Source organism: Kitasatospora sp. NPDC059646, from assembly GCF_042734615.1.
Lineage (GTDB): Bacteria > Actinomycetota > Actinomycetes > Streptomycetales > Streptomycetaceae > Kitasatospora.
Genome location: NZ_JBHWDS010000064.1, coordinates 1 through 45,276, shown reverse-complemented (window position 1 = coordinate 45,276; position 45,276 = coordinate 1). Strand labels below are relative to the sequence as shown.

The window sequence follows — 45,276 nt, the reverse complement described above, 5'->3', positions numbered from 1 at the left end:
GACGGCATCCAGCGCCGACCGGGCCGCGCGCCCGTGGGGGAGAGGGCCGCTCAGGCCTCCCGCGGCTCCGCCGCGGGGGCCAGCTCCAGTTCGCCCAGGAACCACCCCTCCAGGATCCGCAGGCGGCTCTCGCACTCGGCCCGGTCCGCGCCGGACACCAGGGCGGTGAGCAGGAAGTCCGAGGAGAACGCGGCCGTCGCCATGGTCTGCCCGGGCTCCACGAACACCTGGAACTTCTCCACCCAGGGGAAGTCCGGCGGCCCGTCCGGCACCCGCACCACCCGGCCGGGCCGCTTCATCAGCACCAGCTGGCCCACCATCCGCTCCGGCGTGCGCTTCTCCGCGCCCAGCCACTCCGGCAGCGGCAGGCCCAGCTGGGCGCGCACCCACGCCTCGCTGGGGTCCACGCCGAACATCAGCCGGACGATGTCGCGGATCGCCGCACCGCCGGTGCGGCAGGCGATCTCGCACAGCACCAGCTCGTCGTCCGGCGTGTGGAACACCTCCAGGTGGAAGGCGAAGCTCTCCGGGCCGCCGAGCGCCGCCAGGGTCCGCTCGGTGAACTCCAGCAGCCGGCCGGTCAGCGGGTCGTCCACGTCCAGCGTCAGGTCCAGCCGGCCGCCGGTGTCGGTCCGGTACGAGGCCAGCGCGTACTGGTACTGCGAGGGCCAGGCGAACACCGTCCGCCCGTCCACCACCAGGCCGTCGACGTGGCACATCTTCCCCGGCACGAACGCCTCGGCCAGCAGGTTCGGCAGGTTCGGGCCGTACAGGTCGAAGCCGTCGGCCAGGTAGGCGTCCAGCTCCTCGCGGGAGTCCAGGATGTGCAGGCCGACCGAGCCGGCGCTGTCCTTCGGCTTCAGCACCAGCGGGAAGCCGTGCCGTTCGGCGAAGGCCAGCAGGTCGGTCGCGCAGCGCGCCTCGGTGTACGGGGCGACGGCCAGGCCGGCGGCCTCGGCCAGCCGCTTCATCACCGCCTTGTCCCGGTACGGCAGCACGGTGTCCATCCGCTGGCCCGGCAGGCCGAGCACCTCGCGCAGCTCGGCGGCCCGCTCCAGGTCCCGTTCCTGACAGGCGATCACGTGCGTGACGGGGTGCTCGCGCGCCCAGTCCAGGGCCTGCGCCTCCAGGTGGCCGCCGGTCTCGTAGTCGTCCACGGCCGCGGTGCGCAGGTACGCCCCGCCCTCCGGCGGCAGCTGCTCGGAGACCAGCGCCAGGTGCTCCCGGGAGGCGATCAGCAGCACGTCGCCGGGGTGGTCCGCCAGCCACTCGTGGTACGGGGTGCCGGCCAGCGAACCCCGGTGGTGCAGCACCAGCACGGTCATCGGGACACCTCCAGGAGATCCAGCCCGGCCTGCGCGCGCAGCAGTTCGCGCACCGGGCGGGCCGCCGGGTCGTAGCGGACGGTGTGCACCGGACGGCCGCCGTCCGGGGCGCGGACGGTCTCCACCGTGCACGGGTGGCCGGGGTCGGCGGGCAGCGCGCCGGCGAGCGCCGCGCCGTCCGCGAGCTCCACCGGGCCGGCCGGCGGCGGCTCCACGGTCAGCGCCGCGACCTGCGCCGGGTCGTACGGCAGCAGGCCGCCCGCCACCGCGGCCCGCAGCGCCGCCTCGTCGGCGAGCTCGGCCAGCACCGGGTGCCCGGCGGCCAGCCGCCGGCGGACCGTCAGCGGGTAGCCCCAGCGGTGCGCCCACAGGTACAGGTCGGCGATCCGCCGGACCTCCTCGCGCGGCGTGGTGGCGATCCCGGCCGCGGCCAGCAGCCCGCCGGCCGTGATCGGGTCGGCGAGCGCCTGCGCCGCGGCCGGGCGCTGGCCGGGCAGGCCGAGGTGCTCGCGCAGGCCGGCCGCCCGGACCTGGTCCACCGGGTCGAGCGCGATCAGCGCCCGCACCTCGGTGCGGGCGGCGGCGTCCAGCACCGCCAGTTCGACGGCGGCGCCGTGCTCGTACCGCTCCACCACGGTGACCTGCGCGAAGCCCGGGCGGGGCCCGGCCGCGCCGGTGACCAGCCACAGGTCCTGCCCGGCGTCGGCCAGCGCGGCGGGGCAGGCGGCGGCGTACCGGCCGTCCGGGTCCAGCACGACCAGCGTCATCGGGCCACGTCCTCGATCCGCACCGTCAGCCCGTCCCGGAGCAGCTCCTCGCAGAGCGCGACCGCCGCGTCGGTGTCGGCGGCGGAGACGGCCAGCAGGCCGAGCCGGTCCCAGTTGTCCTGGATCGGGCGGATCACCGAGCCGGGCCGGGCCGCCAGGTCGAGGGCCAGCACCGCCGGGTGGGCGCGCAGCTCGTCCGCGCCGGTGATCTCCGCGACCCGGCCGGGCCGGCCCACGATGCCGCGCACGCAGCCCGCCCCGATCGCCTTCGGACGCTCCGTCAGCGGCTCGACCAGGCCGAACGGCCAGGCCAGCGCGTACCGGGTCAGGTCGATGCCGTACGAGGCCTGCACCAGGTCGGGGATGTGGTCGCCGCCGAGCCGGTTGTGGCCCTCGATGATCAGCGGGCCGCGCGAGCTGAGCCGCAGCTCGGTGTGGCTGGGGCCGTCCTTGATGCCGACGGCGTCCAGGAACTCGGCGACGGCCGCCGTGATCCGCTCCTCGTCGACGGCGTCCAGCCGGGCCGGCTGGGCGTGGCCGAGCTCCACGAAGTGGTCGCCGCCGGTGAGCTTCTCGGTGATCGCGACCACGGTGTGGTGCCCGTCGAAGCTGAAGCCCTCGATGCTGAACTCGGGGCCGTCGATGTACTGCTCCATCAGGAACTCGGTGACGGCGTACATCGTGGAGCCGCGGTCCATGCCGGTGCGGCGGGCCGCGCCGATCCGCTCCCACACGCCGTCGACGTCCTCGGGGCCGGCCACCATGAACAGCGCGAAGCCGGCGGTCAGGTCGACCGGCTTGACCACGAACGGGTAGCCGTGGGCGGCGCCGAACGCGGCCAGCGAGTCCCGGTCGGTGAGCGGCTCGGCGGCCACCGTGGGCGCGCCGACGGCCGCCAGGTGGCGGCGCATGGCGAGCTTGTCGCGCAGCAGCCGGGCCGGCTCGTGGCCGGTGCCGCCGAGGCCGAACAGGTCGTTGATCCGGCCGGCCGGCTCCAGGCCGGGCTCGGTCAGCGACAGCGCGGCGGAGAACTTCCAGATGGCGTGGGCGGCCCGGGCCAGCGGCTCCAGCACCGACCAGTCGGTGAAGTCGGCGATCAGCGTGACGTCGGCGAGTTCGGCCTGCTCCGGCTGGAACTTCTCCTTGTGCTGGATCAGCACCACGTTCAGGCCGAGCTCCTTGGCGATGCGGACCGGCTCGGTCTGGTGGCCGATCAGCAGCAGGGTGCGCTCCGGGCGCATCGGCGCGGCGGGCGCGGCGTGCACCGCGTTCAGGACGTCGGAACCGGTCTCCACGTGCAGCAACTCCTTGGACTCGGCAGCCAGTCGTTCGGCCTCCTCGGCGGTGCCGGCGGCCACGATCAGGTGGCCGTGCCGGGTGCTGGAGTGCCGGGTGCGCGGCAGCACGTCGCCGACCGCGAACGGGAACCGCAGCTCGTGCACGTGCTCCAGCGCGGCGAGCCGCTCCAGGCCGTCCACCCGGGTGACCGTGCCCGGCTCCAGGGCGAAGTACGAGACGGCGGCGGCCCGGGTCGGCGCGGCGGGCTCGGCGCGGCCGCCCACCAGCAGGTCGAAGATCGCCCCCTCGATGTCGAAGCCGGTGGCGAGCCGGATCAGCGCCGGGATCCGGTCGCCGCCCAGGCGGGCCTGCGACTCCACCACGCGCGGCCCGTCGGCCGTCAGGATCACCTCGGTGTGCGCCGGGCCGAACCGGTAGCCGGCGGCGTCCAGCAGCGCGGTGACCAGCCCGCCGATCGCCGCGGCGTCGGCGGACGGCAGCGGCGCGGGGAAGACGTGCCCGGTCTCCACGAACGACGGCGCGGGCGTCTTGCGCTTGGCGGTGATGCCGACCACCAGGTGGCTGCCCTCGCAGCTGAGCGTCTCCACGCTGAACTCCGGGCCGTCGAGGAACTCCTCGACCAGCACCGGGCCCCGGTAGGAGAACGCGGCGACCTCCTGCTGCCACTGCGCCAGGTCGTCCGGCCCGGCGACCAGCCGGACGGCCGCGCTGCCCTGCAGGCGGGTCGGCTTCACCACGGCGGGCAGGCCGAACGCCTCCAGCACGGCCGGCACCTCGTCCGGGCCGGCGGCGAGCGCGGTGCGCACCGGCGACAGGCCGTGCTCGGCGAGCAGCTCGCGCAGCGCCGCCTTGTCGTTCAGCAGCCGCAGCGCCCGCGGCGGGTTCACGGCCAGCCCGAGGGCCTGCGCCTCCTCGGCGACGGCGACCATGGTGGCCTCCTCGCCGAGGTGCAGGATGCAGCCGACGTCGTGCGCGAGGGCGGTCTCCCGGACCAGCCGGCGCAGCCCGTCCTGGTCGGAGAAGTCCGTCCACAGCATCGCCGTCGACGCCTTCTCGACGCCCGCGAGATAGGAGGCCGGCTGCAGCGTCGGATCCCAGATCGACCACACTTCGAATCCGAGGGAGACCGCTTTCTCTACGAACTGCGTGTACGGCTGCACCATCAGCAGCCGGTTGTTCGCGGGCGCTGCTCGCTCAATCACGGCGGGCCATCCCTTTCGTGGCGTTCGGGGCAGTGGTGTCGTCGGTGGGCCGGGCGGACGGCCCGGCCGGGGAGGGGCCGTCGGCGCAGGAGCGGGCGGCCAGGGCCCGGCCGCCCTTGGGCACGTCGTCCATCACCAGGGCGCGGGCGCCGATCAGCGCACCGTCGCCGACGGTGATCGGCCCGAGCAGGGTGGCGCCCGCGCCGACGGTGACGCCGTCGCCGAGCCGCGGGTGGCGGCGGGCGCCCCGGTCGGACCGGGCCCGGTCGTGCCACCAGCCGAGCGAGCCCAGCGTCACCTGGTGGAACAGCGAGACGTCGTCGCCGATCTGCGCGGTCTCGCCGATCACGGTGCCGCTGCCGTGGTCGATGAAGAAGCGCCGGCCGATGGTGGCGCCGGGGTGGATCTCGATGCCGCCGGTGAGCACCTTGGCGACGGCGGACACCAGCCGTGCCGCGATCCGGTGCCGGCGCAGGTACAGCGCGTGGGCGATCCGGTGGCCGGCCAGGGTCAGCGCGGTGGGGTGCAGCAGCGCCTCGCCGCGGCTGTGCACCGACGGGTCGCGGGCCACCACCACGTCCAGCGTCTCGCGGACCCCGCGCAGGGCGGCGCGCAGCCGGGGCAGCGGCCCGCGGGGTGTCATGCGGCGGCCCCGGCCGGCTCCCCGGCCGGCGCGGCGGCGGCCCGGGCGTCCTGCACCCGGAACAGGTACCGGTACAGCTGGATCGCGGTGGCGCCGAACGCGGCGTACAGCAGGGCCATCACCCAGGAGTCGACGAACGAGCCGAGGATCACCGACAGCGAGCCGACCAGGTAGCCGAGCCGGACGTGCAGCCCGTACGCGGCCATGTACTTGGTGCGGGACTCGGCGGGCACCAGGGCCGCCACCAGGGACTGGTTGACGGGCTGGTTCATCAGCTCGCCGAGGGTGACCACCACGGCCGCGCCGATCATCAGCCAGGCGTTGTCGCCCAGCGCCCAGGCGATGTACCCGGCGGTGAAGACCACCACGCCGGCGATCAGCCGCAGCCGGTCGCCGAGCCGGCCGAGCAGCTTGCCGACCCACAGTCCGCAGACCACCACCAGCAGGGTGTTGACGGCCCGCAGGATGCCCAGCACGTTCACGCCGTCGACGGTGACCTGCCAGGAGCCCACCGACAGCAGCTGCTGGCGGGGGAAGTCGGAGCCCAGCCGGACCGCCAGGTAGGAGGAGATCTGCACCTCCACGCACCACACCAGCAGCGCCGCCAGCACCAGCCGCAGGAACACCCGGTCGCGGGCCACCGACAGGTAGCCGAGCAGCGCCGGCCGCACCCCGCGCGGGTTCTGCGCGGCCTCCGGCGGCGCGGTCTCCGACAGCGCCAGGAAGGTCACCAGGAAGATGCCGCCGGTGGCGACGGCGGCCGCGGCCAGCAGCTGGAAGAAGTAGCCGTCGTACAGGAAGCCGCCGACCAGCGAGCCGAGCATGAAGGCGACGTTGATCACCCAGTAGTTGATCGTGTAGACGGCGGTGCGGCTCTCCGGGGTCGCGACGTCGACGATCATCGCCTCGTTCGCGGGCAGCGCGATGCCGGCCATGCAGGTGGCGCCCAGGTACAGCAGGTAGGTCGCCCAACCGGAGTGCAGCAGCGGCGAGTTGACCAGCGCCAGCCCGACGTACGACAGGCAGACGCCGATCTCGCCGGTCATCAGCACCCGGCGGCGGCCGTACACGTCGGACAGGTGCCCGCCGACCAGGTTGCAGGCCACCGTGGCGACCGCGACCAGCAGCGTCATCAGGCCGGCGGTGGCCGCGCCGTACAGCCGGGAGAAGTGGATGACCATCAGCGGGACGAGCATGATGTCGAAGAACCGCTGGAAGAAGCCGACCCCGATGCGCAGCTTCAGATTCCGGTGCAGCGCACGGAAGTTCACCCCTCCTCCTCCGGCCACCAGCTGAGGTAGCGCTCCCCGCTGTCGGGGAAGACGGTGACCACGGTGGCGCCGGACAGGTCGCGCCGGCGGGCGAGTTCGCGGCAGCCGTGGGCGGCGGCGCCGGCCGAGACGCCGACCAGCAGGCCGGTGGCGGCGGCGATCTCCCGGGTGGTGGCGGCGGCGTCCGCGTCGGACACCACGACCACCTCGTCGATGCAGTCGCGGTCGGTGACGGGGCTGATGAAGCCGCCGTTCAGGCCGGGGATCCGGTGCGGGCCCGGCTCGCCGCCGGACAGCAGCGGCGAGCCCTCCGGCTCGACGGCGACCACGTGCAGCGCCGGGTTCCGCTCGCGCAGGTAGTGCGCGATGCCGGTGAGGGTGCCGCCGGTGCCGACGCCGCACACCAGCACGTCGACCTTCCCGCCGGTGTCGCGCCAGATCTCCGGGCCGGTGGTCTCGTAGTGGGCGCGGACGTTGGCCGGGTTCTCGTGCTGCCGGGCGTACCAGGAGCCGGGGATCTCGGCGTGCAGCTTCTCGGCGCGCTCCACGCAGCCCGCGAAGCCCAGCGCCGGGTCGGTGAACTCGACCGTCGCGCCGAGCATCCGCAGCGTCAGGACCCGCTCCCGGGAGGCGTTCTCGGGCAGCACGATCAGGCACGGGTGGCGGCGGGCGGCGCAGATCGCGGCCAGCGCGATGCCGGTGTTGCCGGACGTCGACTCGATGACGGTGGCCCCGGGCAGCAGTTCGCCGGACTCCACGGCGGCCCGGAACATGTGCAGCGCCGGGCGGTCCTTGATGCTGGACAGCGGGTTGGCGGCCTCCAGCTTGGCCAGCACGGTGGCCTCCGCCGGCAGGCCGTCCAGGGCCAGGCGCAGCAGCGGCGTGTTGCCGACCAGGTCCTCGAAGGAGGAGGCGATCCCTGCGGGCCGTCGGTCGCTCATCGGGTGCCCTCCGCCCGGTCGGTGGCGCTCTGCTCGGTGACGATGGAGAGGGTCTCGCGGACGTGCTTCAGCGCGTCCTCGCGCTCGGTCGGGGACGGGGCGTTCACCAGCACGTGCCCCATCCGCTGCGAGGAGGAGGTCAGCGGGCGGACGGTGTCGCCGGCCTTCTTGCGGAGCCGGACCCGGACCACCGACGGGTGGGCCGCGGTCTGCTCGACGCCGGTGATCGCGGTGATCGTGCCGGGCGCGGCGGTCGGGAAGACGGTGGCCGACCGGCCGACCGGCTCGCGGCGGACCAGCTCCTCCACCGGCAGGCCGAGCGCGAGCCGGACCACCGCCTCGTACAGGTCGAAGCCGTAGGCGAGGCCGATCGCGTCGGGCAGGTAGTCGCCCGGGGTGCGGACGGCGATCTCCATCAGCGCGGGGCCCCTGGCGTCCACCTTGAACTCGAGGTGCACCAGCCCGGTCCGCATCCCCACCGCGGTCAGCACGCCGCGGGTCAACTCGTGCACCTGCGCGGCGAGTTCCGCGTCGTCGAAGACGTGCGCGCAGCGGTGGGCGAGTTCGACGAAGTACGGCGGGGCGGTGGTCTCCTTGGCGGTGACGTTCTCGAACAGCACCTCGCCGTCGCGGACCAGCGCCTCCCAGCTGAACTCCGGCCCCTGGATGGCCTCCTCGACCAGCACCTTGCCCTCGCCGGTGCGCCGGGCGACCACCTCGGCCGCCTCCTCGGCGGTGCGGACCAGCTCGACGCCCTCGCTGCCGGCCCGGGTCAGCGGCTTGACCACCACGGGCAGCCGCTCCAGCATCCAGTCGCGGGCCTCGGCGACGTCCGGCACCAGCAGGTGCTCGGGCTGGCGGACGCCGTGCGCGGCGAACGTGGCGCGCTGCAGCGCCTTGTTGCGGGAGATCACCGCGGCGTGCAGCGACGGGCCGGGCAGGCCCAGCCGGTCCTGGGCGAGCGCGCCGGCCAGCACGTGCGGCTCGGCGAACGCGACCAGGCCGTCCGGGACGCGCTCGGCGACGGCCTGCGCGACCGCGGCCGCCCAGTCCTCCTCCTGGTGTCCGTCGACCCGGTAGAACGTCTCGGCCAGGTCGGTCGGCCGGGAGTCCCAGCCGGCCGCGGCCTCCACGGCGCGGACCCGCAGGCCGAGCCGGGCCGCCGCCTCCAGGTAGGGCCGGCCCATCACGCCGACGCCGACCACCAACAGGTCCTTGGGGGCGCTCACGACGCCACCTCCTCCACGGGAACGGGCGCGGACTGGTGCCGCAGCATCCGGGTGACGGGTGCGACCAGCAGGCCGGCGGCGCAGAACACCACCGCCAGACCGATCCACCCGGCGGGCCCGGCCGCGATCACCACGGAGGTGAGCAGCGCCGGGCCGACGATCCGCTGACCGGTGCCGCCGAGGCTGAACACCGACAGGTGCACGCCCTTGCTGTCCTCGGGCGCGAACTCGTAGCTGAGCTCCCAGCCGCCGACGGCCTGCCACATCTCGCCGAAGGTCAGCAGCACGCACGCGGCCAGCAGCACCGCCCCGGCGACCAGCGCCGAGGACGGCGCCTTCGCCAGGGCCAGCGCCAGGCAGCACGCGGTGAGCGCCAACCCGCCGAGCAGCAGGGCCCGTTCGGCGCCGCCCTCGCGGTCCACCAGCCGGGAGATCGGCACCTGCAGCACGATCGACATGACCGTGTTGACCAGGATCAGCACCGGCAGGAACCCGGCCGACACGTGGGTGGCCTGCAGCGCCCACAGCGACAGGCCGACCGACAGGATGGTGGTGTGCAGGTTGAGCACGCCGTTGACGGCGGTCAGCAGCAGGTAGCGCCAGTCGCGGAAGTCGCGCAGCGCGGTCAGCGGGCCGACCTTCTTCTGCACCGTCGCGGCGGTGGCGGTCCGCACCCGCGACAGCATCGCGGCGGACAGCACGAACGCCGCGGCGGTGCCCAGCACGATGCCCCGGTAGGTCCACACCCGGTCGGCGGCGAGCAGCGGCGCGGCCAGCAGCGCGCCCAGCGAGAAGCCGAAGTTGCGCACCGTGCGGACGATCGCCATGGTGCGGGTGCGGTCGGTGCCCTCGGTGGTCGCCGAGGCGACCGCCTGGGTCATCGGCTGGGTGGCGGCCTCCGCCGCCGCCAGGCAGCAGGAGACCACCGTGAAGCTCACCATGCCCTCGGCGAAGGCCAGCGCCACGAACCCGCCGGCCCGCCACAGCTGCAGCAGGACCAGCGTCGGCTTGGCGCCGAACCGGTCGGCGAGCGCGCCGATCGGCACCGTGGTGAGGAAGCCGACCACGCCGGAGACCGCCAGGCCGAGGCCGACCTGGGCGTTCGTCAGGCCGACCGAGCGGACGAAGAACACCGCCGAGCCGGCCAGGTACAGGCCGGTGCCGATGGCGTTGATCAGCGAGGTGACGGCGAAGGACCGGCCGGCCGGGGTGGCCGGCACGTACTCCTTCGGCGAGGGCAGCTTCACCGCTCGCCCCCGGCGGTGCGTATGTCGATCAGCGACAGCGCGTGCTCGGCGCGGCGGCCCGCCTCGGCGGCGTCCGCGCCGGTGGTGACGACCAGTCCGGCCCGCTCCCAGGAGCTGACGGTGGTGCGGACGGTCGCGCCCGGTTCGACGGACAGGTGCAGTTCGGCGACGCCCGGCGCGGCCTGCGCCCGCTCGGTGCCGGTGACGGACTCCACCACGCCCGGACGGGCGATCAGGAACCGCACCGCCGCGCCCCGCCGGGCCGGCAGCGGGCCGACCGGGCCGTCGCCGGTGAGCACCCGCAGCAGGTTGGCCAGGATGTCGGTGTCGTACGTCAGGTCGATCAGGATGGTGATGCCGCCGCCGGGGAGCCGGCCGGCGCACTCGACCAGGTGCGGGACGCCGTCGACCAGGATCCACTCCGAGTGCAGCACGCCGGAGCGGAAGCCGACGGCCCGGGCCAGCACGGCGATCGCCTCGCGCAGCGCGTCCGCGGTCGCGGACGGCAGGTCGGCGGGCACGGTGTGGCCGGTCTCCACCGGGTGGCCGGTGTCCTGCACCAGCTTGGCGGTGATGTTGGTGAAGCCGACCTCGCCCTCGTGGACGACGGCCTCGACGCTCACCTCGGGGCCGGTCAGCCGCTGCTCCACCAGGAACCGGGCGGTGTCGGCGTACTGGGCGCGCAGCGCGGGCTCGTCGGCGGCCGTGGTGTGCGCCCACGCCGCGTCGACGTCGTCGGCCGGGCCGAGCAGCCGCACGCCCAGGCTGGCCTGCCGGTTGGCGGGCTTGAGGACGCAGTTGCCGCCGTGCGCGGCCCGGAACGCGGCGACCTGCTCGGCGGACTCGACCACCGCCCACTCGGGCTGGGCGATGCCGCTGCCGGCCACGGCGGTGCGCAGCGCACCCTTGTCGCGCAGCACCCGGGCGGCGGCCGGCCCGGCGCCGGGCAGGCCCCAGGCGTCGGCGAGCGCGGCGGCGGCCACCACGCCGTACTCGACCACCGGGACGACGGCGCGCACCGCCGGCGGGCGGGGCACCGCCTCGGCGATCCGGTCCGCGCCGGCCTCGTCCTGGCTGGGCGCCGGGAACAGCGCGGCCACGCAGCGGTGCCGCTCGGCGAGCGCGGTGATGCCGCGGGCCTCGATGACGGCGGGCTCCTCCAGCACCAGCACCGAGTCGGCGGGCAGCTGCTCGTCGAGCTTGGCCAGCATGACGGGGCTGTAGCCGACCAGCACGTGGGTGACGCCGTCGGGCACGGCGGGCACCGTGTGCACGGTGATGGCGCGGCGCACCCGGGCCTCCAGCGCGTCCAGTTCGGCGACGGTCGGGGCGTCGATGAAGAACGAGACGGCGCGGTCCTCGGAGCTGCGCAGCGGGCCGAGTGCGGTGCCCCGGTCGTGGTGCACCAGGACGGCGCGCAGGGTCGGCGGGTCGGCGGGCGCGGACGGCTTGAGCGCGGGCCACAGGCCGCCCTCGCCGATCCACGCGGGCTCCACGTCGAAGCCCTGCACCCGCACGTCGGCGAGCACGCCGGGGGCGTGCTCCAGGTAGACCTGGCGGGCGACCCGGGAGGGCTTCGGGTAGGACGCCGGCTCGCCGAGCGCGATCCGGACGATCTCCGGCTCCAGCGGTGCGCCGGTGGCGAGTTCGTACAGCGTGCACAGGCCGTCGCCGGGGGTGCGGGCGGCGACCTCCATCAGGTAGGCGCGGCCGTCGGGGCCGATCCGCCACTCGGCGTGCGCGACGCCGTCCTGGAAGTCGAGGGCCTCCAGCATCCGCCGGTTGGCGTCCAGCAGCACCGGGTCGGCGTCGGGGCGGTCGCTGGGGACGGTGTGCGACAGCTCGACGAAGGTGTTGGCGTGCGCGTCGGTGGTGGCCTTGCGGGTGGCGGAGGCGAACACGATCCGCCCGCCCTGCACCAGGCTCTCCACCGAGTACTCCTGGCCCTCGACCTTCTCCTCGACCAGCACCGTCTCGTGCTCCGGGTAGGAGCGCAGCAGCTCCAGCAGCGGCTCCGGCCCGGTGACCGTCTCCACGCCGGAACTCGAGTGCCGGCTGGCCGGCTTGACCACGACGGGGTAGCGGACGGCGGCCGGGTCGAAGCCGTCGCGGGCGTCGGCGGGGACGGTCACCGACACCGGGCTGAACTCCGGCAGGTACCAGCGCTGGAGGTACTTGCTGCGGCACGCCCGGGTGGCCCGCAGGCCGGGGGTGCGCAGGCCGAGCGCGTCGGTGAGCAGGCCGGTCGGCTCCACCTGGGTCTCGCCGACCGCGTACGCGCCGACGATCCGGTACTGCTCGCGCCAGCGGCGGGCCGCCGAGATCACGCCCGGCAGGTACGAGTTCTCCCGGCTCACGTCGCCGTCCACGAACGCCACGTCGTCGATCACGTACGCGGGGTGGGTCGGGTCCTCGGCGGCGGCCAGCGCGTCCTCGCGCCAGTACGAGGGGGTGATCAGCAGGATCTTGAGGCCGCGGCGGGCCAGCTCCTCCAAGTAGAGCGGCGCCCGGCAGACCACCAGGAACGACCCGGTGAGGATGAAAGCGTCCGGACGTTGCCCCGGAGCCGGCTGAGTGTCCATCAGAGTGTTGTGTCCGTCCGTCCGCATGGGTGCGAACCGCTCCCGCCGGGCAGGCGGGAGCGGTCCGTTTTCAACAAGGGGTGCAGCGGGTCGGCTCAGTCGAAGTTGAGCTTCCCGGTGCGGGTGCGCTTCAGCTCGAAGAAGTCCGGGTAGTTGGCGAGCGCCCGGGCCCCGTCGAAGATGGCGGCGGCCTGCTCGCCGCGCGGGATCGAGTTCAGGACCGGCCCGAAGAACGCCACCCCGTCGATGTGGATGGTCGGCGTGCCGACGTCCTCGCCGACCGGGTCCATGCCCTCGTGGTGGCTCTTGCGCAGCGCCTCGTCCCACTGGTCGCTGTCGGCCGCGGCCAGCAGCTCCGCGGGCAGGCCGACCTCGGCGAGGGCCTCGGCGGCGACGACCGGGAAGTCCTTGTTGCCGTCCTTGTGGATGCGGGTGCCCATGGCCGTGTACAGCGCCGGGAGCACCTCCTCGCCGTGCTGCGCCGCGGCGGCGGTGCAGATCCGGGTGAGGGACAGCGAACGGTCCACCAGGTCCCGGTACCAGTCCGGGAGTTCGCGGTTCTCGTTCAGCACGTACAGGCTCATGACGCGGAACCTGAGGTCCAGGTCCCGGAGCTGCTGGACCTCAAGGATCCAGCGGGAGGTGATCCAGGCGAAGGGGCAGGCCGGGTCGAAGTAGAAATCGACCTTCGCGGTGGTGCTCACGCGGCGTCTCCGGTCTCAACTGCGGCGAAGGACTTGCCTTCTGCCGTCTGACGGTAGTCGGACAGCGAAGCGTACTTCTCGCGCAGCTGCCGCTTCAGGACCTTTCCGGTAACTCCCACCGGGAAGTCCGCGTCGGAGGAGGCGATCTCCAGGAAGCCCAGCTCGGGGTGCCCGGCGGCGCGCAGCGCCTCGTTCGCCCGCACCAGCAGCTTCGCCGGCTCGGCGTCGCCGGAGGCGGTCACGACCGCGACCGGAACCACGGTCTCGCCGTCCCGGCCGGCCACCACCGCGACGTCGTCGACCTCGGGGACCTCCAGCAGCACGACCTCCTCCATGAAGACCGAGTAGCCGGTCCCGTGGGTGGTGTGGATGGCGTCCGCCGCCCGGTCCACCAGGTAGAAGTCGCCGTTCTCGTCCCGGTACGCCATGTCGCCGGGCATCCAGTAGCCGGCCAGCTTGAACGAGTAGGTGGTCGCCGAGTCGCCCCAGTAGCCGGGCGTCACCGCCGGGCCGCGGGCGGCCAGGTGGCCGACCTCGTTGGCGTCGGCCAGGGTGCCGTCGTTGCGCAGGATCGCCACCTCGGCGACGCCGACCGGCTTGCCGGCGCAGCGGTTGGCCGGCTTGCTGTCCAGGGTGTGGACCTGCAGCAGGCAGCCCCAGCCCAGCTCGGTGGTGCCGAGCCGGTCGTAGAACGCCGACGGCGGCAGCTCGGCGCTGCGGTTCGACAGCACCTTGTCGATGTGCGCGCGGTGCACGGCGTCGCCGATCGACACCCACACGTGCACCGAGTCCAGCTGACCCGGCTTCAGCTCGGCCGACGCCAGCTCGGCGTAGCCGTGCGAGAACGACATCACCGAGGTCGGCTTGAACTTCTCCACCGCGGCGGCCAGTTCGTCGCCCTTGCGGTCGCTGAGCGCGACGATCGGGGTGCCGCCCAGCACCGCGTACGTGGTGTACGCGACGCAGCCCAGGTGGGACTGCGGCAGCGCGGTCATCATCAGCGCGCCGGGGGTCTCGGTGTGGTCCACCAGGCGGAACTTCGGGCCGGCCACGATGGTGCTGTGGGTGTGGATGGTCGGCTTCGGGCGGCCGGTGGTGCCGGAGGAGTGCAGGATCACCACCGGGTCGTCGGCGTGGTGGTTCCAGAACTGGCCCTCGGCGAGCTTCGCGGCCGGCGGCGCCGGCAGCTCCTCGACGGTGCGGGTCCAGGCGATGGACGGCAGCTGCGCAAGGTCCAGCAGCGCCAGGCGCTCCGCGTCGGCGTACAGGCCGACCGGCGCGGTCTGCTCCAGCAGCGAGTGGGCGATCGGCTGGGTCGCGTTGGAGTTGATCAGCACCGCGACGGCGCCGATCTGGGCGATCGCGTAGTAGTGCACCGAGTACGCGAAGGAGTCCTCGAACCAGACCGCGACCCGGTCGCCGCGCTGCACGCCCTGCGCCAGGTAGTACGCCGACCAGGACTGCGCCAGGTCGTCGATGTCGTTCAGGCTCAGGTCGTGGGTCTGCTCGCCCGAGGTCAGGGTGATCGCCCGGTAGGAGTGGACGAACGGCAGCTCCGGGTGCGGGTTGGCGGCGATGGCCGACCGCACCAGGTTGCCGCCGCCGACGGTGGTGTCGGCGGCCAGTTCCGCACGCTGCTCCGGCGTCAGGACAGTCGCGGCGAACGTTGCCATGTGGGGCACCTTCCGAGTCAGAGAGACGTGAACATCCGCGCGCACAGCTCGCGGTAGTGCGGGGCGTGCTCGCCGAGCTGCGCATCCAACTCGCCCAGCAGGGCGGCGAATTCGTGCTCGGATCCGTGTTCCACCAGGTCGGCGACCCGGCGCACGCCGTCGGCCAGTTCCTTGCGCACCGCGGCCGCCTCCGGGTTGGCCGCCTGGACGTCCCAGTACACGGCCGGGGCGCCGGAGGTGATCCGGGCGAGCAGCGCGAGCAGCGCGTTGTGCGGGGGAGGGGCGATCTCGCGGATCTTCCCCAGGTCGGTGTCGAGGCGGACCAGCGCCGCGCCGAAGCCGAGCACCGCGGCGTGGGTGAGCGCCTGCGAGGTGCCCGCCAGCCGGTCGTGCTCCGCCTCGTCCAGGCGCACCACCCGGGCGCCCCAGCCGGCCACCAGGTCCAGCAGCGCCCCGACCCGCGGCCCGTCGTTGACCACCACGGCGGCCACCGGCCGGCCCTCGAAGCCCAGCGACGGCGCGAACATCGGGTTCAGGCCGACCGCCTGCACCCCGGGCAGGTGGGCCCGGATCGCGGCGGTGACCGGCTGCTTCACGGACAGCGTGTCCACCAGCAGGGCGTCCGGCCGCAGCATCCCGGCCAGGCCGGGCACGGCGGCCAGCGCGACCGCGTCGGGCACCGCCAGCACCACCAGGTCGGCGTGGCCGAGGTCGGCGGCCGGACGGAAGCCCAGGTCGGTGATGTCGCCGCGGACGTAGTGGGTGCCGGCCGGCTCCGCGCCGGGCTCGACGGTGTCGATCACCGCGACCCGGGCGCCGTCGGCCAGCAGCCGCTCGGCGAACAGCCGGCCGACCGCGCCGGCGCCGCCGACCACCACGCAGCGCCGGATCACGCCGGACCCCCGGCGGGCTCCAGCGCGGTGGCGAGCACCGCGGAGACCACGGCCCGGGACTTCACGGCCGTCTCGGTGTACTCCTCCTCCGGGTCGGACAGCGCGATGATCGCGCCGCCGACGCCGAAGCTGACCCGGTCCTCGGTCGCCACCAGGGTGCGGATGACGATGTTCAGGTCGGCCGCGCCGCTCAGCGCGAACCAGCCGATGGAGCCGGAGTACACGCCGCGCGCGCCCTCCTCCAGCCGGTCGATGATCTCCATGGTGCGCAGCTTCGGCGCGCCGGTCATCGAACCGCCGGGGAACGCCGCCCGCACGCAGGAGACCGCCGACTCGCCCTCGCGCAGGGTGCCGCGGATCGTCGACACCAGCTGGTGCACCGGCGCGTACGTCTCCACGTGGAACAGCGCGGGCACGTGCACCGAGCCGACCTCGCAGACCACGTTCAGGTCGTTGCGGATCAGGTCGACGATCATCAGGTTCTCGGCGCGGTCCTTCTCCTGGGAGAGCAGGTCCTCGCGCAGCGCCGCGTCCTCCGCCGGGGTGGCCCCGCGCGGGCGGGTGCCCTTGATCGGCTTGGACTCGGCGACCCGGTCGGTGCCGATCGTCATGAACCGCTCCGGCGAGGCGCTCAGCACCGCGACGCCGGGGAAGTCCAGCAGGGCGCCGTACGGCACCGGCGAGATCCTCCGCAGGTGGGCGTAGGTGCGCAGCGGGTCGACGGTGGCCTTCAGGGTGACCGCGTTGGTCAGGCAGACCTCGTAGGTCTCGCCGTTGCGGATCTCCTCCAGGCTCTCGGTGATCCGGTCGAGGTAGGCCTGCTTGTCGAAGCGCTGCTCGACGATCGGGGCGGCGTCCGGGTCGGTCATGCCGATCCCGCGGAAGCCCGTGCCGGTGTCGCGCGGCTCGGCGCCGGCCCGGGGCAGCGCCCGGACGGCGGCCTCGGTGCGGTCCAGCCAGGCCAGTGCGGCGGTGTCGTCCGAGCCCTCGGACAGCGCCAGCAGCCAGGCCGCGCCCTCGGCGTGGTCGAGGGCGAGCAGCCGGTCGGCGAACAGCACCGCGGCGTCCGGGGTCTCCGCCTTGTGCGCGGCCTGGGCACCGGCCTCGGCCTTCAGCTCGTAGCCGAGGTAGCCGACGTAGCCGAGGTTGAACTCGAACGGCAGGCCGTCCGGGGCGGGCACGGCGCGCAGCCGCAGCTGCTCGTCCAGGTAGTCGAAGAAGCCCTGCTGGACCAGCTCGTCGCCGTCGCCGGGCCGACCGGGGCGGTTGATCCGGACGGTGCCGTCCGGCACCCGGTAGGTGACGTACTCGGCGAGCGGGCCGGAGCCGTCGCCGAGGAAGCTGAACCGGGACAGGCCGTCGATGACGCTGCTGCTGTCCAGCCAGAACGGGGTGGGGCCGGCCGCGAACAGCTCGCGGTAGGCGGCCTCGGCGTCCGGCTCGACGTCCAGGCGGCGCACGTGCACGGTGTAGCGCCCGGACCGGGCGGCGGCCGCGGCGGGCGCCGCGGCGGCGTTCCCGGCGTGGTGGGCGAGCGCCAGGTCGCGGAAGTTGGCGAGGAGTTCGCGGCCGTACTCGCTGCTGATGGACTCGGGGTGGAACTGGACGCCCCAGATCGGCAGGGTGCGGTGGCGCACGCCCATCACGACGCCGTCCTCGGTCCAGGCGATGGCCTCCAGCTCGTCGGGCAGCCGGCCGGCCGCCAGCGAGTGGTAGCGGACCACGTCGTAGGGGCTGGGCAGGCCGGCGAAGATGTCGGCGCCGGTGTGCCGGACCGGCCAGATCCGGCCGTGCATCGGCTCCGGCGCGTGGACGACCTCGCCGCCGAACAGGTGGCAGATGCCCTGGTGGCCGAGGCAGACCCCGAGCACCGGCAGGCCGCTCTCCAGGATCGCGCGGCGGCTGATGCCGAAGTCCCGCTCCCGGTCGGGCCGGCCGGGCCCGGGGGAGATCACGATCGCGTCGAAGTCCTCGAAGCGGAGCTCGGAGAAGTCGGCGCCGTTCTTCACCACGGTCGGCGGGAGGCCGTTCACCTCGCCGAGCAGCTGGTAGAGGTTGTAGGTGAACGAGTCGTAGTTGTCGATCAGCAGGGTTCTCACGGGGCGCTCCCGATGACCATGTCCTCCACCCGGCAGGTCTCCTTGATGATCAGGTCGTAGAGCTCGCGCAGGAAGTCCTGGCTGATGCCGTGCTCCTCGCCGAAGCGGGCGGCGCGTTCCTGGACGATCCTGATCCGGTGCGGCTGCATCATGCTGACGTCGTTCTCACGCTTGTAGTGCGCGATTTCCACGCAGGTTTCGATGCGGGCCCGCAGTTCTTCGAGAAAACGTACGTCAATGCTGTCGAGCTTTGCCCGCAGCGATTCGAGTCCAGCATCGGCCGGAATGTCCGGCATGGGCTTACCTCCCCCGCTTGCTGCCCCTTTCGAAAGCGCCGGAACAATCTCCCTCGGCGCCCCGCTCACGGCGACGACTCTGCCTCCCGACCCTGCCCGTTGCCATGGCAGCGATGGTTCGGATCGCCGCAGTGCGCGAAACTCAGGGGTGCACAACAGGACGAAACGGGACAGATGGTTCCGCGTTCGGCCGACTCGGCCGGACTACCGGAGCGGAGTGTCGAACATCCGTCCATCCGGTCCCTTGCCAAAAACGCCGACCTGAACTCATAGTTTCGGACTGTCTGGCGAATGCGGATCCGTTCGAACGGGGGACGTCATGGAAATCCTGACCGCAGGCGGTCCGGATACTCCGAAAAGCGGGACGGGCGACGTTCCGTGCCTCACCGACCTGCTCGTCGAGCAGGCCCGGATCCGACCCGACGAAATAGCCGTCGAGTACCGGGACGACACCCTGACCTTCGCCCGGCTCACCGAACGCGCCCGCGCCCTGGCCGGCCGCCTGCGCGCGCTCGGGGTGGGCCGCGACGACTGCGTCGGCGTCTTCCTGGAACCCTCCGCCGACCTGCCGGTCGCCGTCTGGGGCGTGCTGTTCGCCGGCGCCGCCTACCTGCCGCTCTCCCCGGACTACCCCGACGAGCGGATCCGCACGATGGCCGAGGACTCCCGGGCCCCGGTGCTGCTCACCACGGAGGCGCTGCGCGACCGGCTCGCCGCCCTCGCCCCGCCCGGGGCCGCCCTCCTCACCCCGGCCGACACCGGCACCGGGCCCTGCGCGGACCCCGCCGAACCGCGGGGCGGCGACCTGGCGTACGTCATCTACACCTCCGGCAGCACCGGCCGGCCCAAGGGCGTCATGGTCGAGCACCGCAGCATCGCCCACCAGATGCGCTGGCTCGCCCGCACGTACGGCCTGGGCCCGGCCACCACCGTGCTGCAGAAGACGCCGATGAGCTTCGACGCCGCCCAGTGGGAGATCCTGGCGCCCTGCGTCGGCGCCCGCACCGTGCTGGCCGCGCCCGGCGCCTACCGCGACCCCGAGACCCTGGTCGACACCCTGGTGCGGCACGAGGTGACCGCCCTCCAGTGCGTGCCGACGCTGCTCCAGGCCCTGCTGGACACCGACCGGCTGCCCGAGGCGAAGGCGCTCAGCCAGGTGTTCTGCGGCGGCGAGGCGCTGCCCCGCCGGCTCGCCCAGCGCTTCGTGGAGACCCTGCCGAAGTGCGAACTGGTCAACCTCTACGGGCCCACCGAGTGCACCATCAACGCCTCCGCCTGCACCGTCGACCCGTCCTCGGTCGCCGACGGCCCGTCAGGAGTGCCGATCGGCAACCCCGTCGACGGCACCGCGTTCCACCTGCTCGACGAGCACCTCGCGCCGGTCGCCCCCGGCACGGCCGGCGAACTGTACATCAGCGGCGTCCAGGTGGCCCGCGGCTACCTGCACCGCCCCGACCTGACCGCCGAGCGCTTCCTGCCCAACCCGTTCTCCGCCGACCCCGCCCACGCCGTGCTCTACCGCACCGGCGACCTGGTCCAGCAGGCCGACGGCGGCTACCGGTTCGCCGGCCGGGTGGACCGGCAGGTCAAGCTGCGCGGCTACCGGGTCGAACTCGACGAGATCCGGCTGGCCGTCGAGGCCCACGACTGGGTCCGCAACGCCGCCGTGCTGGTCAAGGACGACCCGGCGACCGGCTACCAGAACCTGGTCGCCTGCATCGAACTCAGTCCGCGCGAAGCCGCGTTGATGGACCAGGGCAACCACGACCGGCACCACGTCTCCAAGGCCGGCCGGTTCCAGGTCCGCGCCCAGCTGTCCGACGCCGGCTGTCGCCCCGCCGCCGACCTGGCCGGCCGCCCCCGCGTCGACCTGCCCGGCGCCACCCCCACCGCCGAACAGCGCCGACGGGTGTTCGCCCGCAAGACCTACCGCTTCTACGAGGGCGGCGACACCCGCCCCGAGGACCTGCTGGCACTGCTCGCCGCCCGCACCGACGGCGCCGCGCCGCGCCGCCCCGAGCAGCTGGACGCCGCCGAACTGGGCCGCCTGCTGCGCTGGTTCGGCCAGTACGGCAGCGAGGAGCGGCTGCTGCCCAAGTACGGCTACGCCTCGCCCGGCTCGCTGTACGCCACCCAGCTGTACCTGGAGGTCGGCGGCCCGGACGGCTGCGCGGGGCTCGCGCCCGGCCACTGGTACTACCACCCGGTGGAGCACCGGCTGTACCTGATCGAGGCCGCCGACGGGCGGGGGAGCGGCCCCGGGATCCGCTTCCACTTCCTCGGCCACCGGCAGGCCATCGAGCCGGTCTACCGCAACAACGTCCAGGAGGTGCTGGAGATCGAGGCCGGCCACATGGTCGGCCTGCTGGAGGAGGTGCTGCCCGCCCACGGCCTGGACGTCGCCCCCGCCCCCTTCCACCCCGGGACGGCCCGCCGGCTGCACGCCGCCGCCGACGACCACTACCTGGGCGCCTTCGACCTGGTCCCGTTCGACCCCGCCCGCCCCGACGTCCCGGTGGACCTGTACCTCCAGGTCCACCCCGGCCGAATAGCCGGCCTGATGGCCGGTCAGTACCGGTACCAGGACGGCGCGCTGGAGCGGATCGCCGACGAACTGGTGCTCAAGCGGCACGTCATCGCCATCAACCAGCGGGTGTACGAACGCGCCGCGTTCGGCATCACCGTGGTCGCGCGCGGACCCGAGACCTGGCGCTCCTACCTGGACCTCGGCCGCAAGCTCCAGCAACTCCAGCAGAACGGCCTCGGCTTCGGCTTCATGGCGTCCGGCTACAGCTCCAAGACCGGCAACGACCTGCCCGCCGCCAAGCGGATGGCCGCCGTGCTGAGCGCCGCCGGGCAGCCCGTCGGGCCCTCGTACTTCTTCGTCGGCGGCCGGGTCAGCGCCGAACAGCTCGCCCACGAAGGCATGTACGAGGACAGCGTCCACATGCAGGGGCCGGCCGAGATGATCCGCGCCGACCTGGTCGAGCTGCTGCCCGACTACATGGTGCCCAACCGGCTGGTGGTGCTGGACCGGCTGCCGCTGACCGCCAACGGCAAGGTCGACCTGCGGGCCCTGGAAGCCTCGCCGGAGACCGACTTCACCGCCGCCGAGCGCCCGTTCGTCGCCCCCCGCACCACCACCGAACGCCTGGTCCGCGAACTCTGGCAGACGATGATGGGACGTCAGTCCGCGTCGGTGCAGGACGACTTCTTCGAGTCCGGCGGCAACTCGCTGATCGCCGTCGGCCTGGTGCACCGGATCAACCGCGAGTTCGGCTGCACACTGCCGCTCCAGGTGCTGTTCGAGTGCCCGACCATCGAGGAGCTGGCCGCCCGGGTCGACGGGCAGCGCGGCGCCTCCTCCTCCCGCCTGGTCCCGCTCGGCGCCGCCCGCACCGGCCGCCCCGTGTACTGCTGGCCCGGCCTCGGCGGCTACCCGATGAACCTCCGCCCGCTGGCCCGCCGACTGGACGGCGACCGCCCGTACCTCGGCGTCCAGGCGTACGGCATCAACGCCGGCGAACAGCCGTACGCCACCATCGCCGAGATGGCCGCCGAGGACGTCAAGGCCATCACCGCCCGCCAGCCCGAAGGGCCCTACACGCTGTGGGGCTACTCCTTCGGCGCCCGGGTCGCCTTCGAGACCGCCCACCAACTGGAGGCCGCCGGCCACCGGGTCGACCAGCTGCTGCTGATCGCCCCCGGCTCGCCGAAGCTGCGCACCCCCAGCACCGGCCTGGCCTCGTACGACGACCCGTCCTACCTGACCATCCTGTTCTCGGTCTTCACCGGCACCGTCACCGGCCCCGAACTGGAGGCCTGCCTGCGCGCGACCACCGACGAGGAGAGCTTCGTCGCCCACCTGGTCGAGCACGTCGACGGCCTGGACCGCGACCTGGTCGAGCGGATCACCGCCGTGGTCCGGGAGACCTACGAGTTCAATTACACCTTCGCCGAACTGCGCACCAGGACCGTCCGGGCGCCCGTCACCGTCCTCAAGGCCGACGGCGACGACTACTCCTTCCTGGAGGGCAGCACCGGCTGGTCGGCCACCCCGCCGCGGATCCGCCAACTGACGGGCGACCACTACGGGTTGCTCCGCGAACCCGGCGTGGCCGAACTGGCCGACGCCATCACCGACCGCACCTGAGGAGAACCGCCGTGCCGCACGTCAACATCAAGCACTTCCCCACCCCGGTCGACGCCGAGCAGTCGGCCCGCCTGGTCGCCGCGATCACCGCCGCGCTGCAGGAGAACCTCGGCTGCACCGAGGACGCCGTCTCCATCGCCCTGGAGCCCGTCGACCCGGACGAGTGGACCGAGCGCGTCTACCGGCCGGAGATCGTGGAGCGCGCCGAGCTGCTGCACAAGAAGCCCAACTACTAGGCGAGTCCACCACCGGGCCGGTGCCGCAGGCCCAGCAGGAAGGTGTCCGGGCCGGTCGCGGACCAGCGGTCGTAGTACCCCGCGGGCGCCGGGGCCGGCTCGGCGCCCGGCGGGGTGCCGGTCCGGGCCGGCGCGTGGCCGAGCACGGACACCGCGACGGACCGCACCGCGGTCAGCGCCTCGCCCTCGGTGCCAGCGGCGGCACCGCCCGCGGATGCGCCAGCAGCATCCGCCGGTACCCGGTGGCGAACGCGTGCAGCGCCTGTGAGGCGGCCGGTCGGCAAGCACGTCCACCGGCGCCGACGGCCCGCCGTGGCCGGGGCTCCCGGGCGAGGGCGGGTACGTCGGGCGGGCGGGCGGAGGGGCGGTCGGCCGCGGCGGGGCGCCCAGCGGAGGAAGCGGCGGGCGAGCGCGGCCGCAGCGGCCAGCCAGGCGGCCACCAGCAGGAGCGACGGGGCGGCGGAAGCCCAGCCGTGCAGCAGGTCCAGCTCGCGCAGCGGACCGCCGGCCCAGCTCTCCGCGCCGAACTCGTGGCCGACCAGGCGGTGCGCAGCCCCCGGACCACCGGCGACAGCGGCAGCGCCGAGGACGGGCCGTGCAGCCGGCCGGGCAGCGCGGACACCGGGGTGAACACGCCCGCTCCGAACATGCGCAGCACCGGTACCGGGGCCGCCGCCGACGGCGCCGTCCCGGTGGACGGAGTCAGCCCGGACAGGGCCACCGCCAGGACCGAGAACAGCAGGTGGCCGCCCAGCAGGGTGAGCAGCAGCAGCCCGGGTCGGCGGGCAGCGGCGCCCCGAACCGGCCCACCGCGACGCTGCCCAGCACCAGCGCCTGGATCAGCACCACCGCCGCGCCCGCGCCCAGCTGTCCCGCGAAGACGGCGCTCGGCGGGCACTCGGTGCCGCGCAGCCGCTTCAGGACCAGCTCCTCGCGGCGCGCCGCCACGCTGCCCAGCAGGTTGACGAACGAGGTCACCAACGCCAGCCCGAGCAGCCCCACCGCCACGTACCCGGCCCCGTGCGCCCCGCCGATCTCCTTGTTCCGCAGCGGCGCGGCGATCACCGGGTTGAGCAGCACCGGCAGCAGGAACCCGATGAACGTGGACCGCCGGTTGCGCCAGAACACCTTCCAGGACAGGCCGACCGGGCCCGCGGCGTAACCGAACCAGCTCATCGGGAGGCTCCCCCCGGCGACGGCGCGGACGGTGTTCCCGGCGGCGGGCGGCCAGGCCGAGGAAGACGTCCTCCAGCGAGCTGGGGGCGCACCTCCAGGCCGTCCGGCTCGACGCCCTGCGCCGCCGACCAGGCGTCCAGCGCGGCCGGCGCGGGGGCCGAGCGCGGCACCCGGTACACCGCCCGGCCGTCCGCCGGCGACGGTGCGGTGCCGGTCAGTGCGGGGAGCGCGGCGAGCGGGCGGCCGGGCGGCAGCGGGAGGGTGATCAGGTCGCCGCGGTCGTTCAGCACCGGTGCCAGGTCAGGCCGGTGGCGCTTGCCGTCGGCCGGCCGGCCGACCGGGTGCCGGCCCTCGGCTCCAGCCCCGTCCGGGCCAGCACCTCGGCGGTGGGGCGGGCCCCGCTGGTGAACGCCCGCCGGCAGTCGACCGTCTCGCGGTCCGTCAACTCGCGGAAGGAGTCGCCCTCCTGAAGCATCGTGCCGGTCCGCCGGCGTACCCGGGCCCGCCGTGAACGGGTCCAGGCCGAACCCCCGGACGCTGCCGGAGGTCGGCGGGTGGTGGCCCTCCAGCATCTCCGGGGTGGTGGTCTTGCCCGCGCCGTTGGTGCCGAGCAGGGCGAAGAGCTCGCCCCGGGCGATGGTGGAGGAGACGCCGCGCACCGCCTCGTGGTCGCCGTAACTGCTCCCAAGATCCGTTGCCTCCACGGCCGGGGAATTCTCGGAAAGAGGTGCCATGAATGCGGCGTGACGGGTGCCCGCGAGGATCGGCAAGCAGTGCATCGCCGCAGGTGGGAGTACATGAAAAATGTCATCGAGGGGGTGACATTTGCGCTCCGGCGCATCTGACATCTCCTACTGCACGGATATTCGGGACCCGGCCATAGTGGAGTCGTCGCCGACAGCGGAACCGGAGAGAAGCAGAACCGGGAAAGCGCCGGGCGGCCATCGAGAACCGGGGCGGCCGACCCGAACGGCGGGCCGGCGCCCCGAGACCGAGGGAGACCCGTGGCCGAGAACCGGACCAACGCGGACGAGTAGTTCGACATCGAGGTCGAGGAGCTGGACACCGTCAACGCCGGCGTCTCCGTCTCCTCGCTGCTCTCCGCCGCCTGCCCGGTGTCGAGCTTCGGCTCGGTGTCGAACGCCGTCGCCGAGGTCGCGGCCGAGCAATGCGGGTCCTGTGCGGGGGCGGCCCGCCCCGGCGGCCCGCCCCAGCACCCCGCCCGGCCCCAACGCCGTTGTCCCACCGTCGGATTGAAGGAGAGCCGGGCATGGACAGCCTCCGGCACGAGCTGACGCGGTTCATCCAGCAGCCCACCGCGCAGCAGGACCCACCCGCGCTCTGCCGCAGGCTGCCGGCCGAGGCGCCCGTCCCGGACCTCGGCCCGCTGTACGTGGTCTCCGGGCACCAGGAGATCCTCACAGTCCTGACGCACCCCGGCGCCACCGTCGACCCCACCACCGTCGGACTGCCCCGGGCCGGCAGCACCGCGCTGCTCAAGGTGGTCAACCGGATGCTGCCGATGCGCGACGGGGCCGACCACGCCCGGCTCAAGCGGCTCGCCACCACCGCGTTCGGCCACCGCCGGCCGGAGCAGACGCGCGAGCGGATCGAGACCGCCGCCCGCCTGCCGGCCCCGCTGGTCGCCGCCGGCCCGTTCGAGCTGGTCGCCGACCTCGCCGTGCCGCTGCCGGTCGCCGTCTCCTGCGCCGTCCTGGACGTCCCCGACTCCGAGCACGGCCGGATCACCGGCTGGGCCTCGCTGGTCGCCCGCTCGCTGCGCGACCCCTTCGGCGACGGGCCGGAAGCCGCCGTGCTCGACGCCGAGTTCGCCGAGTTCCGCTGCTACGTCGAGGAGTTGTGCGCGCAACGGGCCGCGCGCCCCGGCGACGACCTGATCTCCCGGCTGGCCGCCGCCCGCGACCAGGGCGGGTTCGACGCCGAGGAACTGCTCGCCTTCGCGGTCATGCTGCTGGCCAACGGACTGGAGACGCTCACCGCCGGACTCGCCGTCGCCGCCCGGGAGTTGATCCGCGCGCCCGGACCGGCCGGGCGGGTTCGCGACGAACCCGCGCCGGCCGCCGCCGTGTTCGACGAGGCCCGGCGCCTCGGCAGCCCCGTCCGGGCCGCCGCGCGGGCACTCGCCCGCGAGGTCGTCCTCGGCGACACCACCGTCCCGGCGGCCAGCGTCGCCATGCTGCTGTACGCCGCCGCCGACCGCGACCCGCGACGCTTCCCCGCCCCCGACCGGTTCGACCCCGACCGCCCCGAGCGTCGACACCTGGCCTTCGGCCACGGCCCGCACCACCGCCTCGGCACCCCGCTCTCCCTGATCGCCGGCGCCGCCGTCCTGAGGGGCCTCGCCGAGGCCGACGCCGTACGCCGGTCGGGCACCACGCCGACCGAGTCCACCGCCCGCCGCCACGACCGGTTCGCCTTCCGCGGCATCCGCGAACTCCCGGTCGGCTGCCCGCCGCGCGCCACCCTCGCGGGGGCGGCGGCATGAGCGCGAGGATTGAGCGGCGGACGGGCCCGGGCCGGGACGCGACGGGGGACGTCGGATGGAACCCGAGCCGGCACGTCGAGCCGCCGGACGAGGACACGGCCGAGCCCGAGCAGGACGCCGAGGATGAGCCGAACACGGTGACGGACCGTCAGGACGCCGTGGCGCCCGAGGCGGCACCGGGCGCGCGCGGCGCCGGGCCGGCGAGGACGCGCAGGGCATCTCCGGCGGCCAGGTGCAGCGCCTGCTGCTGGTCCGCGACCCCGCCGTGCTGCTCCTCGCCGAGGCCACCTCCGTGCTCGACAACGCCACCCGGCAGCGGGTCGCCGACGCCGTCGCCGGCCTCGACCGCTCCCGGCTGGTGATCGCCCACCGACTGAGCACCGTCCGCACCGCCGACCGGATCCACGTGCCGGACGGGGGACGGGTGTCCGCCGTCGGCAGCCACCGCGAACTGCTCGGCGACGACCCCCTGTTCACCCGCCTCGCCCGCTTCCAGGAGATGTGAGATGTCGCTCGACGTGCAGGCCTGGCTCCGCACCGCCGGAGGCCCCGGCGACCCCGGCCCCGCCGACGCCCTGCTGCCCGGACTCCCGGGCGCCGACGAACGGCTGCACGCCGTGATCGCCGCTGCCGCGAGCTTCGAGGAGCGCGCCGCCGCCCGCGAGGACGGGCGGGCCCTGTTCACCCCCGACCCGACCGCGGACCGGCGCAGCCGCGCCGCCGCCGTCGAGACCTGGCTGCGCCGCGCGGCCGGCGACCAGCGGTCGGCCGGGGTGCTGCTCGACCACCTCGCCGGGGCCGGCCGCCCGCTGGGCGAGGGCCTGCGCCGGGTCCGGCTCACCGACCCGGCCCGGCTGCCGTCCTGGGCGTACCCGCTGGCCGCGTTCCTGCGCGCCCAGAGCGCCGCCCCGGCCACCGGCCCCGGCGCGATCGACGCCGGTTTCCGGGCCGCCGCGGACGCGCTGCTGCCCACCGGCCCCGGTGCCGTCCTCGGCGTCCCGGTCACCGCGAAGGGCCGCGCCGACGTGGCCGGCACCCTGGCCGGCCGCCTGGCGGAGGTCGCCGACCTGACGCTCTGCCAGGAACTGCAGGCCGCCACCGGCCGCCCCCGCGCCACCGGCTGGGACGCCGACGGCGGCCCGGACGCCTCCACCGCGGGCTGGCTGGCCCGGCTGGAGCGGCTGCCCGCCCTCGCGTACCTGATCGGCACGGTCTGCCGGCAGTGGCAGGAGGCGTACACCGAGCTGTTCGCCCGGCTCGCCGCCGACCGGGCGGGCCTGGTCGCGGAGATGTGGGGCGGCGCCGACCCGGGCGCGCTGGACTCCGTCCGCGGCGACGCGGGCCACCGGCACGCCCAGGGCCGCTCGGTGGTGCTGCTGCGCTTCGAGTCCGGCGCGGGCGCGGTCTACAAGCCCAAGGACATGCGGCACGCCACCGCCTTCCTCGGCCTGGTCGAACGGCTCAACCGCGAACTGTCGCTGGACCTGCCGCTGCGCACCGTGCTGGTCCGCTCCGACTGCGGCGACGACGGCCACGCCGCCTCGCTGCGCACCGACTGCTCCGGCGACTACGGCTGGGAGGAGCTCGTCCCGGCCCGCCCGTGCGCGGACCCGGCGGGCTTCGCCCGGTTCTACCGCCGGCTCGGCATGACCATCCGGCTGGTCCAGCTGCTGGAGGGCCGCGACCTGGGGGCGGACGACCTGCTCGCGGACGGCGAGCACCCGGTGCTGATCGACCTGGAGTGCCTGCTCTCCCCGCGGGTGCAGAACCCGCCGGTGCGGAAGGAGGCCCGGCGCCGGCTGCTGGACGAACTGGAGACCACCGTGGTGCGCACCGCGATGGCCTTCCAGGCGTGGACGCCGGCCGGGCGCACCGACGCCCTGGACATCGGCTGCCTGTCCCGGGTCGGCTGCCTGGAGGTCGTCCCCGGCGTGCCCGCGCTGCCCGTCACCGCCCACCGCCCGGTGCACGACGGGCAGCCCGCCGATCCGTGGCAGTACACCGCCGAGGTGGTCGACGGCTACCGCGAGATGCACGCCGCACTGCACCGCCTGCGCAGTGAACTCGCCGACCCCGCAGGACCGTTGAGCGGCTTCCGGGGCATCTGGGTGCGCTACGTCCGGCGCCGCGCCTGGGACGGCTACAAGATCCTCCGGGCCTCCATCAGCCCGCTCGCGCTGGACGACGGCGCGACCCGGGAGACCGTCATCGCGGGGGCGCTGCGCGGCGCCGTCACCGCCGGCGCCGGCACCGCCGACCTGCTGGAGGTGGTGCTCGCCGAACTCGACTCCTTCCGCGCCCTGGACATCCCGTTCTTCCGCTCGCTGACCACCTCCTCCTCGGTGTTCACCGCCGACGGCCGGGAGATCCCCGGGCACTTCCGCTCCACCGGCTGGCAGCGCCTCCAGCAGCGGGTCGCCGAACTCGACGACTTCGACCTGGAGACCCACGTCGCCGTGCTGTCCGGCTGCCTCGACGCCGCCCGCGCCGGCGCCGAGGAGCCGCCCGCCGGGCCCGCCGAGCCGCCGGCGGCCGCCGAACCCCCCACCCGCGGCGAGCTGCTGGCCGAGGCCGTCGCGATCGGCGACCGCATCCTGGCGGCCCGGCGCGGCACCGGCTGGGTCGCCCAGGGCTGGTACCCGGGCACCGGCCTGCGCCAGGTCGAGGTGCTCGGCCCGGACCTCGCCTCCGGCACCCTGGGCATCGCCGTGCTGCTCGCCGAACTCTGGTCCGCCACCGGCGAACCGCGCTTCCACCGCGCCGCCCACGGCCTGCTCGCCGAGGCCGCCGCACTGATCGACCCGGACGAGCCGAAGGCGTTCGCGTTCGCCGCCGACTCCCGGCTGGCCTCCGGCGCGCCCGTCCCCGGCGGCTTCTTCGGCCCCGGCGCGGTCATCCACGGCCTGGCCCGCGGCGGACTGCTGCTCGGCGAACCGGACTTCCCGGCCGCCGCGCAGGCCCTGGTGCCCGGCGCCCTGTCGGTCGCCGGGTCCGCGGCCGACCGGCCCGGGCGACCGACCGGGGTCCCGCACGGCGACGTGCCGCTCGGCGCCGCCGGACTGCTGCTCAACCTGCTCCGGCTGCGCCGCGCCGCCGGCCCCGGCCACCCCGGCACCGACGACGCGATCCGCACCCTCGCGGCCGGCGCGATCGACCGGCTGGACGCGGCGAACCCGCCGTTCGACTTCCGGGAGCTGGTCCCCGGCGGCGCCGACTCGATCGCCGTCGCACTCGCCCGCACCCTCGCCGAGGCCCCCGCGCTGCTCGCCGACCCCGGGGCGGTCCGGGCCCGGCTGCGCGGCCACCGCTTCGCCACCGGTACCCGGGCCGGCCGCCTCGCCTGCCTGGACACCGCCGTCTCGCTCGGCGCGGACGCCGTCGACGGCACCGACCCGGGCGCGCTCGCCCCGCCCGTCACCGGCCCCGAACTGACCGCGCTCACCGGCCGGGCCCTGCTGTCCGCCGCCACCGAGGCCCTCACCGCCGCCGACGCGGGCCTCGTCCACACCCGGCCCGGGACGGCGCCGGCGGGCGGGGAGGCGCTGCCGCCCGGCCCGTTCCACGACGGCCGCGAAGCGGCGGGCCCGATGGTCCGCGAACTGATCGCCCGTCACCGCCGGTACGGCACCTGGTTCCCCGACCGGGCCGTCCGGGACGCCGTCAACCTCGGCGCGCTGGACGGCACCGTCGCCGTCGGCCTGCTGCTGCTGCGCCTGCACGACGCCTCCGCCGCCCCGCTCGCCACCCTGCGCTGACCGCACGCCGCCCCGAGGAGCACCCCATGTCCGAACTCATCGGCTTCAAGCGCCACTTCACCCCGTACCTGGTCGATGCCGCCGCCCGCTCCCTCGGCCTGGACCGGACCGCCGAGTCCTCCGTCGGCGAGTTCCTGATCGGCAGCCGCCCAGCCGCCCAGCCGCCCAGCCGGCGTCCCGCGCACCGCGCACGGCTCCGCCGACGTGGTCGCGCCGGCCCGCGCCGGGGAGGGCCTCGGCGGGCACTCCTGAACGGCGCGCAGGCACGCCGACGACCCGTCAAGCGGGGGCCTGACGGGTCGTCGGCGCGCCTGCGCACCTCCCGGACTACAGCCAGCCGCACTCGCGGGCGATCCGAATCGCGTCGCACCGGTTGCGCGCCCCGGTCTTGGCGATCGCCGCCGACACGTAGTTGCGGACCGTCCCCGGCGACAGGGACAGCGCCGTCGCCGCCTCCTGCACCGTGCTGCCCTCGGCGATCTCGCCGAGCACCGCCAGCTCCCGGCGGCTGAGCGGACCGGACTGCCCGGTGCGCAGCACGTCCAGCACCAGCCGCGGGTCGTACACCCGGCCGCCGCGGGCCAGTTCGCGCACCGCCGCGATCAGCGCCGGCGCCTGCACGTCCTTCAGCAGCACCCCGGCCGCGCCCTCCACCAGCGCCCGCCGCGACTGCGCCGTGCGCGGCAGGGCCGGCACCAGCAGCAGCACCGCCGTTCCCGGCGCGACGAGCTGTAGCCGCTGCGCGTCGGCCGTCGCCTCCGGCTGCTCCGGGTCCAGGCCGATCACCGCGACCGCCGGGCGCACCCCGGCAGCCGCCGCCACGGCCTCCTCGCCGCCGGCCGCCTCGGCGACCACCGCGAGATCGTCCTCCCGGTCCAGCAGGGCCCCCAGCCCCGACCGGAACAGGTGGTGCCGGTCGGCCAGCAGCACCCTGGTCGGGCTCGCCGCCACGGCGAGCGGAAACGGACGGGACAGGGCCCGCTGCACCAGCGGGCGTTCCAGTGCGGTGGTCATCCGGACGCCTCCTCCCCGGCTCCCCGGCCCGGCCCGGTCAGCCCCAGCCCCAGGTGTCCGCGTGCGCCGGCTCGGCGGAGGTCGGGCTGCCCGACGCCGACGGGGCGGGCGGCACGCCCGGACCGACCACGATCGCCCGCGCCGCCGCGTCGGCCGGCGACAGCGGCCCGTCCGCGACCGCGCCGCCCGCCGTGACCACCGCGCCCGGCCGGCCCGGCCCGGCCAGGTCGGCGGCGGCGACACCGCCCACCACCACCGCACCCAGAGCGGCAATCGTGACAAAACGGATGTTCAGCGTCATGGGAGTGCCCGATCCTCTCGCATTCGGCCGGTCCCCGGGCTGCCCCGGGGCCGCGTGGTGTGAACCGCCGTCAGGTCCGGTCCGGTCCGCGGCCCCGCCGGGGGCTGCTCCCGCGGTTCCGCACCGCCGTCCTGCCGACACCACGAGAGTGGCCCCCGCAGCCGGTTCCTGTCAGCACCCCCGGGCTGGCACCACAGTGCCGTGACACCGAACGGCCAGCCCTGCCGCCGGCGCCCGGCCCGCCGTCAACTGCGGGCGCGGGCCTGCAGCATGCCGAGCGCGATCCACGGATCGGCCTCGCACCGCGCCACCGTCCAGCCGGCCAGCGGCCCGCCCGGCTCCGCCAGCGCACCCGCGCCGGCCCGCAGCGACCGCTCCGCCGCCAGCAGCGAGGCCGCCGTCAGGAAGCACACCGCGGCCAGCCCGTCCGGACCGGCCAGCACCCGGGCGTGGCACATCCGGGCGCCGTCCAGCGGCAGCCGCATCAGGGCCGCCCGCACCGGACCGGCCCCGGCCTCCGCCCCCGGCCCGCCGAGCAGGGGCCGCGACGGGATCAGCTCCAGACGGATCGCGTACATCCCCCCAGCGTGGCAAACCCCGGCCCCGGCCGGGCCGCGCCACGGGTGACACATCTCCGCCTGGCACGAATATGACAGTTGCCCGGCACCCTTCACGATTCGGCCACCTGTCCGACAGAATCTCCCCAAGGCTGTTCTGAACCCGGGTGCCCCAGCGTTAACCTGACGCCCGATCAGGACGAAACCCCGGGGTGGAGCGCCGCGACCCGGCGCGCGTGGAGGGCCGAGATGAACAGAGCGACGCGGACGGGCAGCGGACAGGGCACACGGAAGACCGACCGTTGACCGCCGGCGGCCCGATCGGGCTCGACGCCTTCGGCGAAGCCGTCTACCGGGCGATGCTGCTGCACCCCGAGCTCGACCCCGGCGGCCTCGCCGCCCACCTCGGCAGCACCGAGACCGAGGTCCTCGAAGCCCTCGACCGCCTCGCCGACCTCGCCCTCACCCGCCCCGCCGGCTGCGGCACCCGCTGGCGCGCCGTCAACCCCGAGCGCGGCCTCGCCGCCCTGCTCGCCCACCAGGAGGCCGAGGCCGCCCGCCGCCAGCGCGAGATGGAACGCAGCCGCGCCGCCATGGCCGGCCTGATCGCCGAGTACGCGAACCTGCACGCCCCCGGCGAACAGCGCGGCATCGAGATGCTCACCAGCCTCGACCAGGTCCGTGACCGGCTCGTCCACCTCGCCTCCGACGCCACCGCCGAAGTGCTCTCCTTCGCCCCCGGCGGCCCGCAGCCCGCCCAGGTCATGGAGGCCAGCCGCACCCTCGACCAGGAGACCCTGGAACGCGGCGTCCGGATGCGCACCGTCTACCAGGACAGCGTCCGCAACGACCCCGCCACCGTCCAGTACGCCCGCTGGCTGCACGGCCTCGGCGGCGCCGTCCGCACCGCACCCACCCTGCCGCTGCGCATGATCGTCGTCGACAACGCCACCGCCATCGTCCCGATCGACCCCGAGGACCCCCGCAAGGGCGCCGTGCTGCTCCAGAGCCCCGGCGTGGTCGCCGCCCTGCGCGCCCTCTTCGACCAGGTCTGGGACCACGCCCGCCCGCTCGGCGCATCCGCCCAGCGCGACCTGCACGGCCTCACCGGCCAGGAACGCGAACTGCTGCGCCTGCTCGCCGACGGCCTCACCGACGAACGCGCCGGCCAGCGCCTCGGCGTCTCGCTGCGCACCGTCCGCCGGATGATGGCCGACCTGATGGTCCGGATGGACGCCCGCAGCCGCTTCCAGGCCGGCATCCAGGTCGCCGCCCTCGGCTGGCTCGCGGCCGCCGAGGACGCCCCCGCCTGACCGCTACCGCCGGTGCCGGCCCCCGCCGGCCGGGGCCGGCGTCGGGTACGGGATCCGCAGCTTGCGGGCGAACGGCGCCACCGACGCGCCCACACCCAGCGGACGCGCCAGCACGAACAGCGACAGCAGCACCGCCAGCGACCCCGCCGCCAGCCCCGCCAGGCTGCCGAACAGGCCCTCGCCGAACCGTCCCGCCAGCCAGTGCCCCGCCAGCGCACCCGGCAGGCACGCCAGCACCAGGCCCAGGTGCAGGGTCACCAGCCGGAAGCCCTCCAGCCCGCTGCCCCGCCGGGCGCGCCGCACCCCCAGGTCCACGGTGGCGTTCGCGCCCGGTGCGAAGGCGTCGGTGCGCAGCACCATGGTCGAGTCCGGGTCCGCGTCCGCCTCCGGGGCGGGCGCCGCGGCCGGGGGAGCACCCTTCGCCAGCCGGCGGCCCAGCGCGACGCCGGTCACCAGCACCGACAGCGTGGCGGCCACGGTGTGCGCCACCGCCATGCCGATCACCTTGTCCTGCAGCGGCAGCACCTCGTACGCCACCCAGCACAGCGCCGCGTTCGTGCCCGTGCTGACCAGGGTCAGCCAGAACGGCGTCCGGGCGTCGCCCATCGCGTAGAAGCCGCGGGCCAGGCCGTACTGGGCGCAGAACGCGGGCAGGCCGATCGCGAAGGCCATCAGCAGCGAGGCGATCACCATCGCGTCGTCGTGGACGCCCGCGCGCGCACCGTAGCCGTAGGCGGCCATCGCGATCTGCGGGGCCAGTGCGAAGAACAGCACCGCGGCGGTCACCACCATCGCCGCCGAGGAGCGCAGCACCCCCGACAGGTCCTCGCCGATCTTCCGGTAGTCGCCCGCCGTCGCGGCCCGCGCCATCCCCGGCAGCAGCGCCGTCACCAGCGACACGGTGATCACGCCCTGCGGGACCACGAAGAGCGCGTAGGCGTTGTTGTACGCGGAGAAGCCGCGGCCCCCGGGGATGTGCGCCTGCGCCGCCGCCGTGCCCACGCCGGTGCTCAGACTGGTGATCACCGCGAAGGACAGCTGGGTGGCCGCCACCAGCGCCAGCGCCCAGCCCGCCGCGCGCAGCGGCCGGGTGAGCCCGGCGCCGCGCCAGTCGAAGCGCGGGCGGTAGCGGAAGCCGGCCGAGCGCAGCGAGGGCAGCAGGGCGGCGGCCTGCACCACGATGCCCAGCGTCGAGCCGAGGCCCAGCAGCAGCGCGTCGCCGCTGCTCACCTCCTCGGCCGCGCGGGCGTGGTGCCCCATCGCCAGGTAGCCGCCGAACACGCCGATCGCCACCACGTTGTTCAGCACCGGCGTCCACATCATCGCGCCGAACCGGTCGCGGGCGTTGAGCACCTGACCGAGCAGGGTGAACACGCCGTAGAAGAAGATCTGCGGCAGGCAGTAGCGCGCGAAGGTGACTGCCAGTTCGTGCTGCACCCCGTCGAACTCGGAGTACAGGTCGACGATCTGCGGGGCGAACAGCCAGGCGCCCAGCGTCAGCACCACCAGGATCACGCCGCACAGCGTCAGCAGCCGGTCGGTGTACGCCTGGCCGCCGTCCCTGTGGGTCTGCATCGCGTGCACCAGCTCCGGCACGAACACCGAGGCCAGCACACCGCCGATCAGCATCATGTAGACGATGTTCGGCAGCGAGTTCGCCACGTTGAACGCCTCGCCGGCCGGGCCGGTGGTCAGCGCCGCGACGATCACCGCGCTGCGCACGAAGCCCAGCGCACGGGACGCCAGCGAGCCCAGCGCCATGATCAGCCCGTTGCGGCCGGTGGACGCGGCGGGCCGGTCGGCGGGCTTCGGCGGCTCCTGCTCCTCGCTCGCCCGCGGCTGCGGAACCGGCCGGGCCGGCGGCTGCGGGGGCGGCGGCGGGTAGCCGGCCTGGTCGAACTGGGCGGGGATCCGGCCGAGCTGCACGGTCGGCGGGTCCGCCGGGACGTACGGGCCGCCCTGGCGGGCGTACGGGTCGTAGGGGTCGTTCGGGCCGTCCGCGGTGTGCATGGTCATCGGACCCCCCGTCGATCGGTGCCCGTCCGGCGTTGCGTGGGAAAGTGCGGGGGACCGGGCTGGTCGCCCGGGCTCCGCTCGCCGGTTGCAGGGTGCATCCAGCCGCAGAAGTCTGCCGCAAGACGGCACCCGATGGGGAGTCGGGTGCCGTTCACCGGCCCTCCCGGCCGGTCGCCGCCGGTGTCCGGAGGCCTTGGGACGCCGGGCGCCGAGCGCCGTTTCCGCCCGGAAACACGCGGATTGCCGCCCGCGTCCGTTCCCTCCCCAGGAGGACCCGAATGCGGTGTGTGACGTTGCTCACGAACCGTCAGGGACGGCCCGGGTCACGGCTTCCGGCGGGTTCCGCCGGCAGCGGCGGGGCCAGCACCCGCTGCACCCGGGGCCGCAGCCGCCAGTGCAGCCGGCGGACGTCCCGGCCGAGCCGGCCCGGCAGCCAGACCTCCGCCGCCAGGGTCACCCCGGCCAGCACCGCGGCCGCGGCCGCCCAGCCGGCCAGTACGTCGCTGGGGTAGTGCACGCCCAGTGCGAGCCGGGTCCAGCCGACGCCCAGCACGGTGAGCGCCGCGCCGGTGCCCGCCACCGCCCGCACCGCCCGGTCGGCGCGCGGCCACACCAGCATCAGCAGCACCCCGCAGGCCACCGCCGAGGCGATCGCGTGGCCGGACGGGAAGCCCGCACCGGAGCCGACCGCCACCGGGTCGGCGAAGTGCGGCCGGGCCCGGCCGATCACCGCCCGGCCGACCGAGCTGGCCGCCCAGCCCAGCAGGCCCTGCACGACCACCCAGGCGGCCAGCGCCCGGGCGCGGACGCACCAGAGCCAGAGCGCGGCGGCGGCGAGCAGCGCGCGCATCGTCCACGGGGCGCCCAGGTCGGCCAGCGTCTGCATGGCCGCGGTCCACACCGGGTGCTGCACCGCGTACCGGTGCAGGGCCGCCACGCAGTCCTGGTCGAGGCGGGCCAGCGGCGACCAGCCGGTCTCCATCAGCACCAGCAGCACCGTGAACAGCAGGACGGACGCCAGTCCGATCCAGGCACAACGGAGCAGCGTCCGGCGTTGAACCGGAGGGCGGCGGTTGCCGCGGGCGCCGTCCGGGGGCTCGTCGGCCGCCCCGGGGCCATCGGTGGACTGGTGCATGACAGACACCTTCCCAGCGGCGGAGGGCGAACCGGCGGTCCCGCGATAGCGATTCGGCATCGGTTGTGCGGACGTCCCGCGAAGGCCCCGCAGCGATTCGGTGGCGGCGGGTGGACGCGGGGTGTGCGAGTCGCGTCACGCTGCGTGTATCGATCGGATGAAAATCGGCAGGATACTGCATGGCTCACGAAAAGCTGAGCCACTTGGGAATGTTGTCCGATTTCTGTGCGTTGGATCGTTACGTGTGAGCCGGGAACTGGCCCACACGCCTGTGCCAGGCGGCGGAACGGAGCGCCACCGGCAGCGTCAGTGAGGGAGCAAGCATGGCCACCCGTGCCGTCGTACGCGACAGGGCCGATCGGACTCGCACCGCCCGCCCGACCAACCTCGAAGCCGACCGCGACCTGGTCGGCATGTACCTCGACGAGATCGCCAGGACGCCCCTGCTCGATGCCGCCGAGGAAGTCGAGCTGTCCCTGCGCATCGAAGCCGGGGTCTTCGCCCAGCACCTGCTGGACGAGGAGGAGCAGCTCGACGGCGTCAGCACGGAGGAGCTCCGTGCGATAGCCGACGACGCCGAGCGCGCCAAGGACGTCTTCATCCGCTCCAACCTGCGCCTGGTGGTCGCGGTCGCCCGCCGCTACCCGCGCAGCGGCCTGCCGCTGCTGGACCTGATCCAGGAGGGCAACGCCGGCCTGGTCCGCGCGGTGGAGAAGTTCGACTACTCCAAGGGCTTCAAGTTCTCCACCTACGCGACGTGGTGGATCCGCCAGGCGATCACCCGTTCCATCGCCGACCAGTCCCGCACCATCCGGCTGCCCGTCCACCTGGTGGAGGAGCTCGGCCGGATCCGCCGGGTGCAGCGCGAGAAGTCCAAGGAGCTGGGCCGGGAGGCCGAGCCCGCCGAGATCGCGGCCGAGCTGGACACCACCGAGCAGCGGATCAAGGACGTGCTGGACTGGGCGCGCGACCCGGTCAGCCTGAACATGGCGGTCGACGACGAGGGCGAGACCCAGTTCGGCGACCTGGTGGAGGACACCGGCGCGGTCTCCCCGGAGGACGCCGTGATGGTGATGCTCCGCCGCGAGGAGCTGGACGACCTGATCGGCCGCCTCGACGACCGCACGGCGTCGATCATCCGCAGCCGCTACGGCATGGAGGACGGCCGCGAGCGGACGCTGACGGAGGTCGGCAAGCAGCACGGGCTGACGCGCGAGCGGATCCGCCAGATCGAGAAGCACGCGCTGGCCGAGCTCAAGAAGATCGCCGACCACGCCGGCTTCGAGGCCGCGTGACGGCCGACCGCGGGCCCGACGGGTCGTCCGGGCGCCCCCGCGGGGGCGCCCGGCGGTTCTACAGTGGACGGATGACCGAGCAGGACGAGAACAAGCCCGCGGCCCGACTGGTCTTCAAGGACCCGTTCGAGCAGCAGACCGGCGACGACACCGACCGCGGCTGGGGGGAGTCCCGGGGCGGCCGGGGGCTGGACTGGTACCTGGACCAGCGGCCCCCGCACCACGGCGAGAAGTAGCCGTCAGCGGCGGACCAGCGCGTCCCGGATCTCGGTGAGCAGCTGGACCTCCTTGATCTCGGCGTCCAGCGCCTCCTCGTCCAGCGTCTTGCGCTTCTTCGTGTAGTGGTTCATCGGCAGGATCAGCAGGAAGTACACGACGGCGGCGGTGATCAGGAAGCTGAGCACGGCGCTGAGCACCGAGCCCCACAGGATGAAGATGCCCTCGGTGACGTTCCCCGAGGCGTCCACCGCGCAGGGGCCCTTCAGGCACGACTTGTAGGACGAGAGGTCCTTGGTGCCGAACAGGCCGACCAGCGGGTTGATCACGCCCTTGACGAACGCGTTGATGATGTTGGAGAACGCGGCGCCGATGACGACGGCGACGGCCAGGTCGACCACGTTGCCGCGGAGCAGGAATTCCTTGAAGCCTTTCATGCCGCGTCGAACGGCGTCAGCACGCAAAGGTCACGGGTGAATCCACGGCCCTCCGGTTGACGCCCGGGGGCAGCCGGCGGCCCCGGGGCCGGGCGGCGGGGCCGGCCGCAGCGGGCCCGGGCCGAGCGCGGCGGCCAGCGCCAGGCAGCCCACCGCGAACACGCCCGGCCGACGGCGCACCGCCTGCCGCAAGCGGTGGCGGCCCCGGGCGGTGCCCCGGATCGGCGGAAAGTCGGGCACTTCGCGGCGCGGGGGCACCGCGGCGGCGGGCAGCGGGGGAAGCACGGAGGCGGTCATGGCGGCAGGCCCTTCCTCGGGAACGGCGGCCCCGGCCGGGGCCGCGCCTGCCATCCTGCGGCCGCCCCGGGCCCCGGGCCCGCGGACGTCCGCGCCCTGTGGACAACCCCGTCCTGTGGAAAACCGCCGTCACCCGCCGGGGTGAGCCGCTGCGCCGTTCGGCGCACCCCCGGGAACGGCCCCGCCCCACCGTCCGGAGGAATCCGCGTGACCGGCCCCGGACGCGCAGCAGCGGGCCCCGCCCGGACGGACCGGGCGGGGCCCGCTGCGCGGAGCCGGGTGCGTCAGCCCGCGGCCGGGGCGGAGCTGGTGCTCTTCGCCGGGGTCGACGTCGACGTCGAGGACGCCGAGGAGGAGGCCGGGGCGGAGCCGGAGGAGGACGAGCCCACCGAGCTGCTGGAGCTGGACCGGCTGTCGGTGCGGTAGAAGCCGGAGCCCTTGAAGACCACGCCCACGGCCGAGAAGACCTTGCGGAGCTTCCCCTGGCAGTCGGGGCACGTGGTCAGCGCGTCGTCACTGAACTTCTGCACCGCCTCGAGGCCGTTGCCGCACTCGGTGCACTGGTACTGGTACGTGGGCACTTTCCGCTTCCTCCTGCACTCCCCCTGGCACTCTCACGCTATGAGTGCTAACGACGGTCCATGATGCGGCATTCCGCTGGTGGAGTCCAGCGGCTCAGCCGCGGCGGGCCGCCTCGACCGGCTCCCGGGAGACGGCGGCGCCCCCGGCCACGGTACGGCCCGAAGAGCCCCGGGAGAGCAGCAGGCCGCGCATCGTGACCAGCGCCACCAGGCCGAGGCCGGAGCCGATCAGCGCCACGGTGAAGCCCAGCGAGGGCCCGGAGCGGTCGATCAGCTGCCCGGCCGCGGTGGAGCCGAGCGCCAGGCCCAGGCCGATCGCGCCGGTCAGCCAGGTGAACGCCTCGGTCTTGGCGCCGTCCGCGACCAGCGTCTCCACCAGGGTGTAGCCGGTGATCAGGGTCGGGGCGATGGCCAGGCCGCAGAACAGGCCGGCGATCGCCAGCGAGACCAGGTTCGGCATCGCCCACAGGGTGGAGCAGCCGAGCACCAGCAGCGCGTAGCAGGCGAGCATCCGCTGCCGGGCCGGGCTGCGCCACGGGACCAGGCCGTAGAGCACGCCGGCGACCATCGAGCCGGCCGCGAACAGGCCGTAGACCGGGCCGCTGAGGCCGGGGGAGCCGGCGTCCTCGGCGAAGGCGGTGATGGAGACCTGCAGGGCGCCGAAGACGGAGCCGAGGCCGAGGAAGCCGCCGGCCAGCAGGCGCACGCCGGGGGAGGCCAGTGCGGAGGCGCGGCGCAGTCCGTGGGCGTCGGGGCCGGCGGGAGCGGGGGCGGTGCCGCGGCGGGCGGCGAAGGCCAGGCCGCCGAGCAGGGTGAGGGCGGCCTCGGCGACCAGGCCGACGGACGGGTCGACCGCGGTGGCGATGGCGGTGGCCAGCACCGGGCCGACGACGAAGGTGAACTCGTCGGTGACGGACTCGAAGGCGAACGCGGTGTTCAGCAGCGCGGGCTGCCCGTCCAGCCGGTTCACCCAGCGGGCCCGCACCATGGCGCCGATCTGCGGCACGGAGGCGCCGGCGGGGGCGGCGGCGAGGAACAGCGTCCAGTCCGGGGCGCCGGCGTGGGCCAGCGCGATCAGTGCGGCGACCGCGGCGGCGTGCACCAGGACGGCGGGGACCAGCACGGCGGCCTGGCCGTGCCGGTCGGCGAGCCGGCCGGTCTGCGGGCCGATCAGGGCCTGGGCGACGGCGGCGACCGCGGCGACGCCGCCGGCCAGGCCGTAGGAGCCGGTGGTGTCGCGCACCAGCAGCACGATGCCGAGGCCGAGCATGGCGTACGGCAGCCGGGCGATCAGGGCGGGGAGCAGGAAGGTCCAGGCGCGGGGGGTGCGCAGCAGTGCCCCGTAGCCGTTGCGGGTGGTGTCGTCGACCGGTCGGCGGGCCGCCACGGTCGGTCCTCTCTGCTGCCTGGTAGCGCGGACCGGGCAGAAGGTGGGACCGGACCGGCGCCGAGAGTCGTCCTCTCGCGCGTCGACCGGGGTTGTTACCGGGCCCGGGCTGAGCGCCCCGGGGGCCCGGCCGCCGAGCGGTCGCGCCGACTCTGCATCAGGCAGATGCAAAAAAATCGGAGTTTCTGCCTATCAGCCTAGCGGTTCAGCGCGGCTTCCTCCTGGAAACGGAAGGCGCGGCCTCCGCATTGTGCAGCCAGCCGGCCAGCTTGCCGCCCTGGTCGACGGCCCGCAGGCGGCGTTCCGCGGCCTCCGAGACCTCGTCCGTGGTGACCACCAGCAGTTCGTCGCCCTCGCGCAGCACCGTCATCCGGTCCGGCACGAAGCTGGAGCCCTCGCGGACCACCAGGGTGACCGCCGCGCCCTTGGGCAGGCGCAGCTCGGAGACCTCGACGCCGGACATCCGGGAGCCGGGGGACAGCTGGACGGACAGCAGGTGGCCGTGCAGCTTCTCCAGCGGGGCGGACTCGATGCCGAGGTCCTGGCCGAGGTCGCCCTCGCCGATCTTCAGCCGGCGGGCGACCAGCGGCAGGGTCGGGCCCTGGAGCAGGGTGAAGACCACGACCAGGATGAACACCACGTTGAACAGCTGCTGGGCGTCGGCCGCGCCGGCCACCAGCGGGATGGTGGCGAGCACGATGGGCACGGCGCCGCGCAGGCCCGCCCAGGACAGCAGGGCCTGCTCGCGCCAGGGGATCCGGAACGGCGTCATGCTGACCAGCACCGACAGCGGGCGGGCGACGAACACCAGCACCGTGCCGGCCACCAGGCCCGGCACGACCGCCGAGCCCATGCTCGCCGGGGTGACCAGCAGGCCGAGCACCACGAACATGCCGATCTGGCCGATCCAGGCGAGGCCGTCCGCGAAGCCGCGGACCGCGGGGCCGTGCGGCAGCTTGGAGTTGCCGAGGATCACCGAGGCGATGTACGCGGCGAGGAAGCCGGAGGCGTGCAGCAGCGCGCCGCCGGCGTAGGCGAGCACGATCAGCGCCAGCACCGCGATCGGGTACAGGCCGGAGGAGGGCAGCGCGACCCGGCGCATCGCGTAGGCGCCGATCCGGCCGACCGCGAAGCCGACGGCGGCGCCGATCACCAGCTCGATCACGATCGTGCCGATCAGCACGTACCAGGGGTCGAGTTCGCCGGCGGTGGCGAAGGCGACCACCAGGATCACCACGGGCGCGTCGTTGAATCCGGACTCGGCCTCCAGCAGGCCGGTGAGGCGCTTGGGCAGCGGGACGGTGCGCAGCACCGAGAAGACCGCGGCGGCGTCGGTGGAGGAGACGATCGCGCCGAGCAGCAGGGCGGTGCGCCACTCCAGGCCGACCAGCCAGTGCGCGCCGGCGGCGGTGACGAACACCGAGACGGCGACGCCCGCGGTGGCGAGCACGGCGGCTGCGGGCACGACCGGTTTGATCGCCTGCCAGCTGGTCTTGAGTCCGCCCTCGGCGAGGATGACCACGAGGGCCGCGTAGCCGAGGACCTGGGTGAGTTCGGCGTTGTTGAAGCTTATGCCGATGCCGTTCTGGCCGAGGGCGACGCCGATGCCGAGGTAGATCAGCAGGGACGGCAGCCCCGAGCGGGTGGAGATCCGGACGGCGCCGACGGCGACGAGCAGGATGACGGCGGACTCGAGGAGCAGCTCGTTCAGGTGGTCAACGGTCACGCAGGGGCACCTCGGGCAGGAAGGGCGGCTGACGGATCGTTACCCAGTCTAACATTTTACTTGATCTTTACGCTAGTCCCGACTTCCGTCCCGGCCCGGTAGGGTCCGAACGGCGCCGCCGAGGCCCAGCCGGTGTCCCCCGTGCACGGCTGCCGGTGCCGTCGCCCTAATGTGGTGACCTGTCACGGCCGAACGCTCCCTCATACAAGGACTCGGATGCCCCGCTCGAAGAAGTTCCGGCGCGCACGTCTGATCGTGATCCTGCTGGCCGTGCTGCTGGTGGCGGGTCTGGCCGGCGGCGGCTGGTGGGCGGTGGACACCGTCCGCTCCTCGTTCCCGCAGGTCAGCGGCACCGTCAAGGTGGCCGGCATGTCCGCGCCGGTGGACGTGGTGCGCGACGAGAAGGGCATCCCGCAGCTCTACGCCGACACCGACGCCGACCTGTTCCGCGCCCAGGGCTACGTGCAGGCCCAGGACCGGTTCTGGGAGATGGACGTCCGACGGCACATCACCGCCGGCCGGCTGGCCGAGATGTTCGGCTCCAGCGCCGTCGAGAACGACTCCTTCCTGCGCACCATGGGCTGGCGCCAGGTCGCGCAGAAGGAGTGGGACAGCGTCCTGTCCGAGGAGACCAAGCGCAACCTGACCGCCTACACCGAGGGCGTCAACGCGTGGCTGGCCGAGCACCCCGGCGGGGCCGGCGCCTCGGTCGAGTACGCCATGCTCGGCGCCGTCAACTCCGGCTACCGGCCGGAGAAGTGGGACCCGGTCGACTCGGTGGCCTGGCTGAAGGCGATGGCCTGGAGCCTGTCCGGCAACATGCAGGAGGAGATCGACCGCTCGCTGCTGACGCAGAACTTCACCACCGAGCAGATCGCCCAGCTGTACCCGGACTACCCGTACGACCGCAACGGCACCATCGTGAAGACCGGCAAGGTCTCCGCGGACGGCACCTACACCCCCGGCGAGGGCGCCGTCGTGCCCGCCCAGCCCGGCGGCGGCACGCCGGCCGGCAGCTCGCAGGCCCGCGCCGCCACCCAGCAGCTGCTGAGCGGCGTCTCCGGGAAGATGGACGCGCTGCCGCAGCTGCTCGGCCCCAACGGGCAGGGCATCGGCTCCAACTCCTGGGTGGTGGCCGGTGCCAACACCACCACCGGCAAGCCGATGCTGGCCAACGACCCGCACCTCGGCCCCGGCATGCCGTCCATCTGGTACCAGATGGGCCTGCACTGCCGGAACGCCTCCGGCGCCTGCACCTACGACGTGGCCGGCTACACCTTCGCCGGCATGCCCGGCGTCGTCATCGGCCACAACAAGGACATCGCCTGGGGCTTCACCAACCTCGGCGCCGACGTCACCGACCTGTACCTGGAGAAGGTCACCGGCCCGGACACCTACCTGGTCGACGGCAAGGACGTGAAGTTCACCGTCCGCAAGGAGACCATCAAGGTCGCCGGCGGCGCCGACCGCACCATCACCGTCCGCACCACGCAGGACGGCATGCCGCTGATCTCCGACCAGTCTTCCGAGGACCAGAACGTCGGCAAGTACGCGCCCGCCGGCAACGCGGCGCCCGACCGGGCGGCCGGCTACGGCGTCGCGCTGCGCTGGACCGCGCTCGTCCCCGGCAGGACGATGGACGCCGTCTTCAAGCTCGACAAGGCCACCGACTTCGCCTCGTTCCGCCTCGCCGCCCAGGACTTCGCGGTGCCCGCGCAGAACCTCATCTACGCCGACACCAAGGGCAACATCGGCTACCAGGCCCCCGGCCTGATCCCGGTCCGCGGCAAGGGCGACGGCCGCTACCCCGCCCCGGGCTGGGACTCCGGCTACGCCTGGAACGCCACCTACCTGCCGTTCAAGTCGCTGCCCTACGCGTACAACCCGCCCGAGGGCTACATCGTGACGGCCAACCAGGCCGTCGTCGACGACGGCTACAAGCCGATGCTCACCAAGGACTGGGAGTACGGCACCCGCGCCAAGGAGATCACCGACCAGATCCAGGCGAAGCTGAAGAACGGCGGCAAGATCTCCCTCGACGACATGCAGTCCATGCAACTGGACAACACCAGCGTGCTCGCCAAGGAACTCGTCCCGCTGCTGCTCAAGGTCAAGATCGACGACCCGTACGTGCGCGAGGCCCAGGACCTGCTGAAGGACTGGAACTACCACCAGGACGCCGATTCGGCCGCCGCCGCCTACTACAACGGCGTCTGGCGGGCCCTGCTCACGCTCGCCTTCGGCCAGAAGTTCCCCGCCGACCTGCGGGTCGAGGGCGACTGCCTGCTGGTCCGTCAGAAGCGCGACAACACCCTGCCCGACGACGCGCTCGGCGGCGCCGCGCAGGCCGTCACCGAGTGCGGCACCCGCAAGGCCTCGCAGGCCCAGCCCGACGGCGGCGACCGCTGGATGGAGGTCGTCCGCGCGCACCTCGGCGACCCCGCGTCCCCGTGGTGGGACTACATCGACTCCAACCACCAGCAGCAGCACGGCCTCGACAAGCTGCTCGCCGAAGCCCTCAAGGACGCCCGCCAGGACCTCACCGCGCGCCTCGGCAAGGACATCTCCACCTGGAGCTGGGGCCGCCTCCACCAGCTGACCCTGCAGGAGCCCACGCTCGGCAGCGACGACTCCTCGATCGCCTCCGGCGTCGTCCACAAGCTGCTCAACCGGGGCCCCTACAAGCTCTCCGGCGGCAGCGCCGCCGTCGACGCCACCGGCTGGAACGCCGCCGCCGGCTACGACGTCGACTGGATCCCCTCCATGCGGATGGTCGTCGACCTCAGCGACTTCGACTCCTCCCGCTGGATCAACGTCGGCGGCGCCTCCGGCCACGCCTTCCACCCCAACTACAACGACCAGACCGAGCTGTGGGCCAAGGGCGAACTCCTGCCCTGGGTCTACACCAAGGACGCCGTCGCCAAGAACGGCAGGAACACCCTCACCCTCACGGCAGGCTGACGGCCCGGAACGACCGCCGGAGGCGGACCCCGCACCGGGGTCC

Annotated in this window: 37 protein-coding genes and 1 pseudogene; 9 read left to right on the top strand and 29 right to left on the bottom strand. The window is 74.3% G+C overall.

Annotated features, from left to right (window positions below; translation table 11 throughout):
• Positions 1-50: 50 nt before the first annotated feature.
• The 14 genes from ACFV1L_RS31975 to ACFV1L_RS31910 form a co-directional block, all read right to left on the bottom strand.
• Positions 51-1,325 (bottom strand): acetyl-CoA carboxylase biotin carboxylase subunit family protein, encoded by a 1,275-nt coding sequence (locus tag ACFV1L_RS31975; protein ID WP_380372632.1) that lies wholly within the window; start codon positions 1,323-1,325, stop codon positions 51-53.
• Positions 1,322-2,092 carry a hypothetical protein gene (locus ACFV1L_RS31970; protein ID WP_380372630.1) on the bottom strand — a complete coding sequence of 257 codons (771 nt, stop codon included), beginning with the start codon at positions 2,090-2,092 and terminating at the stop codon, positions 1,322-1,324. Before ACFV1L_RS31970 ends, ACFV1L_RS31975 begins: the two co-directional genes overlap by 4 nt.
• Complete coding sequence (locus ACFV1L_RS31965; RefSeq protein ID WP_380372628.1) at positions 2,089-4,593, bottom strand: ATP-grasp domain-containing protein; 2,505 nt, start codon at positions 4,591-4,593, stop codon at positions 2,089-2,091. Before ACFV1L_RS31965 ends, ACFV1L_RS31970 begins: the two co-directional genes overlap by 4 nt.
• Entirely contained in the window at positions 4,586-5,236 is a 651-nt protein-coding gene (gene epsC, locus ACFV1L_RS31960) for a serine O-acetyltransferase EpsC (RefSeq protein WP_380372625.1), read from the bottom strand. Before epsC ends, ACFV1L_RS31965 begins: the two co-directional genes overlap by 8 nt.
• Positions 5,233-6,507, bottom strand: coding sequence for an MFS transporter (locus tag ACFV1L_RS31955; protein ID WP_380372622.1), 1,275 nt, complete (start codon positions 6,505-6,507; stop codon positions 5,233-5,235). Before ACFV1L_RS31955 ends, epsC begins: the two co-directional genes overlap by 4 nt.
• Positions 6,504-7,448: a PLP-dependent cysteine synthase family protein gene (locus tag ACFV1L_RS31950; protein ID WP_380372620.1), complete on the bottom strand. Its 945-nt coding sequence runs from the start codon at positions 7,446-7,448 to the stop codon at positions 6,504-6,506. Before ACFV1L_RS31950 ends, ACFV1L_RS31955 begins: the two co-directional genes overlap by 4 nt.
• Positions 7,445-8,677: an ATP-grasp domain-containing protein gene (locus tag ACFV1L_RS31945; protein WP_380372617.1), complete on the bottom strand. Its 1,233-nt coding sequence runs from the start codon at positions 8,675-8,677 to the stop codon at positions 7,445-7,447. The genes ACFV1L_RS31950 and ACFV1L_RS31945 overlap by 4 nt, the downstream gene beginning before the upstream one ends.
• A complete protein-coding gene (locus tag ACFV1L_RS31940) occupies positions 8,674-9,924 on the bottom strand; it encodes an MFS transporter (RefSeq protein ID WP_380372614.1) in 1,251 nt (416 codons plus the stop codon). Before ACFV1L_RS31940 ends, ACFV1L_RS31945 begins: the two co-directional genes overlap by 4 nt.
• Complete coding sequence (locus tag ACFV1L_RS31935; protein WP_380372611.1) at positions 9,921-12,506, bottom strand: ATP-grasp domain-containing protein; 2,586 nt, start codon at positions 12,504-12,506, stop codon at positions 9,921-9,923. Before ACFV1L_RS31935 ends, ACFV1L_RS31940 begins: the two co-directional genes overlap by 4 nt.
• Positions 12,507-12,601: 95 nt before the next feature.
• Complete coding sequence (locus ACFV1L_RS31930; RefSeq protein WP_380372608.1) at positions 12,602-13,210, bottom strand: DsbA family protein; 609 nt, start codon at positions 13,208-13,210, stop codon at positions 12,602-12,604.
• Positions 13,207-14,883: a class I adenylate-forming enzyme family protein gene (locus ACFV1L_RS31925; RefSeq protein ID WP_380372605.1), complete on the bottom strand. Its 1,677-nt coding sequence runs from the start codon at positions 14,881-14,883 to the stop codon at positions 13,207-13,209. Before ACFV1L_RS31925 ends, ACFV1L_RS31930 begins: the two co-directional genes overlap by 4 nt.
• Positions 14,884-14,900: 17 nt before the next feature.
• The gene (locus tag ACFV1L_RS31920; RefSeq protein ID WP_380372603.1) at positions 14,901-15,776 is read right to left on the bottom strand and encodes a prephenate dehydrogenase/arogenate dehydrogenase family protein; all 876 of its coding nucleotides are present in this window, start codon (positions 15,774-15,776) and stop codon (positions 14,901-14,903) included.
• Positions 15,773-17,875, bottom strand: a complete 2,103-nt coding sequence (gene pabB, locus ACFV1L_RS31915) for an aminodeoxychorismate synthase component I (RefSeq protein ID WP_380372600.1) — start codon at positions 17,873-17,875, stop codon at positions 15,773-15,775. Before pabB ends, ACFV1L_RS31920 begins: the two co-directional genes overlap by 4 nt.
• A complete protein-coding gene (locus ACFV1L_RS31910) occupies positions 17,872-18,171 on the bottom strand; it encodes a chorismate mutase family protein (protein WP_380372597.1) in 300 nt (99 codons plus the stop codon). The genes pabB and ACFV1L_RS31910 overlap by 4 nt, the downstream gene beginning before the upstream one ends.
• Positions 18,172-18,490: 319 nt before the next feature.
• Between ACFV1L_RS31910 and ACFV1L_RS31905 the strand changes: the two genes are divergently transcribed.
• The gene (locus ACFV1L_RS31905) at positions 18,491-22,324 is read left to right on the top strand and encodes an amino acid adenylation domain-containing protein (RefSeq protein WP_380372594.1); all 3,834 of its coding nucleotides are present in this window, start codon (positions 18,491-18,493) and stop codon (positions 22,322-22,324) included.
• An 11-nt stretch (positions 22,325-22,335) separates the two neighbouring features.
• Positions 22,336-22,560 carry a tautomerase family protein gene (locus ACFV1L_RS31900; RefSeq protein WP_380372591.1) on the top strand — a complete coding sequence of 75 codons (225 nt, stop codon included), beginning with the start codon at positions 22,336-22,338 and terminating at the stop codon, positions 22,558-22,560.
• Here the strand turns inward: ACFV1L_RS31900 and ACFV1L_RS31895 are convergent.
• The 5 genes and pseudogenes from ACFV1L_RS31895 to ACFV1L_RS31875 form a co-directional block, all read right to left on the bottom strand.
• Complete coding sequence (locus tag ACFV1L_RS31895; protein ID WP_380372588.1) at positions 22,557-22,727, bottom strand: hypothetical protein; 171 nt, start codon at positions 22,725-22,727, stop codon at positions 22,557-22,559. The genes ACFV1L_RS31900 and ACFV1L_RS31895 overlap by 4 nt on opposite strands.
• Positions 22,728-23,262: 535 nt before the next feature.
• A complete protein-coding gene (locus ACFV1L_RS31890; RefSeq protein ID WP_380372585.1) occupies positions 23,263-23,736 on the bottom strand; it encodes an ABC transporter permease in 474 nt (157 codons plus the stop codon).
• Positions 23,733-24,026 carry a hypothetical protein gene (locus tag ACFV1L_RS31885; RefSeq protein WP_380372638.1) on the bottom strand — a complete coding sequence of 98 codons (294 nt, stop codon included), beginning with the start codon at positions 24,024-24,026 and terminating at the stop codon, positions 23,733-23,735. Before ACFV1L_RS31885 ends, ACFV1L_RS31890 begins: the two co-directional genes overlap by 4 nt.
• Positions 24,020-24,211, bottom strand: a complete 192-nt coding sequence (locus ACFV1L_RS31880; RefSeq protein ID WP_380372635.1) for a hypothetical protein — start codon at positions 24,209-24,211, stop codon at positions 24,020-24,022. Before ACFV1L_RS31880 ends, ACFV1L_RS31885 begins: the two co-directional genes overlap by 7 nt.
• Positions 24,212-24,278: 67 nt before the next feature.
• Positions 24,279-24,470: pseudogene (locus ACFV1L_RS31875) on the bottom strand (ATP-binding cassette domain-containing protein); the annotation flags it as partial.
• Positions 24,471-25,006: 536 nt separating this feature from the next.
• Here ACFV1L_RS31875 and ACFV1L_RS31870 point away from each other — a divergent pair.
• From ACFV1L_RS31870 to ACFV1L_RS31860, 3 genes are all read left to right on the top strand, one after another.
• On the top strand, positions 25,007-26,242 hold the full coding sequence (locus ACFV1L_RS31870; protein WP_380372582.1) for a cytochrome P450: 1,236 nt from the start codon (positions 25,007-25,009) through the stop codon (positions 26,240-26,242).
• 232 nt (positions 26,243-26,474) lie between these two features.
• Positions 26,475-26,747, top strand: coding sequence for a hypothetical protein (locus ACFV1L_RS31865; RefSeq protein ID WP_380372579.1), 273 nt, complete (start codon positions 26,475-26,477; stop codon positions 26,745-26,747).
• A 1-nt stretch (position 26,748) separates the two neighbouring features.
• Positions 26,749-29,997: a DUF4135 domain-containing protein gene (locus tag ACFV1L_RS31860; RefSeq protein ID WP_380372576.1), complete on the top strand. Its 3,249-nt coding sequence runs from the start codon at positions 26,749-26,751 to the stop codon at positions 29,995-29,997.
• Between the two features lie 327 nt (positions 29,998-30,324).
• Here the strand turns inward: ACFV1L_RS31860 and ACFV1L_RS31855 are convergent, their stop codons facing one another.
• The 3 genes from ACFV1L_RS31855 to ACFV1L_RS31845 form a co-directional block, all read right to left on the bottom strand.
• The gene (locus ACFV1L_RS31855) at positions 30,325-31,011 is read right to left on the bottom strand and encodes a response regulator transcription factor (protein ID WP_380372574.1); all 687 of its coding nucleotides are present in this window, start codon (positions 31,009-31,011) and stop codon (positions 30,325-30,327) included.
• 37 nt (positions 31,012-31,048) lie between these two features.
• Complete coding sequence (locus ACFV1L_RS31850; RefSeq protein WP_380372571.1) at positions 31,049-31,312, bottom strand: hypothetical protein; 264 nt, start codon at positions 31,310-31,312, stop codon at positions 31,049-31,051.
• 245 nt (positions 31,313-31,557) lie between these two features.
• The gene (locus ACFV1L_RS31845; protein WP_380372568.1) at positions 31,558-31,890 is read right to left on the bottom strand and encodes a hypothetical protein; all 333 of its coding nucleotides are present in this window, start codon (positions 31,888-31,890) and stop codon (positions 31,558-31,560) included.
• A gap of 281 nt (positions 31,891-32,171) precedes the next feature.
• Here ACFV1L_RS31845 and ACFV1L_RS31840 point away from each other — a divergent pair, with 281 nt between their 5' ends.
• On the top strand, positions 32,172-33,182 hold the full coding sequence (locus tag ACFV1L_RS31840) for a LuxR C-terminal-related transcriptional regulator (RefSeq protein ID WP_380372565.1): 1,011 nt from the start codon (positions 32,172-32,174) through the stop codon (positions 33,180-33,182).
• 3 nt (positions 33,183-33,185) lie between these two features.
• Here ACFV1L_RS31840 and murJ read toward each other — a convergent pair whose 3' ends face one another.
• Together murJ and ACFV1L_RS31830 are read right to left on the bottom strand one after the other, a co-directional pair.
• Positions 33,186-35,198, bottom strand: a complete 2,013-nt coding sequence (gene murJ, locus ACFV1L_RS31835; protein ID WP_380372563.1) for a murein biosynthesis integral membrane protein MurJ — start codon at positions 35,196-35,198, stop codon at positions 33,186-33,188.
• A gap of 307 nt (positions 35,199-35,505) precedes the next feature.
• Entirely contained in the window at positions 35,506-36,333 is an 828-nt protein-coding gene (locus tag ACFV1L_RS31830; RefSeq protein WP_380372561.1) for a phosphatase PAP2 family protein, read from the bottom strand.
• A gap of 323 nt (positions 36,334-36,656) precedes the next feature.
• Between ACFV1L_RS31830 and ACFV1L_RS31825 the strand changes: the two genes are divergently transcribed.
• Positions 36,657-37,628, top strand: a complete 972-nt coding sequence (locus ACFV1L_RS31825; protein WP_380372560.1) for a sigma-70 family RNA polymerase sigma factor — start codon at positions 36,657-36,659, stop codon at positions 37,626-37,628.
• A 71-nt stretch (positions 37,629-37,699) separates the two neighbouring features.
• Entirely contained in the window at positions 37,700-37,864 is a 165-nt protein-coding gene (locus ACFV1L_RS31820) for a hypothetical protein (RefSeq protein WP_380372558.1), read from the top strand.
• A 3-nt stretch (positions 37,865-37,867) separates the two neighbouring features.
• Here ACFV1L_RS31820 and mscL read toward each other — a convergent pair whose 3' ends face one another.
• The 5 genes from mscL to ACFV1L_RS31795 form a co-directional block, all read right to left on the bottom strand.
• Positions 37,868-38,281, bottom strand: a complete 414-nt coding sequence (gene mscL, locus ACFV1L_RS31815) for a large conductance mechanosensitive channel protein MscL (RefSeq protein WP_380372555.1) — start codon at positions 38,279-38,281, stop codon at positions 37,868-37,870.
• Between the two features lie 30 nt (positions 38,282-38,311).
• Positions 38,312-38,578 carry a hypothetical protein gene (locus tag ACFV1L_RS31810; RefSeq protein WP_380372553.1) on the bottom strand — a complete coding sequence of 89 codons (267 nt, stop codon included), beginning with the start codon at positions 38,576-38,578 and terminating at the stop codon, positions 38,312-38,314.
• Between the two features lie 284 nt (positions 38,579-38,862).
• Complete coding sequence (locus ACFV1L_RS31805; RefSeq protein WP_380372551.1) at positions 38,863-39,159, bottom strand: FmdB family zinc ribbon protein; 297 nt, start codon at positions 39,157-39,159, stop codon at positions 38,863-38,865.
• Between the two features lie 94 nt (positions 39,160-39,253).
• Positions 39,254-40,546 carry an MFS transporter gene (locus tag ACFV1L_RS31800; protein WP_380372548.1) on the bottom strand — a complete coding sequence of 431 codons (1,293 nt, stop codon included), beginning with the start codon at positions 40,544-40,546 and terminating at the stop codon, positions 39,254-39,256.
• A gap of 205 nt (positions 40,547-40,751) precedes the next feature.
• Complete coding sequence (locus ACFV1L_RS31795) at positions 40,752-42,272, bottom strand: potassium/proton antiporter (protein WP_380372546.1); 1,521 nt, start codon at positions 42,270-42,272, stop codon at positions 40,752-40,754.
• A gap of 216 nt (positions 42,273-42,488) precedes the next feature.
• On the opposite strand from ACFV1L_RS31795, the gene ACFV1L_RS31790 reads away from it, so the two are divergent.
• Positions 42,489-45,233, top strand: a complete 2,745-nt coding sequence (locus ACFV1L_RS31790; RefSeq protein WP_380372544.1) for a penicillin acylase family protein — start codon at positions 42,489-42,491, stop codon at positions 45,231-45,233.
• The last annotated feature ends 43 nt before the right edge of the window (positions 45,234-45,276 follow it).

Excerpts from the sequence above, each read along its gene's own strand:
- ACFV1L_RS31950 (WP_380372620.1), bottom strand. The coding sequence starts at position 7,448 with ATGAGCGACCGACGGCCCGCAGGGATCGCCTCCTCCTTCGAGGACCTG.
- ACFV1L_RS31820 (WP_380372558.1), top strand. The coding sequence starts at position 37,700 with ATGACCGAGCAGGACGAGAACAAGCCCGCGGCCCGACTGGTCTTCAAG.
- murJ (WP_380372563.1), bottom strand. The coding sequence starts at position 35,198 with ATGACCATGCACACCGCGGACGGCCCGAACGACCCCTACGACCCGTAC.
- ACFV1L_RS31845 (WP_380372568.1), bottom strand. The coding sequence starts at position 31,890 with ATGTACGCGATCCGTCTGGAGCTGATCCCGTCGCGGCCCCTGCTCGGC.
- ACFV1L_RS31810 (WP_380372553.1), bottom strand. The coding sequence starts at position 38,578 with ATGACCGCCTCCGTGCTTCCCCCGCTGCCCGCCGCCGCGGTGCCCCCG.
- ACFV1L_RS31870 (WP_380372582.1), top strand. The coding sequence starts at position 25,007 with ATGGACAGCCTCCGGCACGAGCTGACGCGGTTCATCCAGCAGCCCACC.
- epsC (WP_380372625.1), bottom strand. The coding sequence starts at position 5,236 with ATGACACCCCGCGGGCCGCTGCCCCGGCTGCGCGCCGCCCTGCGCGGG.
- ACFV1L_RS31890 (WP_380372585.1), bottom strand. The coding sequence starts at position 23,736 with ATGAGCTGGTTCGGTTACGCCGCGGGCCCGGTCGGCCTGTCCTGGAAG.
- ACFV1L_RS31880 (WP_380372635.1), bottom strand. The coding sequence starts at position 24,211 with ATGCTTCAGGAGGGCGACTCCTTCCGCGAGTTGACGGACCGCGAGACG.
- ACFV1L_RS31790 (WP_380372544.1), top strand. The coding sequence starts at position 42,489 with ATGCCCCGCTCGAAGAAGTTCCGGCGCGCACGTCTGATCGTGATCCTG.
- ACFV1L_RS31850 (WP_380372571.1), bottom strand. The coding sequence starts at position 31,312 with ATGACGCTGAACATCCGTTTTGTCACGATTGCCGCTCTGGGTGCGGTG.
- ACFV1L_RS31910 (WP_380372597.1), bottom strand. The coding sequence starts at position 18,171 with ATGCCGGACATTCCGGCCGATGCTGGACTCGAATCGCTGCGGGCAAAG.
- ACFV1L_RS31970 (WP_380372630.1), bottom strand. The coding sequence starts at position 2,092 with ATGACGCTGGTCGTGCTGGACCCGGACGGCCGGTACGCCGCCGCCTGC.
- ACFV1L_RS31935 (WP_380372611.1), bottom strand. The coding sequence starts at position 12,506 with ATGGACACTCAGCCGGCTCCGGGGCAACGTCCGGACGCTTTCATCCTC.
- ACFV1L_RS31860 (WP_380372576.1), top strand. The coding sequence starts at position 26,749 with ATGTCGCTCGACGTGCAGGCCTGGCTCCGCACCGCCGGAGGCCCCGGC.
- ACFV1L_RS31830 (WP_380372561.1), bottom strand. The coding sequence starts at position 36,333 with ATGCACCAGTCCACCGATGGCCCCGGGGCGGCCGACGAGCCCCCGGAC.
- ACFV1L_RS31975 (WP_380372632.1), bottom strand. The coding sequence starts at position 1,325 with ATGACCGTGCTGGTGCTGCACCACCGGGGTTCGCTGGCCGGCACCCCG.
- ACFV1L_RS31925 (WP_380372605.1), bottom strand. The coding sequence starts at position 14,883 with ATGGCAACGTTCGCCGCGACTGTCCTGACGCCGGAGCAGCGTGCGGAA.
- ACFV1L_RS31905 (WP_380372594.1), top strand. The coding sequence starts at position 18,491 with ATGGAAATCCTGACCGCAGGCGGTCCGGATACTCCGAAAAGCGGGACG.
- mscL (WP_380372555.1), bottom strand. The coding sequence starts at position 38,281 with ATGAAAGGCTTCAAGGAATTCCTGCTCCGCGGCAACGTGGTCGACCTG.
- ACFV1L_RS31825 (WP_380372560.1), top strand. The coding sequence starts at position 36,657 with ATGGCCACCCGTGCCGTCGTACGCGACAGGGCCGATCGGACTCGCACC.
- ACFV1L_RS31855 (WP_380372574.1), bottom strand. The coding sequence starts at position 31,011 with ATGACCACCGCACTGGAACGCCCGCTGGTGCAGCGGGCCCTGTCCCGT.